General features: G+C 62.2%; 53 protein-coding genes and 2 pseudogenes (1 of these 55 running past the window's edge). 30 read left to right on the forward strand and 25 right to left on the reverse strand.

Annotated elements, in window-relative coordinates:
• The 9 genes from C7401_RS06485 to C7401_RS06515 form a co-directional block, all read right to left on the reverse strand.
• The coding region (locus C7401_RS06485; RefSeq protein WP_258396910.1) for an LLM class flavin-dependent oxidoreductase at window positions 1-1139 on the reverse strand (1139 nt) is incomplete at its 3' end.
• A 142-nt stretch (window positions 1140-1281) separates the two neighbouring features.
• Window positions 1282-1581, reverse strand: coding sequence for a hypothetical protein (locus C7401_RS44270; protein WP_146757888.1), 300 nt, complete (start codon window positions 1579-1581; stop codon window positions 1282-1284).
• A 104-nt stretch (window positions 1582-1685) separates the two neighbouring features.
• Window positions 1686-2900 (reverse strand): CaiB/BaiF CoA transferase family protein, encoded by a 1215-nt coding sequence (locus tag C7401_RS06490; protein ID WP_112170528.1) that lies wholly within the window; start codon window positions 2898-2900, stop codon window positions 1686-1688.
• A 51-nt stretch (window positions 2901-2951) separates the two neighbouring features.
• Entirely contained in the window at window positions 2952-4397 is a 1446-nt protein-coding gene (locus C7401_RS06495; RefSeq protein ID WP_112170529.1) for an NAD-dependent succinate-semialdehyde dehydrogenase, read from the reverse strand.
• Between the two features lie 4 nt (window positions 4398-4401).
• Complete coding sequence (locus tag C7401_RS06500) at window positions 4402-5478, reverse strand: alcohol dehydrogenase (RefSeq protein ID WP_181565506.1); 1077 nt, start codon at window positions 5476-5478, stop codon at window positions 4402-4404.
• 193 nt (window positions 5479-5671) lie between these two features.
• Complete coding sequence (locus C7401_RS06505; protein ID WP_112170531.1) at window positions 5672-6862, reverse strand: porin; 1191 nt, start codon at window positions 6860-6862, stop codon at window positions 5672-5674.
• A 122-nt stretch (window positions 6863-6984) separates the two neighbouring features.
• A complete protein-coding gene (locus tag C7401_RS44275; RefSeq protein ID WP_146757889.1) occupies window positions 6985-7185 on the reverse strand; it encodes a hypothetical protein in 201 nt (66 codons plus the stop codon).
• Between the two features lie 68 nt (window positions 7186-7253).
• Complete coding sequence (locus tag C7401_RS06510) at window positions 7254-8042, reverse strand: flavin reductase family protein (protein ID WP_112170532.1); 789 nt, start codon at window positions 8040-8042, stop codon at window positions 7254-7256.
• Between the two features lie 26 nt (window positions 8043-8068).
• The gene (locus C7401_RS06515) at window positions 8069-9130 is read right to left on the reverse strand and encodes an LLM class flavin-dependent oxidoreductase (RefSeq protein WP_112170533.1); all 1062 of its coding nucleotides are present in this window, start codon (window positions 9128-9130) and stop codon (window positions 8069-8071) included.
• Between the two features lie 322 nt (window positions 9131-9452).
• Between C7401_RS06515 and C7401_RS06520 the strand changes: the two genes are divergently transcribed.
• From C7401_RS06520 to C7401_RS06610, 20 genes and pseudogenes are all read left to right on the forward strand, one after another.
• Window positions 9453-11102, forward strand: coding sequence for a long-chain fatty acid--CoA ligase (locus C7401_RS06520; protein WP_112170534.1), 1650 nt, complete (start codon window positions 9453-9455; stop codon window positions 11100-11102).
• Between the two features lie 10 nt (window positions 11103-11112).
• Window positions 11113-12324, forward strand: coding sequence for an SDR family NAD(P)-dependent oxidoreductase (locus tag C7401_RS06525; protein WP_112170535.1), 1212 nt, complete (start codon window positions 11113-11115; stop codon window positions 12322-12324).
• Between the two features lie 33 nt (window positions 12325-12357).
• Entirely contained in the window at window positions 12358-13122 is a 765-nt protein-coding gene (locus C7401_RS06530) for a carboxymuconolactone decarboxylase family protein (RefSeq protein WP_112170536.1), read from the forward strand.
• Window positions 13109-13921, forward strand: a complete 813-nt coding sequence (locus C7401_RS06535) for an SDR family NAD(P)-dependent oxidoreductase (protein ID WP_220092809.1) — start codon at window positions 13109-13111, stop codon at window positions 13919-13921. The genes C7401_RS06530 and C7401_RS06535 overlap by 14 nt, the downstream gene beginning before the upstream one ends.
• A 45-nt stretch (window positions 13922-13966) precedes the next feature.
• Window positions 13967-14740, forward strand: coding sequence for an enoyl-CoA hydratase/isomerase family protein (locus C7401_RS06540; RefSeq protein WP_112170538.1), 774 nt, complete (start codon window positions 13967-13969; stop codon window positions 14738-14740).
• 88 nt (window positions 14741-14828) lie between these two features.
• Window positions 14829-16031, forward strand: a pseudogene (locus C7401_RS46250) (acyl-CoA dehydrogenase family protein); the annotation flags it as partial.
• 660 nt (window positions 16032-16691) lie between these two features.
• Window positions 16692-17117 (forward strand): annotated as a pseudogene (locus C7401_RS46255) (acyl-CoA dehydrogenase family protein); the annotation flags it as partial.
• 60 nt (window positions 17118-17177) lie between these two features.
• The gene (locus C7401_RS06550) at window positions 17178-19277 is read left to right on the forward strand and encodes an acetate--CoA ligase family protein (RefSeq protein ID WP_258396911.1); all 2100 of its coding nucleotides are present in this window, start codon (window positions 17178-17180) and stop codon (window positions 19275-19277) included.
• A gap of 54 nt (window positions 19278-19331) precedes the next feature.
• Window positions 19332-19919 (forward strand): nuclear transport factor 2 family protein, encoded by a 588-nt coding sequence (locus tag C7401_RS06555; RefSeq protein ID WP_112170539.1) that lies wholly within the window; start codon window positions 19332-19334, stop codon window positions 19917-19919.
• Window positions 19916-20797 carry an SMP-30/gluconolactonase/LRE family protein gene (locus C7401_RS06560; protein ID WP_112170540.1) on the forward strand — a complete coding sequence of 294 codons (882 nt, stop codon included), beginning with the start codon at window positions 19916-19918 and terminating at the stop codon, window positions 20795-20797. Before C7401_RS06555 ends, C7401_RS06560 begins: the two co-directional genes overlap by 4 nt.
• 12 nt (window positions 20798-20809) lie before the next feature.
• A complete protein-coding gene (locus tag C7401_RS06565; protein WP_112170541.1) occupies window positions 20810-21562 on the forward strand; it encodes an SDR family NAD(P)-dependent oxidoreductase in 753 nt (250 codons plus the stop codon).
• A 105-nt stretch (window positions 21563-21667) separates the two neighbouring features.
• A complete protein-coding gene (locus C7401_RS06570; RefSeq protein WP_112170542.1) occupies window positions 21668-22426 on the forward strand; it encodes an ABC transporter ATP-binding protein in 759 nt (252 codons plus the stop codon).
• Window positions 22419-23129, forward strand: a complete 711-nt coding sequence (locus C7401_RS06575) for an ABC transporter ATP-binding protein (protein ID WP_112170717.1) — start codon at window positions 22419-22421, stop codon at window positions 23127-23129. Before C7401_RS06570 ends, C7401_RS06575 begins: the two co-directional genes overlap by 8 nt.
• A gap of 40 nt (window positions 23130-23169) precedes the next feature.
• Window positions 23170-24045, forward strand: a complete 876-nt coding sequence (locus C7401_RS06580) for a branched-chain amino acid ABC transporter permease (protein ID WP_373864426.1) — start codon at window positions 23170-23172, stop codon at window positions 24043-24045.
• Window positions 24046-24053: 8 nt separating this feature from the next.
• Window positions 24054-25037, forward strand: a complete 984-nt coding sequence (locus C7401_RS06585) for a branched-chain amino acid ABC transporter permease (RefSeq protein ID WP_112170544.1) — start codon at window positions 24054-24056, stop codon at window positions 25035-25037.
• 119 nt (window positions 25038-25156) lie between these two features.
• Entirely contained in the window at window positions 25157-26380 is a 1224-nt protein-coding gene (locus tag C7401_RS06590) for an ABC transporter substrate-binding protein (RefSeq protein ID WP_112170545.1), read from the forward strand.
• Window positions 26381-26519: 139 nt separating this feature from the next.
• Window positions 26520-27875, forward strand: coding sequence for an MFS transporter (locus C7401_RS06595; RefSeq protein WP_112170546.1), 1356 nt, complete (start codon window positions 26520-26522; stop codon window positions 27873-27875).
• Between the two features lie 130 nt (window positions 27876-28005).
• Window positions 28006-28962, forward strand: coding sequence for a LysR family transcriptional regulator (locus C7401_RS06600; protein ID WP_112170547.1), 957 nt, complete (start codon window positions 28006-28008; stop codon window positions 28960-28962).
• A gap of 142 nt (window positions 28963-29104) precedes the next feature.
• Complete coding sequence (locus tag C7401_RS06605; RefSeq protein ID WP_112170548.1) at window positions 29105-29899, forward strand: enoyl-CoA hydratase/isomerase family protein; 795 nt, start codon at window positions 29105-29107, stop codon at window positions 29897-29899.
• 27 nt (window positions 29900-29926) lie between these two features.
• Window positions 29927-30685 (forward strand): SDR family NAD(P)-dependent oxidoreductase, encoded by a 759-nt coding sequence (locus tag C7401_RS06610; RefSeq protein WP_112170549.1) that lies wholly within the window; start codon window positions 29927-29929, stop codon window positions 30683-30685.
• Window positions 30686-30909: 224 nt separating this feature from the next.
• On the opposite strand, the gene C7401_RS06615 is transcribed toward C7401_RS06610, so the two are convergent.
• Window positions 30910-31248 (reverse strand): DUF4148 domain-containing protein, encoded by a 339-nt coding sequence (locus C7401_RS06615; protein WP_112170718.1) that lies wholly within the window; start codon window positions 31246-31248, stop codon window positions 30910-30912.
• A gap of 648 nt (window positions 31249-31896) precedes the next feature.
• Window positions 31897-33405 (reverse strand): succinyl-CoA:acetate CoA-transferase ScpC, encoded by a 1509-nt coding sequence (scpC, locus tag C7401_RS06620; RefSeq protein ID WP_112170550.1) that lies wholly within the window; start codon window positions 33403-33405, stop codon window positions 31897-31899.
• Between the two features lie 117 nt (window positions 33406-33522).
• On the opposite strand from scpC, the gene C7401_RS44875 reads away from it, so the two are divergent.
• Genes C7401_RS44875 through C7401_RS06630 form a run of 3 tightly spaced genes read left to right on the forward strand, consistent with a single transcriptional unit; the run spans window position 33523 to window position 34581 of the window.
• Complete coding sequence (locus tag C7401_RS44875; protein ID WP_165841858.1) at window positions 33523-33684, forward strand: hypothetical protein; 162 nt, start codon at window positions 33523-33525, stop codon at window positions 33682-33684.
• Between the two features lie 34 nt (window positions 33685-33718).
• Window positions 33719-34015 carry a YciI family protein gene (locus C7401_RS06625; protein ID WP_112170551.1) on the forward strand — a complete coding sequence of 99 codons (297 nt, stop codon included), beginning with the start codon at window positions 33719-33721 and terminating at the stop codon, window positions 34013-34015.
• Entirely contained in the window at window positions 34012-34581 is a 570-nt protein-coding gene (locus tag C7401_RS06630) for an AAA family ATPase (RefSeq protein WP_112170552.1), read from the forward strand. Before C7401_RS06625 ends, C7401_RS06630 begins: the two co-directional genes overlap by 4 nt.
• Window positions 34582-34636: 55 nt before the next feature.
• Here the strand turns inward: C7401_RS06630 and thrS are convergent, their stop codons facing one another.
• From thrS to C7401_RS06655, 5 genes are all read right to left on the reverse strand, one after another.
• The gene (gene thrS, locus C7401_RS06635; RefSeq protein ID WP_112170553.1) at window positions 34637-35887 is read right to left on the reverse strand and encodes a threonine--tRNA ligase; all 1251 of its coding nucleotides are present in this window, start codon (window positions 35885-35887) and stop codon (window positions 34637-34639) included.
• Window positions 35888-36185: 298 nt separating this feature from the next.
• Complete coding sequence (locus C7401_RS06640; RefSeq protein WP_112170554.1) at window positions 36186-37139, reverse strand: MBL fold metallo-hydrolase; 954 nt, start codon at window positions 37137-37139, stop codon at window positions 36186-36188.
• Window positions 37136-37345 carry a DUF2783 domain-containing protein gene (locus C7401_RS06645; protein ID WP_112170555.1) on the reverse strand — a complete coding sequence of 70 codons (210 nt, stop codon included), beginning with the start codon at window positions 37343-37345 and terminating at the stop codon, window positions 37136-37138. The genes C7401_RS06640 and C7401_RS06645 overlap by 4 nt, the downstream gene beginning before the upstream one ends.
• Entirely contained in the window at window positions 37342-38997 is a 1656-nt protein-coding gene (locus tag C7401_RS06650; protein WP_112170556.1) for an FAD-dependent oxidoreductase, read from the reverse strand. The genes C7401_RS06645 and C7401_RS06650 overlap by 4 nt, the downstream gene beginning before the upstream one ends.
• 105 nt (window positions 38998-39102) lie before the next feature.
• Window positions 39103-39906: a helix-turn-helix transcriptional regulator gene (locus C7401_RS06655; protein WP_112170557.1), complete on the reverse strand. Its 804-nt coding sequence runs from the start codon at window positions 39904-39906 to the stop codon at window positions 39103-39105.
• Between the two features lie 202 nt (window positions 39907-40108).
• Between C7401_RS06655 and C7401_RS06660 the strand changes: the two genes are divergently transcribed.
• From C7401_RS06660 to C7401_RS06675, 4 genes are all read left to right on the forward strand, one after another.
• Window positions 40109-40645 (forward strand): VOC family protein, encoded by a 537-nt coding sequence (locus tag C7401_RS06660; protein ID WP_112170558.1) that lies wholly within the window; start codon window positions 40109-40111, stop codon window positions 40643-40645.
• Window positions 40642-41781, forward strand: coding sequence for an alpha/beta hydrolase family protein (locus tag C7401_RS06665; protein ID WP_112170559.1), 1140 nt, complete (start codon window positions 40642-40644; stop codon window positions 41779-41781). The genes C7401_RS06660 and C7401_RS06665 overlap by 4 nt, the downstream gene beginning before the upstream one ends.
• A 98-nt stretch (window positions 41782-41879) precedes the next feature.
• Complete coding sequence (locus C7401_RS06670) at window positions 41880-43196, forward strand: MFS transporter (RefSeq protein WP_112170560.1); 1317 nt, start codon at window positions 41880-41882, stop codon at window positions 43194-43196.
• A gap of 49 nt (window positions 43197-43245) precedes the next feature.
• Window positions 43246-44361 carry a porin gene (locus C7401_RS06675; RefSeq protein ID WP_224043468.1) on the forward strand — a complete coding sequence of 372 codons (1116 nt, stop codon included), beginning with the start codon at window positions 43246-43248 and terminating at the stop codon, window positions 44359-44361.
• A 76-nt stretch (window positions 44362-44437) separates the two neighbouring features.
• Here C7401_RS06675 and C7401_RS06680 read toward each other — a convergent pair whose 3' ends face one another.
• The 7 genes from C7401_RS06680 to C7401_RS06710 form a co-directional block, all read right to left on the reverse strand.
• A complete protein-coding gene (locus C7401_RS06680; RefSeq protein ID WP_112170720.1) occupies window positions 44438-45241 on the reverse strand; it encodes an FRG domain-containing protein in 804 nt (267 codons plus the stop codon).
• A 125-nt stretch (window positions 45242-45366) separates the two neighbouring features.
• The gene (locus C7401_RS06685; RefSeq protein ID WP_112170561.1) at window positions 45367-45876 is read right to left on the reverse strand and encodes a pyridoxamine 5'-phosphate oxidase family protein; all 510 of its coding nucleotides are present in this window, start codon (window positions 45874-45876) and stop codon (window positions 45367-45369) included.
• An 83-nt stretch (window positions 45877-45959) separates the two neighbouring features.
• Window positions 45960-46811 carry a carbohydrate ABC transporter permease gene (locus C7401_RS06690; RefSeq protein WP_112170562.1) on the reverse strand — a complete coding sequence of 284 codons (852 nt, stop codon included), beginning with the start codon at window positions 46809-46811 and terminating at the stop codon, window positions 45960-45962.
• Window positions 46812-46832: 21 nt separating this feature from the next.
• Window positions 46833-47822: a carbohydrate ABC transporter permease gene (locus tag C7401_RS06695; RefSeq protein ID WP_373864427.1), complete on the reverse strand. Its 990-nt coding sequence runs from the start codon at window positions 47820-47822 to the stop codon at window positions 46833-46835.
• Window positions 47823-47923: 101 nt separating this feature from the next.
• A complete protein-coding gene (locus tag C7401_RS06700; RefSeq protein ID WP_112170563.1) occupies window positions 47924-49186 on the reverse strand; it encodes an ABC transporter substrate-binding protein in 1263 nt (420 codons plus the stop codon).
• A gap of 61 nt (window positions 49187-49247) precedes the next feature.
• On the reverse strand, window positions 49248-51257 hold the full coding sequence (locus tag C7401_RS06705) for a beta-galactosidase (RefSeq protein WP_112170564.1): 2010 nt from the start codon (window positions 51255-51257) through the stop codon (window positions 49248-49250).
• Window positions 51258-51291: 34 nt separating this feature from the next.
• On the reverse strand, window positions 51292-52455 hold the full coding sequence (locus C7401_RS06710; protein WP_112170565.1) for an ABC transporter ATP-binding protein: 1164 nt from the start codon (window positions 52453-52455) through the stop codon (window positions 51292-51294).
• A gap of 191 nt (window positions 52456-52646) precedes the next feature.
• Between C7401_RS06710 and C7401_RS06715 the strand changes: the two genes are divergently transcribed.
• Window positions 52647-53681 carry a LacI family DNA-binding transcriptional regulator gene (locus C7401_RS06715; protein WP_112170566.1) on the forward strand — a complete coding sequence of 345 codons (1035 nt, stop codon included), beginning with the start codon at window positions 52647-52649 and terminating at the stop codon, window positions 53679-53681.
• 156 nt (window positions 53682-53837) lie between these two features.
• The gene (locus C7401_RS06720; protein ID WP_244314808.1) at window positions 53838-55634 is read left to right on the forward strand and encodes a methyl-accepting chemotaxis protein; all 1797 of its coding nucleotides are present in this window, start codon (window positions 53838-53840) and stop codon (window positions 55632-55634) included.
• 90 nt (window positions 55635-55724) lie between these two features.
• Here C7401_RS06720 and C7401_RS06725 read toward each other — a convergent pair whose 3' ends face one another.
• Window positions 55725-56708, reverse strand: a complete 984-nt coding sequence (locus C7401_RS06725) for a response regulator (protein WP_112170567.1) — start codon at window positions 56706-56708, stop codon at window positions 55725-55727.
• Between the two features lie 316 nt (window positions 56709-57024).
• On the opposite strand from C7401_RS06725, the gene C7401_RS06730 reads away from it, so the two are divergent.
• Window positions 57025-57522, forward strand: a complete 498-nt coding sequence (locus C7401_RS06730; protein ID WP_112170568.1) for an acyl-CoA thioesterase — start codon at window positions 57025-57027, stop codon at window positions 57520-57522.
• Window positions 57523-57574: 52 nt separating this feature from the next.
• On the opposite strand, the gene C7401_RS06735 is transcribed toward C7401_RS06730, so the two are convergent.
• Window positions 57575-57671: the end of a sensor histidine kinase gene (locus C7401_RS06735; RefSeq protein WP_112170569.1), read on the reverse strand. Its footprint extends 1382 nt past the window's final position; 97 of the gene's 1479 nt are visible here — the last part of the coding sequence; its start codon lies off the right edge, out of view — the gene reads right to left on this strand; the stop codon is at window positions 57575-57577.

A 57671-nucleotide genomic window follows, 5' to 3' on the forward strand; every position in this document is an offset into this window, starting at 1 on the left:
TCGTTGCGCGCCAGTTCCTTGCGCACTGCCGGGATGATCTTGTCGCCCCAGAGCTCGATCTGCTTGAGCATCGTCTTCTGGTCGCAGTCACCAAGCTGCGTTTGCAGCGCAATGTGGTTCGGCTTCAGGATTTCGATTTCGGTGAGCAGTTTGTCGATCACCTCATTCACTGAGCCGACCGGCAGATTGGCGCGCAGCTGGTCGAGGGTCATGTCGGCGGCGCACGGCGTTTCCCTCACGAGGTAGCCGTCGTCCATGTCCATGCGACGATCCTTCAGCGATTCCGAAATACGACGCGCCCAGCGCGCCGAATCGAGATACGCCGTGATGTCCGATTCGTTATCCGATGCAAATCCACAGCGCAGGAAGCCGATCTTGGTCTTCGACAGGTCCTTGCCCAGTTCCGTGGCCAGCCCCTCAAGGCGAGCGCGCAAACCGCGCAGCGCGTCGTCGCCGCCGTGCAGGACTGTCGTGAAGAGGTTCACGTTTTCCTTGAATGCGCGGCCCAGCGTGCCCGGGTTCATCGACGTGATCCAGAGCGGCACCTTTTTCTGCACGGTACGGATCGCAACCGACGTCGGCAGCATTTCGAAATGCTTCCCCTTGTAGTCGAAGACCTTCTGGCCCAGGCCGTGGTTAATCATGTCCCACATTTCGTGGAAGATCTCACCGCTGTTTGCGAGGTTGCAGCCGAAGCGCTCAAATTCGAATTGCTGGTAGCCCGAGCCGATGCCCAGTTCGAGACGGCCTTCGGAGAGCGTGTCTGCGAGACCGATTTCAGCGAGCAGACGTGCCGGGTGATACAGGGGCAGAATGCAAACTGCTGAACCCAGACGGATCTTTGTCGTCTTGGCCGCTGCGTGGGCAATCGTCATCAGGGGCGACGGCGAGAGCGAGTAGTTGTTGAAGTGGTGCTCTGCGTACCACGCGGCATCGAAACCGGCCTGTTCGGCGACAACCGTCTGCTCGATCGTATTGTGAATCACGCTCTGCGAAGTCTGCGCGTACGAGCGTTGCTGGCCCAAAAGAAATACACCGAATTCCATGATGACGTCTCCGTTGTAATGGTTAGCTGGATGGTCGATTACTGGCTGGATCTCCACTGGAATCGATTCTAAGTAGTTCGACGAATCCAGCACAATCCAAGAATCTCGCTTTCTGAATTAAGAATTTGACATCAATACTCTTCAGATTGCGTCTCTAGTACGTAGTAAAGTACGTTTGCCAAAAAGGAGAGATTTCAGTGCTGGTGCGCTGGCCCGGAAGGGAATTGGCATACCTTCAATCGCTCCATGAACGAGTCGCGATGCGCAGCACACGATCCTGTAACGCGAAGAAATCGATGTTGTGAAGTTTCGCGACGGTGATGCGCGCTTTCAGCAGACGTTGGCTGATCACTTCGCGGGAAGCAGGCGACATGTCGATGCTGACCGAGCTAATCGGTTCAGATGCTGTGCGGTGTGCTCGCGAGTGAGTGGAGAACGGCTTGATGGCGGCGGCATCGGGCGGCCGCGCGTCAACGCCATCGCCTCGAACAGCAGCGTGAAACCGCTGAACGTTATGGCCAATCGGACTCGACAAGCGCCACGCGGCCGCCGGTCAAGTTGACGCGCGGCGTTCGGACTTCGAGCTGGCGGAATGAACGGCGCGTCGCCCCGTTGGGGCTCGCGCCGCGTCAAGTCAGGTCACACCACGCCCCGGCTCGCCAGGTCGGCGATACGCTCCGCGCTGTAGCCCAGCACGCCTTGCAGCACGTCGTGCGTGCCCTCGCCCAGTTGCGGCGGCGCGCGCCGCACGGGCATGCGCTCGCCGTCGAAGCGCCAGGGCGGCGCGAGCACCGGCGTCGTGCCCGATTCCGTATGCGGGTGCGGCTGCGTGGTCAGAAGCCCCGCTTGCGTCGCGCGCGGCGAAAGCAGCGCTTCGCGCAGGCCGGCCACCTCGCCGCATGGAATGCCCGCACTCGCGAGCTTGTCGAGCAGCGCAACGCGCTTTTCGGCGGCAATGGCCTGGCGGACTTCGGGCAGCAGCGCGGCGCGGTTCTGCGAGCGCAGGATATTGGTCTTGAAGCGCGCGTCGTCGGCCAGATCCGGGCGCAGCAGCACTTCGCGGCAAAAGCGTTCGTACTGGCCGTTGTTGCCCACCGCGACCACGAGCGGGCCATCGGCGGCTTCGAATACGCCATACGGTACGATCGACGGATGCTCGTTGCCAAAGCGCGGCGGGTCCTCGCCGGCCACGAGCGCTTCGAGTCCGTAATAGGCCGTGATCATGAGCCCGCAGTCGAACAGCGCCATTTCGATGTGACGCCCGCGCTCGGTGCGCTCGCGTTCGTAGAGCGCGGCGAGAATCGCCTGCGCCGAGTACATGCCGGTGAAAAGATCCACGGCGGCAATGCCGAACTTGAGCGGCGGCCGTTCGGCTTCGCCATTCAACGCCATCAATCCGGCTTCGCCCTGAACGAGCAAATCGTAGCCGGGGCGCTCCGCTTCCGGGCCGGCGCGATCATAGCCGGAAATCGAGCAATAAACGAGCTTGCTGTTTTCGCGTTTCAATTGCTCGTAACCGAGGCCCAGTTTCTCCGCGCCGCCGAATTTGAAATTCTGGATGACGACATCGGAAGTCCTGGCAATATCGCGCGCGATCTGCTGTCCTTCCGGCGTTTGCAGATCGAGCGTGAGCGAACGCTTGTTGCGGTTCACGCTGTTGAAATAGGCCGTTTCCGTGCGGCCGATGCGCAAGCCCCAGTCGCGCGTGTCGTCGCCGCGCCCAGGATGCTCGACCTTGATGACCTCCGCGCCCAGGTCACCGAGCACCATGGCGCACCACGGGCCGGCCAGCACACGAGAAAGATCGAGCACGCGCACGCCGGCAAGCGGCAACGCCCTGTTTTCTGAAGCCATTGAATCGTTCCTCATTGCATGGAAAATGACCGTGATCGCGCGTACCGGCGGTCAGACTGCTCGCACCGAAACAGTTTTCGATACGAGATACGCGTCCAGCGCCTCGGGGCCGCCTTCAGACCCATAGCCTGAATCCTTCACGCCGCCAAACGGCAGTTCGACGAACGGTGCTGCCGGCTGGTTGACCCACAGCATGCCCAGTTCGAGTGAGCGCGAAAGCGCGTGAATCGTCTTGAACGACTGGCTGAACGCATAACCCGCCAGTCCGTACGGCAGCCGGTTTGCTTCCTCGATTGCCTCATCAAGCGAATCGAAACTCGTAATGGCCACGAGCGGCCCGAACGGTTCATCGTTGAAAACCGCAGCGTCACGAGGTACGTCGGCAAGCACCGTCGGCGCGAAGAAGTAGCCGTCACTTCCGCATCGTTCTCCGCCCGCGAGCACGGTGGCACCTTTTTCGCGCGCATCGCTGACAAACGATTCGATCGCCGCAAGACGTCGGCTGTTGGCGAGCGGCCCCATGGTGGTATCGCTCTTCAACCCGTCGCCAACTGTTATTTCCTTCGCGAAGTTTGTCATCGCAACGGAGAACGCTTCCACGACGTTCTTCTGCACAAGGAAACGGGTCGGCGAAATGCAGACCTGGCCGGCGTTGCGGAACTTGGCCGCGCCCGCTGCCCGGACAGCCAGGTCGATGTCGGCATCCTCAGCGACGATCACGGGCGCATGCCCGCCGAGTTCCATCGTTGCCCGCTTCATGTGGGCGCCCGCGAGCGCTGCCAGTTGCTTGCCAACCGCAGTCGATCCGGTGAACGTGACTTTGCGGATGTCCGGGTGCGAAATCAGATACTGCGAGACCTCAGCCGGATCGCCGTAGACGAGTCCGACCACGCCGGCCGGCACGCCCGCGTCGACAAATGCCCGCACGAGCGCGGCGGGAGACGCAGGCGTCTCCTCGGGCGCTTTCACGAGGACAGAACAGCCGCATGCCAGCGCCGCGCTCAGTTTCCGCACGACCTGATTGATCGGGAAATTCCACGGCGTGAATGCCGCGACCGGTCCCACGGGATCACGCACGACCCACTGCTGGACGCCGGTATCGCGCGGCGGCACGATGCGGCCGTACGTTCTGCGTCCCTCATCGGCAAACCACTCGATGATGTCCGCGGCATTCAGCACCTCGGCGCGCGACTCGTTTAGCGGCTTCCCCTGCTCGAGCGTCATCAGTCGCGCGATGGGCTCACAACGCTCTTTCATGAGCGAAGCGGCCTTGCGCATGATGGCAGCACGCTCGATTGCGGGTGTGTTCTTCCACACGTTGAAACCGCGTACAGCCGCCGCGACTGCTCGCTGGAGGTCTTCTTTCCCGGCACGTGCCACGGTTCCGATCACGCGGCCCGTAGCCGGATTGACAACGTCGATCGTCCGGTCCTGACTTCCCGGGCACCATTCGCCAGCAATCAGAAGCTGGACGGGTTCGCAATACTGATTGTCCATGCGCTTACGCCCCGGCTTCTTCAATGTTGGCGAAATCCAGCACCGTGCGGCCAACCACGCGGCCGTTGTTCAGGTCTTCGAACGCGTCGTTGATGTCTTTCGCACTGCGCATACTCAACGGCGGAGGCAACAGCTTGCCGCTTCTCGCAAGCTGAACGGTCTCCTTCAGGTCCGCGAGCGTGCCGACGAACGAGCCGACGATGGCTAGCGATCGCTGTGCGATCGGCGGCATGGGCAGGGAAAGCTCGCCCCCGTGCAATCCAACGATCACGTACGTGCCCCCCTTGCGCAGAGCCGTATTCGCAAGGGCGAAGGTACGCGGCATGCCGACGAAATCGATCGCGCCGGCCAGACGGCCGCCCGTCAATTCCAGCAGTTCCGCCCCCGCCTGGTCGTGATTCGAACGCAACGTCTTCGTGGCACCCAGCTTGCGCGCTGCGGCGAGCTTTTCTTCGTCGACATCGCAGGCGATCACGTTCTCAACGCCACGCGCGCGCAGGATCGAAATGGCAGACATGCCCACGCCTCCGCAACCAATCACGGCGACCCAGTCACCGGCACAGGTCTGCGGCAGTTTCGCCACCGCCGCATACGAAGTCAGCCCCGAGCAGGCCAGCGTTGCCGCAAACGCGTCGTCGATGCCTTCGACGTCAACGAGATACTTTTCGTCCGGAACCAGCAGATGTGAAGCGAACGCGCCCGGTGCGGCAATCCCGATGTTGCGCGGCTGCGCGCAGAGGTTCGCTCGGCCCGATTCGCATGCCCAGCACGCGCCGCAACCGATCCACGGAAACACCAGCTTCTTCTGGCCGACGGCGACTTCGGTCACCGCTTCGCCACACGCAACGACGATACCGAGCGGTTCGTGGCCGAGCGTAAGCGGCGGGCGCACGCCACGGTCGCTCAGCATGGCCTTCTTGCCACCGCCCATATCGAAGTAGCCTTCCCACAGGTGGATGTCCGAATGGCACAGGCCGGCATGCGTGATCTTGACCAGGACTTCCCGACCTTTCGGTACCGGGGTCTCACGCAGCTTCGCCTGTAGCGGCTTTCCATGTTCGATGACGTCGTAGCTAAACATTGCGTTGTTCCTCATTGGCTCATGCGTGTCGCCGTGCCGCGGGTATCGGCCTTTGCCTGTACGTCAGTAGCAAAGGCTGGAAATGGTCCATGACCGGAGGTCTTGTTCAGACGTACGGTCATGGATATTGATTCACATGTACAACTAAACAGATTGATACTTCATGAACCACCAGACTGCGTGGCTTCGGTGCTTAAAAGCTGTGACGAATGCCAAGTCGAGCCACAACCTGCTTGCCCGTCGAGCTATCCACGATGTTGTCGATGTCAGCCACGGCGCTGCCGCCTTGCGAGTTCACGCCTCGCGCGTCCTGGTAGCCAACCGCAACGTACAGCATCGTGCGCTTCGAGAGATCGTACGAAGTACGCATGTAGAACTGGTTCGAGTGCTGGTTGCCGACCTTCGTGCCGTCGGTCTTCGTCACGCCAGCCGAAGTCTGGTAGTTCCAGCCCACTGCCGTCGAGAAGAAAGGCGTCCACATGTACTGGGCGCCCAGATCGAAGGTGTTGAACGTGACCGCTGCACCGTTGAATGCGGTCATATTGCCGAACTGGGCATTCGACCACGAGCCGGCGAACGTCCAGGCGCCCTTCGTGTACTGCGCGGCCACCATCGCGATCTGGTATGACTTTGCGCTGGTATAGCCGGCGTCCAGTTGATGGCTCAGCAGCGTGCCCGAGCCATTCGACGTGAACCAGCCCGTGCTGCTCGTCGGGCCGGTCGGATTCTTGAAGAACTCATAGGCTGCACCGACCTTCAGGCCCACGCCCGTGTCATATTGCGCGCCGAAGTTGTATTGCAGGCCATTGGTTATGTCACCCGCGACGCCGCCAAGGGCAAGCCCGCCACCGAACGTCAGCCCCTTGATGTTCGGGCTCAGGTAGCGGATCGAATTGTTTTCGCGCAGGTTGATTGCGGCGTTGTCCAGGTCGCCCGCATGCATGGAGGCGCCGTTCGAGGCCAGCGAACCGGCATCCAGCACCATCGTGAAGTTGTAGACCGAATCGTACTGACGGCCCATCGTCACCTGACCGTATTGTGCGCTTCGCAGGCCGACGAAGATCTGACGACCCCACGTCAGACCGCCTTGGCCCAAGCCACCGGTCGGCAGGTTGATGCCCGATTCCAAGGTAAAGATCGTATGAAGACCGCCGCCCAGATCTTCGTCACCACGGATACCCCAGCGCGACCCCGCCGTACCGGAGAGCGAATCCATGGCGAACTTCGAGCCGGCCGGCGTAACGGTGCCGTTTGCATTCGTCGTGCCGGTGTTGTTCGTGTACGTAAGAGCCTGGTCGAGAATACCGTACACCATCACCGAGCTTTGTGCGTGTGCCGCAGCGGCAAACGTTGCCAATGCGGCAGCAGCGAAAGTCTTTTTCATTGAATGTCTCCAATTTATTTCTATTAATTGAATTATCGAACACAACCGATATTCATCTGCAAGAGGCAAAGAGTTTGAAAAAGCGAGCTTTTTTCAATCTCTGGACAACAGCACTACAAAAATCAAACTGAGCGCTTGAATCTATTTTTCACGCCATTAATTTCTCTAAACTCAAAAATTAACAAAAAAGTATGATCGATGTTTGCGACTCTTCTCTCAATGCGCGACAGGTCCTTGACGACTTCGGTGTTCTCGCTCGAGCGGTTCGCATGCCGCATCAGGCGCTTTTCGCCTCCGCTGCCCCTTCCTTTGGCCGCGAACATGTCTCGCTTCGAAAAAGCAGCGTTTCAGCGCGTCCCAATCAGGGTTTTCTGGAAACCAGCTACGCCGATTACTGCGCCAGACCGCGAATCCCCGCGTTGAAGTTCACCATCGGCGACCCTGCATCGTCGGTAGTCGTCTTGCGGATCTTGCCGACGAACATCTCATGTGTGCCCAAGGTCGTCGTGTGGATGACGTCACACTCGACATTGGCCAACGCGTCAACCAGGATGGGAAGGCCGTCCAGACCCGAATCCCACTGCCCGTTGGCAAAGCGCGGGCAACCCTGCGGCTCCTTCAGGAACTTCGTCACCACGTCGTGGTGCGCCTGGCCCAGGATGTTGGCGACGAACCTGCCATTGGATTTCAGCGGCTCGAGCATGGATGAATCGCGGTGCACGAAGAAGCCGACCAACGGCGGCTCAGCCGAAATCGCCGTCAGGCTCGATACCACCATACCGTTCGGATTGGCGATATCTCCCGTCGTGATCGCGGACACGCCCGCCGGTAGCATGCGCATGGCCGCCTTGAAATCGTCGACAGAACTACCGGCCGAGGTCTCGTTGCGCACGATGTGAGCGCGAATCAGGCCGTCTTCGTTGACCCAGTTGAATTTCGTGGCGAAACCCACCATGGCTTCGAAGCCGGCTTCCCATTCAGCGTCCCCGGCCTTACCGGACAGGAATCGAATCACCTGGGGATTGACCCAGACGTGCTCGTCGTCAGCACGTTCGCCAACTCGCGCAATCGCCTGATTCAGCAGGGAGTCAGGCTGCTCGTCTACCAAGACTTCGAATTGCTTGAAGTGCGACGGCGCAATCAGAGTAATCGCACCACTGTTCGTCAAATGTAGACGCATAGCCGTAGTCTTTCTATTCCGTTCTTTTAAGCCGCGAGCTTGTCGTTGCGCGCCAGTTCCTTGCGCACTGCCGGGATGATCTTGTCGCCCCAGAGCTCGATCTGCTTGAGCATCGTCTTCTGGTCGCAGTCACCAAGCTGCGTTTGCAGCGCAATGTGGTTCGGCTTCAGGATGTCGATTTCCGTGAGCAGCTTGTCGATCACTTCATTCACCGAGCCGACCGGCAGATTGGCGCGGAGCTGGTCGAGCGTCATGTCGGCGGCGCACGGCGTTTCCTTGACGAGGTAACCGTCGTCCATGTCCATGCGACGATCCTTCAGCGATTCCGAAATACGACGCGCCCAGCGTGCCGAATCCAGATACGCATCGACTTCGGCCTTGCTGTCCGAAGCGAAGCCGCAGCGCAGGAAGCCGATCTTGGTCTTGCTGAGATCCTTGCCCAGTTCCGAGGCCAGCCCTTCCAGGCGAGCGCGCAAACCGCGCAGGGCGTCGGTGCCGCCGTGCAGGACCGTCGTGAACAGGTTCACGTTTTCGTTGAATGCGCGACCCAGCGTGCCGGGGTTCATCGACGTGATCCAGAGCGGCACCTTTTCCTGCACCGTACGGATCGCGACCGACGTCGGCAGCATTTCGAAGTGCTTCCCCTTGTAGTCGAACACCTTCTCGTTCAGACCCTTGTTGAGGATGTCCCAGATCTCGTGGAAGATCTCGCCGCTGTTCGCGAGGTTGCAGCCGAAACGCTCAAATTCGAATTGCTGGTAGCCCGAGCCGATGCCCAGTTCGAGACGCCCTTCGGAAAGCGTGTCTGCCAGCCCGATTTCGGCGAGCAGGCGCGCCGGATGATACAGGGGCAGGATGCAAACTGCCGAGCCCAGACGGATCTTCGTCGTCTTGGCCGCTGCGTGCGCAATCGTCATCAGGGGCGACGGCGAGAGCGAGTAGTTGTTGAAATGGTGCTCGGCATACCAGGCGGCGTCGAAGCCCGCTTGCTCGGCCACGACCGTTTGCTCGATCGTATTGTGAATGACGCTCTGCGATGTCTGAGCGTAGCTGCGCTGCTGCGCGAGAAGAAATACGCCGAATTCCACGATGGCATCTCCGTTGTAATGATAGGTGGATTACTGGCTGGAGCTTAATCTGGAGCGGATTCTAAGCAGTTCAGCAACCCTCACACAACCCAGAGAATGTCTCGTTCTGTATTGCGGATTTGACATCAATACTCACGCGATTGCGGCGCTTCTGTGTAGTAAAGTAGCCTCGCCCATGGAGGGATATATCCGATCCAGATTCGGCATTAACCCCAATGGTTGAGCAGTGCGCTTCCTGTATATGGCACGTTGCGGCCCGGTTTGCCTGATTCGGCAAACGGGCTCATGGAGTGAGACTTTAGACAGATAAAACAGGACGACAATGAACGGACTGATGCAACAACGGCAGCTCCTGATCTCCGATTTGATCGAGCACGCGGCCAGCAACCATGGCGATCAAGAGATCGTATCCAGCCTGGGCGACGGCAATATCCATCGCTATACCTGGTCTGCCGCTCGTGGCCGCGCGAAGCAGGTTGCAAATCTCGTCCAGTCACTGGGTGTGGCCGTAGGTCAGCGTGTCGCTACGCTCGCCTCGAATACGCACCGCCACCTCGAACTCTACTATGGGGTTTGCGGCACTGGCGCAGTCCTGACGACCGTGAACCCGCGCCTGTTCACGGAACAGATCGTCTACATCCTGAATCATTCCGGGAGCACGCATGTGTTCTTCGACGTGAGCCTGGCAAAGCTCGTGGCGGAGATCGCGCCGCAGTGCCCGAATATCAAAGGCTTCATTGCGCTGTGCGAAGCCGGCCAGATGCCTGACCTCGCTGTTCCCGGCCTCGCCTGCTACGAGTCGCTGATGGCCGGGTGCAGTGACCTCTATGCATGGCCGCAACTCGACGAAAATAGCGCGTCGTCCATGTGCTATACGTCGGGCACGACGGGCAAGCCCAAGGGTGTTCTGTATAGCCATCGGTCAACCGTACTCCATGCGATGGCCACCTGCATGGCCGACAGCTTTGCCATCAGTGCCCGCGACAGCATCCTTCTGATCGTCCCCATGTTCCATGTGAACGGTTGGGGCATCCCGCATTCGTCGGCAATGGCCGGTGCCAAACTCATTCTGCCGGGCTCGCAACTGTCTGGCGAGAACGTGTACTCGATGCTTCGCGACGAGAAGTGCACCGTTTCCTGCGGCGTCCCCACCGTCTGGCTGTCGCTGCTCGAGTACGCGGAGAATGTGGACCCGGACCAGCGTCGTCGCGACATCGTAGCGACCCGCGTCCTCTCGGGAGGGTCTGCCGCGCCCCGACGCATTATCGAAAAGTTCGAGCAGTATTTCGGTGTCTACTTGTGTCAGGCATGGGGTATGACCGAAACGAGTCCTGTCGTGACCGTGAACGTTCCGCTATCCAGGCACGACAACCTGACGCTCGATGAGCGCTTCGACCTTCAAATGCTTGCTGGTCGTCCGCTGCCCGGCACCGAAATCGCGATCTTCGACGACGAGGGCAACCGCCTTCCCCATGACGGTCACACCACCGGTCAATTGAAAGTGCGCGGCCCCTGGATTGCCCGCGCCTATTACAACCGCGAGGACGACGCATGGGACGCGAACGACTGGTTCGCAACCGGCGACATGGCAACGTTGAACGCCGACGGCTACCTCAAGATCACGGATCGCGCGAAAGACGTCATCAAGTCGGGGGGTGAATGGATTTCGTCGCTGGACCTGGAAAGCGCGGCGCTCAGCCATCCTGCAATTGAAGAGGCGGCTGTTATCGGTCTGCGCCACTCGCACTGGCAGGAGCGCCCGCTGCTCATCGCGGTGAAACGCAACGGCATGGATGTGACGGCTGAAGCCATGCTGGAGCACATGCGTAATCACGTTGCAAAGTGGTGGCTTCCCGATGACGTGGTCTTCGTGGATGCCCTCCCGCACACCGCAACCGGGAAGCTCTACAAGCTTCCGCTGCGCAAGCAATTCGAGAGTTTCAGGTTCTCGACCGATGTCGAAAATGCTTAAGGATATGGCTATGCAGGCCCAGAAAACTGTTCTTGTTACGGGATCCGCTTCCGGTATCGGTTATGCGAGCGCCATGCGCTTCGCCAAAGATGGCTGGCGCTGTGTGCTGGTGGATTACCAGGCTGAAGCGTTGCAGGGTTTGATCGAAAAGATGCCGCAGGCGGGTGAGCCGCACTTGATTCGCGTCGTCAATCTGATGGAGCCCGGCGAAATCGCGGCACTGGCCGCGGATATGCCGCATCTCGACGCGATCATCAACAATGCGGGCATGTCGGACAGCACGCAATTGCCGCTCACGGCAATGACGCAAGAACAGTTTGCGCCCCTCGTCCGTCTGAATCTGGATGCGCCCCGCCTGATTTTCCAGGCGCTGGAAGCGAAGCTCAAGCCACATGGCCGCGTCGTCAATGTCTCGTCGGGTGCCGGGCTGCATGCGATCCCGTTCCGTGGCGCCTACTCGCCCACGAAGACCGGCGTTATCGCATTCACGAAAGCGCTCGCCCATGCTCGTCCGGATCTCGGCGTGACGGCCCTGTGCCCGGGTTTTGTCCGCACGGAAATCGTGCGCCGCCTGATTGAATCGGGCCGTCTCGATCCCGCTCGCGCCGCTGGCAAGACCCCGCTCGGTCGTATTGCCGAGCCGGTCGAACTGGCCGAAGCCTTGTTCTTCCTGGGTAGCGAAGGCGCTCGCCCGCTCTCCGGTTCCGCTGTGTCGGTGGACGGTGCGGCCTCGGTGTACGGAGGGTCCGTCCAATGCGCCCCGGCCGAATATGACGTCCTGGCCATGGATACGGAAACGACCATCGCCGTCGTGGGTAATGCCCCGGACTCCAGCCAAAACTGGATGTCGCTACAGACTGAAAATAAGGACGCCAGGTACCAATCGGTTATTGACGCATCCGTGCTGAACGCACCGGATGGCCAGCGCCTGAACGCGGCACATGAAGCGGCAAAGCGATTCGCTCAGTCCCATACGCAAAATGCAAGCCTGACGCTCCTGCTCCCCACGCAGACCAACGACTGGGCGACCTGCGGTGACGAAGCGGCAGCACGCATGTTCGTCGCGGCACAGGCTTGCGAATGGGGCTCGAAGGGTTTGCGCATCAACTCGCTCGAAGTCCACACGCATACCCCGGTCGCCGAGGTGCAGCCCATCGCCCGCTACATGGCGAGCGCGGCGGCGCAATTCCTGACCGGCCAGTCGTGGACGATAGCGCGCTAAATCGCGGGTATTCAATAAAAAATGGAGACGCGGATGGAGCAGTCGGTGGAACAAAAACGGATCAAGGACAAGTTCATTGCCGCACGCGGATACTGGCGCCCCTGGACCGATACCATTCTGAATCTCCATCCCGCCTTCCTTGAGCGGTATGCGGATTATGCGGGTCAGCCTGCAAGGAAAGGCCCGCTCAGCCCCCGGATGGTGGAACTTGTTTATGTGGCGCTCGACGCTTCATCGGCTCACATGTACGGGCCGGGTCTGACGACCCATCTCAAGGGGGCATTGAATGCGGGTGCAACACCTTTTGATGTGCTCGACGTGCTGCATCTGGTGGCCATGCAGGGGCTGGAGGCCGTTTATGCCGGCACTGCGATTCTTGCCGAAGAACTTGATGCCCAGAAGCCGGACAACAGCCAATCCAACGGCGTTCCGATTGGTGACGAATTCAAGGCCGCTCATCCGGTCGCTGCCTCATTGATCGAAGACCTCGCGCGGTTCGATGCAGAGTACGCGCAGGTTGTGATGGACTTTATTGAATTTGGCGGCACGGGCAAAGGTTTGAGCGATAACGAACGCCTGCTCGTTCAGATCGCATTGAATGCATGCTTCACCGCGTTTAATCCCGAAGCTGTGCGCCTCCATATTCGCGCCGCTTTGAACAAGGGCATTCCTGCATCGGAGATTCTCCAGGTTATTCAGCTTGGCGCGCATCTTTCCGTGCATGGCACTGCCTTGGGCGCAATCTCACTTAACGAAATCATCGAATCCGCCGAGGGGCAAGGTCATGAGTCACAGTGAAAATTCCATGTCCTGGCTGGGCTTCTCCGGACGGACTTGCGTAGTCACCGGCGGTGCGGGCGGTATCGGCTCGGAAACGGCGAGGCAAATGGCGGCTGCGGGCGCGAAAGTCGCGATCCTGGATCGGACCAGCGAAATCTGCGCTGACGTCCTCAACGACATTCTGCTGGCTGGCGGCACCGCGATCGCCGTCGGCTGTGATGTATCTGACGCCGCTTCTGTTGCGCTTGCCGCCGAGACGGTGTTGCGCGAACTCGGCCCCGCTCAAGTTCTGGTCAACAACGCAGGTATCGGCGGCGGTGGCCGCGTCGCCCTGCTCGATGCCTCGCTCGATGAATGGCAGCGTCTGCTGTCAATCAATCTGACGGGCGCTTTCCTCTGCGCACAGGCATTCGGCGCTCAAATGCGCGATGCGGGCAAAGGCGGAACCATGGTGCATGTTGCGTCTATCGGCGGGGACATCGCCATTCCCAAGGGCATCGCCTATAGCGTGAGCAAAGCCGGCGTCCTGATGCTCTCCAAACAGCTTTGCCTGGAACTCGCCCAATATGGCATTCGCAGTAATTGCGTGAGTCCTGGCCTGGTACGCACGCCCATGAGCGAAGCTTATTACCAGGACGAAAGCCGTTTGCGCGCGCGCAATGAGGCCGTACCCAGTGGCCGGATTGCCACCTCAATTGACATGGCAGAGGCGATTCTCTTTTTGGCCAGCGATCGATCCAGTTACGTCAATGGCGAAGACCTATTGATCGATGGCGGTTTGAGCCAGGTTGTCATGGCAAACATTCCGCGCGTCTGATTCATCGTATGCGCAGTACCCGCACTTAACAAAGGAATTAGGAAAATGGAATTCAATACCCTCCTCGTTGAGATCAAGGACAAGATCGCCCTCGTTACGCTCAACCGTCCGGAAAAGCGCAACGCCCAGAACGCCGAAATGCGTAATGACATCATCGACTGTTTCGACGTGCTCGGCGCGCGTGACGACGTGTCGGTCATCGTTGTGACGGGTGCGGGTTCCGCGTTCTCGGCGGGCGCCGACATCAGCGATCGCAAGGACCTCTCGCAGCCTGGCGCGTTCCCGAAACATCACCGTGTCGTCCGTGAATCGGCGTATGCGATCCGCGAATGCCCGAAGCCCATCATTGCCGCCATCAACGGCGCGGCCATGGGCGCCGGCTTCGGCATCGTGATGAACTCTGACATCTGGGTTGCGTCGGAAGACGCTTATGTCTCGATGCCGGAGATCAACGTCGGCCTGGCGGGCGGCGTCTCGTTCCTGAACCGCATTTTCGGCCAATCGCGCGCCCGCCGCATGTTCTACACGGGCATGAAAGTCACGGGTCGTGAACTGTTTCGCCTCGGCCTCGTGGAAGCGTGCACGACGAAGGAAGAACTGCTGCCCTTCGCGATGGAAATCGCCCGGGAAATCGCTTCGAAGTCGCCCATCGCTTTGCGTCTCGCGAAGGAAGCGGCGCGCATGACCGAAAACATGCCGCTGCGTGAAGCCTATCGCTACGAGCAGGGCAACACCGAATTCCTGTCGAAAACCGAAGACTCGAAGGAAGCGCAACGTGCCTTCCTCGAAAAGCGTGCTCCGGTGTACGTGGGCCGCTAATCAACCGGACAGTTAAACGATCTGTGGCGACGAAACTGAAACTGGTTTAGTCGTCCTATTCGATTGCATAGAGTTAATCATGAGTGAAATGGATCAAGCGCGGGACGAAGCATTCTATGCTGTGTTTCGCAAGGAAATCGCCGACTATATCGAAGCCAATGTGCCCGCCGAAGTGCGCGCCGCAACGCGCGCAAACAAGAAGCTGGGCCGCAAGCTCCTGAGCCAATACACGGCGGCGATGGCCAAGGGCGGCCTCGGCTATTCCGCGCCGGGCTGGAGCAAAGCGTTCGGCGGTCCGGGTTGGGATGTCATGCAGCGCCTGATCTTCGAAGAAGTGACGGCGGCAATGGACTGTCCGCAGTTGTATCACCACGGCATTGGCCACATTGGCCCCGTCATCCAGGCATTCGGCACCGACGAGCAGAAAGCACGCTTCCTGCCGCCGATCATCGACGGTTCGGAATGGTGGTGCCAGGGCTATTCGGAACCGGGCGCCGGCTCCGATCTGGCCTCCCTCAAGACCGCTGCTGTGCTGGACGAAGCCGGTGAGCATTACATCGTCAACGGCCAGAAGATCTGGACGTCGCACGCCCAGGAAGCGGACATCATGTACACGCTCGTGCGCACGAGCAACGAAGGCAAGCGTCAGGAAGGCATCACCCTGCTCCTGATCCCGATGAACACGCCGGGCATCGAAGTTCGCCCGATTCACACGATTGACCAGTGGCACCACGTCAACGAAGTGTTCCTGAAGGACGTCAAGGTGCCGGTGTTCAATCGCATCGGCGCCGAAGGCCAGGGCTGGTCGTACGGCAAATTCCTGCTCGACCGCGAACGTCTGAGCCCGGCACTGATGCCGCGCCTGCTCCGTCACGTTCAGCAAGTGACCGAACTGGTTCAGGACAAGATCAAGGAAAAGGGCGCCACCCCGTCGCTGCTGAAGGCACTCGACCGCTTGCTCGAAGTCGAAGCCGGTACATACGGTACGCGTGAAATCCTGCTGTCGGCAATCAAGGAGGACATGGCTGGCACGCTTCAGTCGTCCAAGTCTTCCGCGCTGAAAATGGCGTGCTCGAAGCAGAGCCAGGAAGTCACGTCGATTGCGATGGACGTGCTCGGGCCCGAATACGCTGCTCGCCTCCTCCCGCTGCTGCCGCTGGCAACGACGGAAGACGAGCTGAACCTCGAGCGCAACTTCGTCCATACGTACCTGTTCTACCGTTCGCGTACGCTCGCGGGCGGCTCGACCGAAGTCCAGAAGAACATCATCGCCAAGTCGATCATGGGCGCGGGCTATGCGGTGAGCAACATGTTCCAGGGCGACATGTTCGACTCGTCGGCGCGCCTCGCCGCTGCGGCTGAAACGCAGAAGGGCAACGCCGTCGAAGGCAAAGCCTCGGGCAAGTGGCAACAAGCCCTCGAACTGGGCTGGCAGTCGGTTCTGGTTTCGGAAGACAACGGTGGCGTCGGCGCGACGCTCGCGGACCTCGCAGGCATCGTTGAAGCGGCCTCGCGTTACACGAACGTGACGCCGCTGGTCGAGCGTTGTGCCGTGGCGCCGGTTCTTCTCGAAGCAGCGGCCGCGGCACCGATCGTCGGTCCGGTGCTCGAGCAACTGCTGAGCGGCGAAGCTTCGGTGTCGCCGGTTCTGCAATCGAAGTCGGGCGCGCCTCTCCAGGCGGCTACGGTCAGCCTGGAAGGCAACGTGCTGCGCGGCGCGATCCGCGGTTCGAACGAAAGCGAACCTGCAACGCACCTCGTCTTCAACGCGTCTACCGCAGACGGCCAGGCTTTGGTGCTGATCGCGCGTTCGCGTCTGGCTGATCGCGCCCGGTTCTTCGGTGGCATCGACGGTACGGTGATCGTCGATTACACGGTGGACGGCCTCGAAGTCAGCGACGACGAAATCGTTCTGGTCGGCGCGGCGGCTAATGTCGCGGTCAACCAGGCGCTGCAAATCGGCGCACTGCTGTCATGCGTCCAGATCGTCGGCGCGGTCGGCGCCAAGGTCGAACAGACGATCCAGTACCTCAACGACCGCGTGCAGTTCGGCAAGCCGCTGGCTGTCCACCAGGTGCTTCAGCACAGCGTCGTGGATTGCTATGTGGCCTACGAAGGCATCAAGGGTCAAGTCGCTCGCCTGATCGAAGGCTTCAACGGTAGCGATGACTGCGCGATCGACCGCCTGGTCGTGCTGACCAAGATGTTCTGCGCGGGCGTCGCCAAGGACGTTGGCCACGCGGTTATCCAGATGCACGGCGGCATGGGTATGACGGTCGAAATGCCTGCAACCCAACTCTGCATGCAGTCGCGCACCGCAGCGGAGCGGTTCGGCAACCGTAGCCAATGTCTCGATTGGCTCGTCGCACAAGTCTGAGCCCGACTTGATTCAGGCTCCCCGGCGTGACCGGGGAGCACTCGACCTTATTCGAATACCATGACCTCTTCTACTCTCAGCGCATTGTTTGACGCAAAATCGGTGGCCGTTATCGGCGCCTCGTCGGATCCCGACCGTATCGGCGGTCGCGTACTGCGGTTCCTTCGCGAATCCGGCTATCAGGGCACATTGTTCCCGATTAACCGCAGCGGTTCGGAAATTCAGGGGCTCCCCGCGTACCCGTCGATCCTCGACACGCCCGAAGTTCCGGATCAAGCGATCATCGTGGTACCCACCGGCGGCGTGGAATCGGCATTGCGCGATGCAATCCAGAAGGGTGTCAAGTCCGTGGTCGTCCTGACCGCGGGTTTTGCCGAAATCAACGCAGAAGGCCGCGCCGTTCAAGACCGTATGGCCGCGATGTGCAAGGCCTCGGGCGTTCGCATGGTCGGTCCGAACTCGCTCGGTCTGCTAAACGTTGAATCGCGCCTGTTCTCGACGTTCTCGGTCGTGCTCTACGGCATCAGCCCGAAGGCCGGCAATATCGCGCTGGCTACGCAGTCGGGCGCCTTCGGTTCGGCTTTGTACGGCGCGGCCACGCTGCGCGGCATGGGCTTCAGCAAGATCGTGGCCACGGGCAACGAAGCCGACGTCGATGTCGCCGAAGCCATCGACTATCTGGCTGAAGATCCGGGCACCAAGGTCATCATGGCCGCGCTTGAATCGGCCAAGGACGGTCAGAAACTGCGTCGTGCCCTGCTGAAAGCCGCCAAGGCTCAAAAGCCGGTCATTATCATGAAGGTCGGTCGCTCCGAACTCGGCGCCGCCGCTGCGGCAACCCACACGGGTTCGCTGGCCGGCAACGACGCGGCCTACGACGCCGTTTTCGCCGAGTGCGGCGCGTATCGCGCCCAGTCGCAGGAAGCAATGCTGGACGTCGCGTACCTGATCTCGACCACGGGTCATCTGCCGGTCAACAACGAACTGGGCGTTCTCACGTCGTCGGGTGGCATTGGCGTGATGGTCGCAGACGCATGCGGCGATTCCGGCCTCACGATGCCGGCCCTGCCTGAAGCCGCCAGAACGGCGATGCTTGAACTGCTGCCGTTCGCCGTCGCGGCGAATCCGCTGGACGTGACCGCCCAAATCACATCGGTCAAGAACGGCACGGTCCGCGCTCTGGACATCATGCTCTCGAACAGCAGCTATGGCACCACGCTGGCGTATCTGGCGTCGGCGGGCCTGGCGCCTGCATCGTTCAAGACCAATTACGAGCAGCCGTTTACCGAGCTCAAGGCCCGGCACCCGGAACGCGACGTCATCGTGGTCACGCTCTCCGTGCCCGAAGTTGACCGCGAGCTTGAAAAAATCGGCATTCCGGTCTTCAACGACGCAACGCGCGCCACGCTGGCACTGGGTGCGGCCGCAACGATCCGCGCACGTTGGGCGAACCTCTACGAACCGGCCGAAGCAAAGCGCGAGGCGTATAAGCTCGGCGACGTGAGCACCGAAGCCCTGGCCAAGGAAGCATTGGCCGAAGCCGGTCTGCCGGTGCCGCAAGATGTCCTGGCCATCAACGCCGATGCTGCGGTTGCCGCTGCCGATGCAATGGGCTACCCCGTGGTGCTCAAGATCGTGAGCCCGCAAATCGTGCACAAGACCGAGGTGGGCGGCGTCATTCTGAACGTCAAGAACGCCGACGCCGTGCGTGCAGCCCACCAGCAGATCCTGGACAGCGTGCATGTCCACGTACCTGACGCACAGATCGACGGCATCCTCGTGTGCCCGATGATCGTAGGCGGCACCGAAATGATCCTCGGGGTGAACAACGACGCAACCTTTGGCCCGATGATTCTCGTGGGCGCCGGTGGTGTCAATACCGAACTGTACAAGGACGTGTCCCTGGTCTCCGCTCCCCTCACGCAAGCGCGCGCGCGTCAGGCGATCGACAGGGTGAAGGCTACGGCACTCCTGAAAGGCTGGCGTGGTTCAGCGCCCAAGGACATGGACGCACTGGTCACGGCAATGGTCAAACTCTCGGACTTCGCGATGAATCATCCGGAAGTCATGAGTGTGGACGTCAATCCGCTTGTCGTGCGTGAAGCCAGTGCCGCAGTGCTCGACGCTGTGATCATCAAGCATCCTGAAGCGGCGCTTTAAGCCGTGTACGTGGCCGGACGACCCGGCCACCATCCCACCCACGCCAGGAATGACATGAGCCAATCTGAAATTCCGAATCAAGCCATGCAAGACCTGCTTGACCGCGAAGCGATTCGCGAATGCCTCTATCGCTATTGCCGTGGCGTGGATCGAGGCGACGAGATTGCGCTGCGCGCGACCTACTGGAAGGACGCCACGGACCGCCACGGCCCCTATCAGGGCACAGCTTCAGGATTCTGCGACTGGGCGATGGAATCGCTCAAAACCGCCGGCCGCATGATTCATATGATCGGCAACATCATGATCGAATTACACGGCGACCGTGCACTGGCCGAAAGCTATTTCCACGCTGTTCAGGAAGACCGAAAAATCGCGAATACGCCCACGGAAGTTGTTCTCTATGGGCGCTATATCGACCGTTTCGAGAAGCGCGGCGGCGAATGGAAAGTCGCGGCGCGCACCGTCGTCTACGACTGGAGCCGCTCGACGCCCATCGAAGCCACTACCGAAACCGAAATGTTTGGGACGGCTCGTCGTCCGTTGGGCTCCCGCTACCCGACGGATACGCTCTATGAAGTTCGCGCCGATATTCTGGCGCTGAATGCGGCTGAAGTAGAAGGCACCGGCAAGAAAGCATCATGACAAATCATTCTATCGACGTTATCGGAACATCCCGCGACGCCCTGGGCGAGTGCCCGCTGTGGGATGATCGCAAGCAGATTTTGTACTGGATCGATTCCCACGCACGCCAGGTGAAGGCGCGTGATCTGAAAGCCGAATCCCTGCGCGAATGGGAACTGCCTTCACAGATCGGCTCCATAGCCTTGTGTGAAAGCGGTCGTCTTCTCGTCGCACTCGCCGACACGTTCTGCTTTCTCAATCCCGAAACCGGCGACGTCACGCACTTTGTGGATGTGGCGCATCCCGCTCCGAACATGCGGCTCAACGACGGTCGTGTTGATCGTGCAGGCCGCTTTGTTGTTGGCTCGATGGCGCTCGGGCGCCGGGAGCCGGTGGGCGAACTGTATCAACTCGACGGCCAAGGCAATCTGAAGGTTCTGGAAACGGGGATTTGCGTCACCAATTCCACCTGCTTTAGTCCCGATGGCAAGCATCTTTACTTCTCGGACAGCCTGAGCCACCAATTGCGCCGTTATCGCTATGACTCGGCGTCCGGCGCCATTAGCGAACGGACGCTGTTCGTCGACACGACGTCACTGAAGTCGGGTCCAGACGGCGCCACGATCGACACACAGGGCAACCTTTGGGCGGCAATGGTCATCTCGGGCCAGTTGGCCCGGTTTTCTCCTGACGGCCGGCTGGATCTGCTGATCGATCTGCCTACGGTCTATCCGACCTGCCCCGCTATTGGCGGTCCGGATTTCGACACGATCTTCGTCACCTCCATCAGCAACAGCGGCAATGCGTTGAAGAGCGAGAACCCGAACGCAGGCGCTGTGGTTGCGATTACGGGTACGGGTGCACGTGGCCTGGCCGAATGCCGGTTTAACGATCTTTAATCAGGAATTGAAATGACGAAGCAACTGGAAGGCAAAGTCGCACTCGTAACAGGCGGCGCACAGGGTATCGGTCGCGGCATTGTCGACAAGTTCATCGCCGAAGGCGCGGTCGTCGGCATTCTGGATCGCGATCTGGAAAAAGCGCAGGCCGCCGTCGATGAAATCAAGGCACTGGGCGGCCAAGCCTATGCTTTCGGCGGCGATGTGGCAAAACGCGAAACCATTTTCAATGCCGCGGGTGGTCTGGTTGAACAAGCGGGCCGTTTCGACATCATGGTCAGCAATGCCATGTGGGTTCGTTATGCCCCGGTATTGGAGATCACGGAGAAAGACGTGTCGATGATGACCGGCACGGGTTTTAACTCCGTTGTCTGGGGCATCCAGGCGGCGGCTGAATACATGAAGGAAGGCGGTTCGGTCGTCAATATCGCATCCTCGTCGGGCTTTATCGGATTGCCCAAGGCCCTGATCTACTGCGGCGTCAAGGCCGGTGTTCTGGGCTTGATGCGCAGTGCGGCTGCTGAATTGGGTCCGCGTGGCATTCGCGTCAATTCGGTTGCGCCTGGCTATACGGAAACGGAAGGCGTGGTCAAGAACGTCAGCGAAGAAACGCGCAAAATCCGCCAGGCCAAGACGCCAATGCCGCGTTTGGGCAAACCCGAAGACATCGCGAACGCTGCCTGCTTCCTGGCTTCGGATCAAAGCGCGTTCGTGAACGGCGAATGCGTCCGCGTTGACGGCGGATCGGCAATTGCCTACCTGTAAGCGATAACCGTTCTCTCCCGCTGTTCCGCGCTGTAATGAAGCACCGGTGGTCATGCAGGTCATGACCACGAGTCAAAAAAATAATTAGAGCGATATTGGAGATACATGAGCAGCGATAACATCCTCGAAGCGCGAGGCCTCTCGAAGGAATTTCGTGGGTTTCATGCGGTGAAAGATGTCGATTTGAATATCAAACGACACTCGATTCACGCATTGATCGGTCCGAACGGGGCCGGTAAGACGACGTGCTTCAACCTGTTGACGACGTTTCTTAGACCCACTACGGGTGTGATCCGTTTTAACGGCCGCTCCATCGAGAAAAGCAATCCTGCTCAGGTCTCCAATATGGGCCTCGTGCGCAGCTTCCAGATCAGTGCCGTGTTTGGCACCATGACGGTGCTGGAAAACGTACGAATCGCGTTGCAGCAACGAAAGACACGCTGGAGCTATCAATTCTGGCGCAGTCAGCATGTGCTCCGCGCGCTGGACGAGCGCGCCCGCGAATTGATCGACCTGGTCGAGCTGACACCCTGGCTCGACGTCAAGGCTGCGAATCTGTCCTACGGCCGCAAACGGGCACTCGAACTCGTGACCACGATTGCGCTCGATCCGGAATTGATTCTCCTGGACGAGCCGATGGCCGGCCTCGGCCATGAGGACATCGAACCCGTGACGCAACTGATTCAGCGCGTAGCCCAGGGCCGCACGATTCTGATGGTTGAGCACAACATGAAAGTGATCGCGCAACTGTGCGACCGCGTGACCGTTCTGCAATCTGGCGAGATATTGGCCGAAGGCACTTACGATGAAGTGTCCACGAACCCCGCAGTTGTGGAAGCTTATGTGGGGGGCGCCGATGAGTGACCCAAAACTAACCCTCAAGATTGAGAATCTCGCGGCTTTCTATGGCGAAACCCGCGCGCTCCACGGCGTGTCGCTCGAAGTCCGCGAAGGCGAAATCGTGTGCCTGTTGGGCCGCAATGGAGCCGGCAAGACCAGTATCCTGCGCTCGATTATGGGCATCCAGGTACGTCGGGAAGGCTCGATCAAGATCAACGGCGTCGAAAGCGCGAAATTGACCTCCGACGGATGCGCCAAACTCGGGGCCGCCTACTGCCCCGAGGAGCGCGGGATCTATTCATCGCTCACCACGAAGGAAAATCTGCTGTTGCCGCCGGTTCTGAAGCCTGGTGGCCTTTCCGTGGCCGAGATCTACGCATTGTTCCCGAACCTGAAGGCCCGGGAAAACAGTATCGGCACCCAGCTCTCGGGCGGCGAGCAGCAGATGCTGGCCATGGGCCGGATTCTGCGAACAGGTGCGAAGTTCCTGCTCCTGGATGAGTGCACAGAAGGTCTGGCGCCCGTAATCGTCAAGCGCATCGGCGAAACGATTCGTGGCCTTCGTGAGCGCGGGTTCACGGTTTTGATGGTGGAGCAGAATTTCCGCTTCGCTTCGAAGCTCGCGGATCGTTTCTACGTGATCGAAGAAGGTCACGTCGTTGACGAGTTCAGCCGCCAGGCAATCGAAAAAGATCCGTCACGCGTTGAAGCGCTGCTCGGTGTCTAAGCATGGCCAAAAATAGAATATTGGAGATTCCGCTGTGGACATGATCTTCGGTGTGCCCACTGCCGCGTTGGCGGGTCAAACGCTGGTCAGCCTGATTAACGGGGCGTTCTACGCCATGCTGAGTCTCGGCCTGGCAATTATTTTCGGCATCCTGCGCATCGTCAACTTTGCTCACGGTGCGCAATACATGCTGGGGGCCTTCCTCGCGTGGTTCATGCTCGACCGCTTCGAGATCAGCTATTGGTGGGCGCTTGTCGCCGCTCCGGTCGTTGTCGGCCTCTTCGGCATCTTGATCGAGCGCGTATTCCTGCAACATCTGTACAAATTCGATCACGTCTACTCGCTGCTTTTGACAATCGGCATCGCACAGATCGTTGAAGGCTTGTATCGCGTTCGCTATGGCGTGAGCGGCAATCCGTATACGAATCCGATGTCGGGCGGCTTCGACATCGGCATCAGCTATCTCCCGGCCTATCGCGTATGGGTCGTGGTCGCGGCCGCGGTTGTGTGTTTCGCCACCTGGTTCTTCATTGAACGCACCAAGATCGGCTCGTACATGCGCGCCGCGAACGAGAACCCGGCGCTGCTCCGGACCTTTGGCGTCAATGTGCCGATCATCCTGACCCTGACCTATGGATTGGGCGCCGCATTGGCCGGGTTCTCCGGCGTGATGGCCGCGCCCATCTATCAGGTTGGCCCCGAGATGGGCGAGAGCCTGCTGATCGTCGTCTTCGCGGTTGTCGTGACCGGCGGCATGGGTTCATTGGGCGGCGCCATCATCACGGGCTTCTTGTTCGGGCTGATCGAAGGTATGACCAAGCTTTTCTTCCCGAGCGCAGCCGGCGTCGTTCTGTTCGTGCTCATGATTCTGACGCTGTTGCTGCGTCCAGATGGTCTGTTCGGCCGCCGAGCCTAAGGATCGCCATGAAAAAGTATTCACCTGTTGTGTTTGTGCTCGCGGCCATCGTCTTGCTGGGCGCGCCGTTCGTGGCCTATCCGGTCTTCCTGATCGACCTGCTCACTGCAACGCTGCTGGCCGCATCCTTGAACTTGCTGATCGGCTACGTTGGGCTTTTGGCATTCGGTCAAGCCATGTTTTATGGCACGTCCTGCTATATCACGGCCTATGCCTTGAAATTCTGGGGTCTGGATGCGGTACCTGCGATCCTGCTCGGTGTGGCGGTGGCCGCTGTGCTGGGCTTTCTTACCGGCGTACTGGCGATTCGCTGTCAAGGCATCTATTTTTCGATGATCACATTGGCATTCGCCCAATTGATCTATTTCGTCGCGCTCCGCATTCCGGATCTCGGTGGTGACAACGGTCTTCAGGACGTGCCTCGTTCACCGTTGTTCGGGCTCATCGACACGACCTCCAACCTGCACATGTACTATGTGGCGCTAGGCCTTGTCGTCCTCGCCATGTGGTTCATCTATCGGATCGTGCACTCCCCGTTCGGGCAGGTGCTGAAAGCCATTCGCGATAACGAACCGCGAGCCGCGTCGCTCGGCTATCACGTCAATCGCTTCAAGCTGATTGCGCTCACTATTTCTGCCGCTCTGGCCGGTCTCGCCGGGTCGATCAAAGTCATGGCGCTTCAGTTGGCAACCCTCACCGACGTCAGCTGGGCGACCTCGGGTGACGCGCTCTTGATTTGCGTTGTCGGCGGTCTCCAGACTTTGATGGGGCCGGTGATCGGCAGCATCGTGATCGTTTCGATTCAGCACTATCTGGCGTTTGCCTCAGAGTGGGTGCCCGTCATTCAGGGTGCTGTATTCATCGTCATTGCCATGCTTTTCCGCAAGGGCATTGTCGGGACGTTTTATGCCTGGCGTGATCGGCGTCGCGAACGTCAAACTGAGACGATCAAGGAAATCTCGTTTGTCGAGGCTGGCAGTGGAAATCCCTAGCCAAATTGAATTGCACCACAACCGGCCAAACGCTAGTATGTTCGCATTACTAATAATATAAATTCCTGCGCTGATTAAAGTACAGGACATCATTTACAAAATCTGGTTGGAGACACAGGATGAGTTTGAAGAAGGCGATTTGTGTGGGCGTCACCACGCTGTTCGGCGTTGGCGCTGCCGGACTGGCGCAGGCCGATCAGGCACCGATCCGTATCGGCTACATCGCAGACCAGACCGGCCCGTACGCGGGTAACGGCGGGCCGGGCGCCGCTATCGCGATACGCATGGCGATCGAAGACTTCGGCGGCAAACTGCTGGGCAAGCCCATCGACCTGCGCGTCGCGGACGACCAGAACAAACCTGACGTCGGCACGGGTATTGTGCGTGAGTGGATCGAACACGATCACGTGAACGCGGTGCTCTCCGGCTCCGGCTCGGCCATCGCGCTGGCCACGTCCAGTCTGACGAAGAAATATCAGACACCCCTGCTCCTGATCGGTCCGCGCACGCCGGACTTGACGAACAAGGCATGCTCGCCGATGAACGTCCAGTTCACGTTCGACACGTACACGATGGCGAAAGCGGGCGTCAAGAATCTGACTTCGCAGGGCCTGAAGACGTTTTTCTTCATCACCGTCGATTATAAGTTTGGGTCTGACATGCAGGCCGACGCCGAAAAGTACGTGACCCAGTTCGGCGGCAAAGTGCTTGGCTCGGTCAAGCATCCGCTTGGCACGACCGACTTCTCGTCGTATCTGATGCAGGCGCAAGCTTCGGGCGCACAGGCCATTGTGCTGCTGAGTGCGGGTTCGGATCTGGACAACGAACTGAAGCAAGCCGCGGAATACCGCATCACCAAGAACGGCCAGAAGATCGCGATCTTCGGCATGACGGAACATGACCTGATGGCGATGGGTCTGGAAGAAACGAAGGACCTGACGTTCCCTGTGCCCGCCTACTGGGATGAGAATGCGCAAACGCGAGCCTTTTCGAAGCGCTTCCAGGCTCGCAACAATGGCGTGATTCCAACGTATATGCAGATCGAGGCCTACTCCGCCATGTCGCACTACCTGAAGGCCGTCACGGCCGCAGGCACGCTCGACGGCCCCGCAGTGATAGGCAAAATGAAGGCGATTCCTGTGAACGACTTCTCGATTAAAAACGCATCGGTTCGTGCTGACGGCCAAGTCGCATTCCCGATGTATACCGTCGTGGTGAAGTCACCCGCCGAGTCGAAATCCAAATACGATTATTACAAGATTGGCGGCCCGCTGAACGCCGAAGATATTTACCGCCCACTCACTGAAAGTAACTGCTATCTGGCCGCAAACAAGTCAATTTAAAAAGGCCATCCACATTTTGTAGAACAGGGAAGCCCTTAAACAGGCACCGTTCAACATAAAGAATTGGCAGCGTGGTCATGGAGCCAATGACCACGCCGTTATTCGCGCTTCTCATTCGTAGGTAAAACGGGATTAGGACATGAAAACCCTTGACGTACAGTCGTTCATTGACGAACGGCCACTTAACCTCTTCCACCTGATTTTGTTTGTACTGTGTTTCCTGACTATTGTTCTCGATGGTCTGGACACGAGCGCGATGGGCTTGATCGCGCCGGCGCTGATTAAAGAATGGGGCGTGACCAAATCTGATTTGGCCCCGGTACTTTCGGCGGCACTGATTGGTATTGGCATCGGCGCTGCCTTTGCCGCTCCCGTCGCGGACCGTATCGGTCGTCGTTCCGTGCTGGTGGCCAGCGTGGCCTTCTTCGGCGTTTTCAGCCTCGCCGCCGGTTACAGCACCAACGTCACTGAACTTCTGTGGGCGCGTCTCCTGACCGGCGTGGGGCTGGGTGCGGCGATCCCGAACTGCGCGACCTTGATGTCGGAATATGTGCCGACGCGCATGCGCTCGATGGCCGTGAACTTCATGCTCTGCGGTTTCGCCTTTGGCGGCGCGGTCACTGGCCCGTTGGCCAAAGCCGTGATTCCGGCCCATGGCTGGCAAGGCTATCTGATCGTCGGCGGTATCGCACCGATCGTTGTCGCGGTCCTGCTCGCCCTGACCCTGCCCGAATCGGTTCGCTACCTGGCCGCCAAAGGCAATAATGACGACCGTATTGCCAAGGCGCTGATGAAGCTCGCACCTGGCACCGATTTCACCGGCGTCAAGTTCGTGACCGACCAGGCCGTTCAGGTCAAGCGCAAAGGTCTGCCGGTTAGCGAACTGTTCAGCAGCCAGTTGGCCATGCCCACGATCCTGATCTGGATCGCTTATTTCTGCTCGCTGGTCACGCTCTACGTGTTCCAGATGTGGCTCCCGTCGATCATGCAGGCAGACGGCCACGCGCTGGCGGACATGGCCGACATGATGATGAACTTCAACCTGGTCTCGGCGGTCGGCATCTTCCTGTCCGGTATCCTGATGGACCGCTTTGGCCCGCTGCGCGTGATCTCCGGTTACTTCGCGATCTGCACGCTGGCCGCTCTCGTGGTTGGTATTACCGGCGCGCACGGTAGCAGCCTGGTCACGCTTCTGATGCTGGTAGCGATGACCAACAACGGCGCCTGTTCCTCGATGTCGACGCTGGCAACCCAGATGTACCCGACGTCGTCGCGCGTGACCGGCGCCGCCTGGATGCTCACGATTGGCCGTTTCGGCGGTGTCGCCGGTACGTTCCTCGGCCCGGTTCTGCTGAGCATGGGTTGGACCATGACCGCAATCGTCGCATGGGTTGCGGTTCCGGCAGTGCTGGCTTCGCTCTCGATCATCTTCATCGGGATCAAGATTCCAACGCTCCTGCGTCGCTATCAAGGCGCTGCTGCGTCTTTCCACTGATCAATAGAAGATCTGTTTGCACTACCGACAAATCCGCTGTTCCTCGACGGCGGATTTGTGTTTTTTCTGGTTACGTTATTCCGAAATGTGCAATAATCAATCTTTATCGAAAGTCAAAGGGTGAGTCGTCGTGGACCGACTTCGTGCGATGGAATTCTTCCTTTCCATCTCCAGAAATAAAAGTTTTTCAGAGACTGCGCGTCAATTTGGCATCGCCCCTGCCTCTGTTTCGAGAATGGTTCTGGATCTCGAGAATGACCTGAAGGTCAAACTGTTCACCCGCACTACCCGCAATGTCGCTTTGACCGAAGCGGGGCTCGAATATGCAAAGCATGTCGAAGGTATTCTGCGGCGCATTGAAGATGCGCATCGGAGCATCACTTCCATCACCACCGCACCCTCGGGAACGCTGCGCGTTCACTCGCGCGTTATGTTCGGCCTGGGCGTGCTACCTACGCTGATCAGCGAATTCTCCAAGCTGTACCCGGACATTCAAGTCGAATTGGTGCTGAGTGAAAGCCCCGCAGATCTGAGCAAGGATCAGATCGATATTGACTTCCGGATTGCACCTCCCGTTGAATCGGGGATCAAGCGCAGAATTCTCTTCAGGAGTGACCGCTATCTGGTCGTGTCTCCTGGTTACTTCTTTGGCCGGAACAAGCCCGCCTCACCGGAAGAACTGAAACTTCACCGATGTGTCGCCTATTCCAAACCGGGAAATGGCTATGCCTGGCGATTCCGCAAAGACAATGTTGAAACCGAAGTCGCATTTCAGCCCTGTCATGTGAGCAATAACGGTATTGCCCTACTTGAATTCGCGCGTATGGGTGAAGGCATTGTTCTTCTGGATGACTACACCGTGCATAAGGACCTCATGAGCGGAAGGCTGGTGCGTCTGCTCCCTGAATATCAGGTCACCAATTCCTCATTCGAAGACGGCATGTACGCGACGATTATCGATTCTCCGTCCATCCCGACCAAGATCCGCCTGTTTCTGGACTTCGTCGCTTCCCGCGTCTCCGGCTCGGAACTCAGGTTCTCCGCTTACGAGTCCCACGAAGTGAGGACCGCTACGAACGGGCAATGATAAGACCGGCCAGGCGCCCTGCACTACCCCTGGTTTTGATGATTCAGCCTTGGATTTTCGTTGAAAATCGGCCAATCCGGCCGCGGTAGAATCACTTGTGCCCTAGAGGCCATAAATCAAGATCAATTACTGGAGTAGACGCATGAGCGCAGACGTGCAAGAAACCGCCCAAAATACGGTGACCCTGGAGGTTCAGGACGGCGTGGCCCTGGTCACGCTCAATCGCCCCGAGGTCAAGAACGCGCTGTCGCGGGCCATGCGTCGTCGTCTCATTGCCGTATTTGACGAGATCAGTCTTCGCGACGATATTCGCTGCGCTGTTCTGACCGGTGCCGGGTCTGCCTTTTGTGCTGGCGCGGACCTGCGCGACCGCCCGGACCCTGACGTCCCCGGTGACTTTCTCGATCACAACCGTTGGACGCGCGAAACCGGCAATTCGATCAAAGAGTGCGCAAAGCCCGTGATCGCGGCCGTCAACGGCCCGGCGCTGGGTGCCGGTCTGGGCTTGATGGCCTCGTGCGACATCATGTACGCCTCGGAAAATGCGGTGTTCGCCATGCCGGAAATCAACGTCGGCCTGGCCGGCGGGGCATCGATGCTGCGTACGTTGTTCGGTCGCTCGACCGTGCGTCGCATGTTCTTTACCGGCGATAAGCTGACGGCTCAAGATCTCCTTCGCCGTAATGTGCTGGAAGACGTGCTGCCCCCCGACCAGCTTCTGCCTCACGCCATGGAACTGGCTCGCCGCATTGCCAGCAAGTCCCCCATCGCGCTCGTCCAGGCCAAGAAGGCGGCCAACTTCACCGACCAGATGCCCCAGCGTGAAGCCTACCGTCACGAGCAGGACATCACGATGATGCTGGCCAGGACCGAAGACGCCAGGGAAGCCCGCATGGCGTTCCTGGAAAAGCGCGCGCCGGTCTTCAAGGGTCGTTAATCTATTAACCGGGAACAGAAAGCTACTATGCAACAAGATTTGGCTGGGCGTTACGCCCTCGTGACCGGAGCCGGCGCTGGCATTGGTAAAGCGACCGCTCTCAGGCTGGCAGCACGTGGCGCTATTGTCGGTGTCAACGACCTGAAGGAAGAACTGGTCAACGATACCGTCGAAGCCGTGATCGCCGCCGGCGGCCACGCATTTCCGGTCGTGAAGAATGTCTCGACCCGCGAAGGCATCACCGAGGCCGTGAATGCGGTCTACGAAAAGGGCGGTCGTTTCGATATCCTGATTAGCAACGCGGCATGGGTTCGCTATCAATCGGTACTGGAAATCGCGCCCGAAACCGTCGATCGTATGCTCGACATCGGTTTCAAAGCGGTGATCTGGGGCATTCAGGCCGCGACGGCCGTCATGGATCCTGAACGCGGCGGCGCCATCGTCAACGTGGCATCGACGGCGGCGCTGCGCTCCGCCGCGAACTCCATTGTGTACTCGGGCATCAAGTCCGGTATCCTGGGGATCACACGCGCGGCGGCGGCGGAACTGGGCGCCCGAAATATCCGCGTCAATGCGGTTTGCCCTTCCGCCGTTCCGACCGAAGGCACGGTTCGAAATCGCAATGAAGAACGTGATGCACGGCGCGTGGCCACGACCCCGCTGGGCCGCCTGGGCAACGTCGATGACATCGCCAAGGCCATCGTGTATCTGGCCTCCGATGATGCGGATTTCGTGACCGCACAGTGGATGGCCGTCGACGGCGGAATCACCTTTACGAATATTTAAGCCGTCGTTTTGGCAGCAAATGAAAAAGCTCGCTCGCACGAGCTTTTTCTGTTTTCAGCATTCCTGAATACTTGCGTTTGCGATTTCGACAATTCATCCGGTTTCGTGCGATCGGAGAAGTCGCCGCGCACGAAAGACGCTCGAAATCACGATGAAGGAGCATTTGGGCCTGCACAACAACACGCCCAAATGCCCGGAGATCATTTCAATCAAGCAGCCGCGCGTTACTGACTGGCGGCGGCAGCCGCGCCTGCCTTCTTCTGCGCGTCTTGCAGGTTCTGCGGATAGTTCGGATCGATCTGTGCGGGCTTGTAGCCAGCGTCTTCAAGCTTCTTGAGTTCCGCGGTGTTCTTCGCGCGCGCGGCTTTGCGCTCCGCTTTGTGCTGCGCCTTCGCCTGTGCCTTCGCTTGCTTTTTCTGTTCCTTGGTAAGCGGCTGTGAAGCCGCGGTTTGGGCGACGGCCGGCGCACTCGCTTCCGTTTGTGCAAGCACGGGCGCGGCGGCGCCGATCAAAAACGCCGTGGTTGCAGCGGCGAGAGTCAGTTTGCCAATGGTTGGGTGCATCGATTCCTCTTTGATTGTTTTGAATGACTTTCCCTTGGCGAAACGCCAGGGCAAGCGGAGCGTTGCGCACGATGTGCGCATCACTCAATGTATACGATTCGCACTGAAGAGAATAGCGGGCGCTGACCCTGGCACGACGATGCAGCGCCTGGCGGTGTGCGTCACCGTTGGATTCGACAAGGCATTTTATGCAGTGCGCCCGCGATGGCACTTCCCCTTTATCGAATATTGAAATTCGTTGCGCGAGAAACTACATCACGATTTCGCTCTGCTCGATGGCGAGATTTGGCTGCGTCGCACCGTGCGTGTTCGCGTCTCGGGTGAAACACCTTTATCGCGTAGTCGAATAACTGATTAATAAATTCACTCAGCATGGCCGCGAGCGAACCGTCGCGTTTAACATGCCGACGATATTCGATGGGGTAACGCCGCACGGGTCGCAGCTTGCCGGACATTGCACTGGACGCGACCAATTCGCGGCCAGTCGCCAAAACGCTCGTCGAGCGCCCTGGCTGTAATCGCGCAATGAACCGGAGGAGGCAACGTCGCGACGAGGGTATCGCCGCGACGGCTATCGGGATGGCAAGATACCGCCGCACTCAGCGCACGAAGGCGAACGCATGAGCGCGCTGAGTGCGGCGTGATGCCTCAACGCATGCTGCCGTTCTCCACGAAGCGCCGGTGCCACGACAACGCTTCGTCGAGAAGGTGCGGTGTGTGTTTGCCCGCGCTCTCGCGGCAGGCGCGCTCGAAATAGTCTTCGAGCAGCGGACGATAATCGGGATGCGCACACTGCGCGATGATGGTCCGCGCGCGCTGCTTGGGCGAGAGGCCGCGCAAATCCGCGAGCCCTTGTTCGGTCACGACCACGGTCACGTCGTGCTCGGTGTGGTCAACGTGGCTTGCCATGGGCACGATGCACGAAATCGCGCCATTCTTCGCAATGCTCGGCGTCACGAAGCACGACAAAAAGCCGTTGCGCGCAAAATCGCCCGACCCGCCAATGCCATTGATGATCGACGTTCCCGCGACATGCGTGGAATTGACGTTGCCATAAATGTCCGCCTCCACCATGCCGTTAATGGCGATACAGCCCAGACGCCTCACCAGTTCGGCGTGGTTCGAGATTTCCTGCGGACGCAGCACGATACGGCTACGGTAGTGGTCGATGTTGCGCTGGAATTCGTCGACGCCCTCGGGGCTCAGCGAGAGGGCCGTGGCCGAAGCCACACGCAGCGTGTCTGTGCGGATCAGGTCGAGCATGCCGTCCTGGATCACTTCGGTGAAGGCGCTGAGGCCCTCGAAGCCTCCGTCGCGCAGGCCGCCGAGCACCGCGTTGGCGATATTGCCCACCCCCGATTGCAGCGGCAGCAACTCCGGACGCAGCCGCCCGTGTGCGATCTCGTGCCGGAAGAACTCGACGAGATGTCCGGCAATGCGCGCGCTGATCTCGTCGGGCGCCGCGAAGCGGCCCAGGCGGTCGGGCGCGTGGGTTTCCACGACGGCGACGACCTTCGCGGGATCAATCCGCAGATACGGCTCGCCAATCCGGTCGCCGGGCGAGACCAACGGTATCGGTTTGCGCTCGGGCGGCAGCGCCGTGCCATAGTAGATGTCGTGCATGCCGTCGAGACCGGCTGGCTGATTCGAATTCACCTCCAGGATCACCTGACTCGCCAGATCAATCCACGTCTTGTTGTTACCCACCGAAGTCGATGGAATCAGGCGACCGTCGGGGAGGATGCCCGCGACCTCGATCACCGCCATGTCGATCTTGCCGAGAAAGCCGAACCAGGCATACTGGGCCACCTGGCCGAGGTGAATATCCATGTACTCAATCTCGCCCCGATTGATGCGCGCGCGCAGTTCCGGATCGCTCTGGTAAGGCAGGCGAAAATCGATTCCGCCGACTTTGGCGAGCGCCCCGTCGAGCTCCGGCGCCGTGGATGCCCCCGTGAGCACGCGAATGGCGAACCGTTCGCCCCGGCCATGCGCGTTCTCGATCAGGTGCGCGAGTTCGAGAGGAACAGCTTTCGGATAGCCTGCGCCTGTGAAGCCGCTCATGCCCACCGTCATGCCCGGCTGAATCAGCCGCGCAGCCGCACTGGCCGGCATCACTTTCGAAGCGAACAACGCGTTCTGGATCCTCGATTCCATTTGAGTTCCTCGATATCCTGGGTTAGGGGCAGAACGACAGTCGTGTCACGACGCGTCGCAACGACAGCCGTTTTCATACGTCCGTTCCTCGACCACGGATGTGCATGCCGCGTGCGCATGGGTGAAACGATCGCGTGCAGCGTCAGTGTGGCATCAATCGATATCAATGTGAAATGCGGCGAACGGCACGACGCGCTCACCTTCACCTGCCGCCGCTTTCCGAGGCCGAGCGACGCGGCGCGGCGCAGCCTGACCCACAAGCGCGCGCCGTGCGGCTAACATACACGTCTGTCGCCAACCACCTCGCACGACCATGTATATCGTTTCGCTGATCTATACCGCTTCGCTCGAACGCATCGACGACGCCCTGCCCGCGCACCGCGAATACCTCGACGCGCAATTCGAAGCCGGTAATTTCATTGCGGCGGGACCGAAAATGCCGCGCGACGGCGGCGTGATCATCGCCTCGCATATGCCGCGCGCGCGGCTCGACGCGCTCCTCGCCGCCGATCCTTTCGCGCAGCAGGAGCTGGCCGCCTACGACGTCACGGAATTCAAGGCCACGCGGCTCGCACCCGACCTGAATCTGCCGCGGCCCGAAACGCCGTGAGCGCAGTCCCCGGTGACGCGCCCGGCCGCTTCGTCGTGCTCACCGGCTGCTCAGGGGGCGGCAAGTCCACGGTCCTCGCCGAGCTGGCGCGACGTGGTCACGCCGTCGTGGCGGAGCCGGGGCGGCGTGTCGTGCAAGCGCAAATGCTCGCGTACGGGCGCGCGCTGCCGTGGCTCGACCTGGCGGCGTTCCTCCATCACGTGATCGACGTCGCGCGCGACGATCTCGCCTCGGCGCCTGCCTCGGGCTGGGTATTCTTCGATCGCGGTCTGATCGACGCCGCGGTTGCACTCGCACATCTGCAAGGCACACCGCTGCAAGAGACGCTGGAGCACGCGCCGCGCTTTTATCGCCGCGTATTTGTCGCGCCGCCCTGGCCGGAGATCTACGTTCAGGACGACGCGCGCCGCCACGATCTCGCCAGCGCGAACGCCGAATACGAGCGCCTGCGCGCCGCGTACCCGGCGTTGGGTTACACGCTCACGCCATTGCCGAAAACCGGCGTTGCCGAGCGCTCGGACTTCATACTCGCCACGCTGCGCGCCGACAACGCCGGAATGCATTGAGTCGCCGCCAGGCGCGATCTCACGCCACAGACGGCCAACAGGCAGCAACGTGCAATCACCGCTCCGGCAAGCTGGCTTCGCGCAACAGCATCGCGATCGCCTCATCAAGCGGCAACGTGGCCTGATCGCCATTGCGCCTGCGGAGACTGACCGTGCCATCGCGTTCGTCGCGTGCGCCGACCGCGATCAGCAGGGGTATCTGCAATTCCCGCGCATCGACGATCTTCCGCTCCAGTCGCTCGGCCCGGCAATCGGCAACCACGCGCAATCCCGCGTCATCGAGCCTCTGCACCACGCGCATGGCATAAGGCGCATAGGCATCGCTGATACTCGCCACCACGATCTGTTCCGGCGCGAGCCATAAAGGCAACCCGCCTTCGTAGTGCTCAAGCAGTATCGCAATGAAACGCTCCATGCTGCCGAGCACCGCGTGATGCACCATCACGGGCGTCTCGCGCGCGCTCGATTCGTTGACGAAACTCGCGCCCAATCGCTGAGGCAGCACGAAATCGAGCTGAATCGTTCCGCATTGCCACTGCCGGCCTCGGCTATCCGCCAGTTTGAATTCGAGCTTCGGTCCGTAAAACGCGCCCTCGCCCCCGGAAATATCGAATTCAAGACCCGCCGCCCGTGCCGCCGCCGCGAGCGAGGCTTCCGCCCGATCCCACACGGCCTCTTCGCCCGCCCGTTGCGCGGGCCGCGTGGCCAGCGCGACCGCGATCGACGAAAATCCGAGGTCCGCATAGACGGCACGCAGCAATGCGCAAAAGCGCGCCACTTCATTTTCGATCTGCGATTCCGTACAGAACACGTGCGCGTCGTCTTGCACGAACGCACGCGTGCGCTTGAGCCCTTCCAGCGAACCCGATGGCTCGTCGCGGTGACACGCGCCGAATTCGCTGTAACGAACGGGCAACTCGCGCCAGGAACGAATCCCCTGATTGAAGACCTGCACGTGACACGGGCAACTCATCGGCTTCAGGCAAAGGGCCTGCGCGTCTTCATGATCGCTCTCGGCCAGGCGCTCATTCATCGACCGCTCATTCATCGACCGCTCAGGCAGCGCATACATCTGCGCGCCGAATTTGTCCCAATGTCCACTGCGCTCCCACAGCGAACGCGCGAGCAGTTGCGGCGTGCGGATCTCGCGAAAGCCCGCGCGACGCATGTGCTTGCGCACATACTCTTCCAGCACACGGTACAGCGCCCAGCCGCGCGGATGCCAGAACACCATGCCGGGACCTTCCTGTTGCTGGTGGAACAGATCCAGCCTGCTTCCCAGAATGCGATGATCGATGTCGTTCACGATAACTCCATGTCAGTGTGTTTCGACAACACACGGAGCGCCGTAAACGCCAAGGGCCCCGTCCGTTGCCGGCGGGGCCCTTGGTGGTAGCAACCACGGTATTACCGCGCGCACCCTCCAGACGACCCGCCGTTACCGGTGGTCGTGGTGGTGGTGAGGCTCGCGAGGAATAGCGGATGATGTTGCATGGCTCCACGATAAATCACTTCAGCAGGCCGCGTCAATTGCCGTGATGTTGACGGGCACGGCAGCGACGGTGGCATTCATGCCCGGCCATCACGAACGTATGACTTCCCGCTTACTCGTGCAGCAGCTTCCACAACTCGACGTCGCGTTCGGCAGTCCAGATGCGCGGATGCTCGGTGCCATTGAGTTCTTCGAAGGCGCGGCAAACGTCGAACGGCAATACGTGCTGAAACACCGGCCAGTCGCCGAACACGGGCTTCATCGTTTCGAGCGTCTGGAAATAGCACTCCTTGAGCGAGGCGCCGCGCGCGATCGCGGCGCCCACGCAGTCGAGCACCGTGTCGACGAAACGCTGGGTGCCGTCGATCGCCTGTTCGACCTGCGCGCGGCCATTGAGCGCCGCACCGCGGCCCGGAAGCAGCACATCGGCGTCGAGCGCGCGCAACTTCGCGAGCGTCTTCGACCATGCACGAAGATAGCCGTCGCCCGCATAGACGCCGCAACGATTCTCGACGAGATCGCCCGAAAACAGCACGCGCTCCGCCGGCAGCCAGCAAACCGAATCGCCGAACGAGTGGCCCGCGCCGAAGTGGCGCAACTGGATCTCGCGGCCGCCGAACCACAACGTCAGCGTGTCCTCGAACACCATGTGCGGGTAGGTAAGGCCCGGAATCTCGTCGATGCCTTGAAAGAGCCGCGGAAAGCGCCCGGCCTCGGAGGCGAAATCGGCCTCGCCCCGCGTGCGGATCCAGTCGAGCGTCCCCGCGCTGCTGATGACGGTCGCGCCGTCGAACACGCTCGCGCCCAGCACGCGCACGGCGTGATAGTGCGTGAGAAACACATATTTCACGGGCTTGTCGGTGACGCTCGCAATCGCGTCGCGCAACTCGCGCGCGAGCGTGGGCGTCGCGCGCGTGTCGATGACGAGCACGCCGTCGTCGCCCACAATGAAGCCGCAATTTGGATCGAAGTCCGAAACGAATCCGTAGACACGATCGGCCAGTTCGACGAGGCGTGCCTGTTGCGCGCGCGTGTCGGCGGCCGAGGCGAAGGAAACGGTGGTCATGTCAGTTCTCCCGGGAGGCAAGGCGAAACGAGGCGTGCGGCGTCGAGCAATCCGGCAAGACGCGCGCCATCGTCGATTTCATTCATGAGCAAGAGCACGAGGCGCGCGTTGAGCAAGGCGCTCGCCTCGGCGTCGAGGTCCTGATGCAGATCGAGCAGCGCTTCATAGCGATCGTCGGTCGTGGCGAGAAGTCGGGCGGCACTCATGCGAGCCTCTCCGGTTCGAGTGTGGGTTGTCCCAGCGCGCACGCGACGGCGGCGCGCACTTGCGTGACGTCGGCGCATGCGACGATTGCGGCGAGGTGCGAGTCGGGCCGGATGAGCGCCGCGCCTGCATGCGGCACGCAAAGATGCGTGCGCGCCGGTTCGTCGGCCGCGATATCGCGACCGAGCACGTACACGTCAACCGGCAGCGCGACAAGTGCCGCACGCAACGCTTCGAGGTCCGGGCAAGCGTCATCGACGAACAACATCAACCGGCCATGCGAGCGCGCCGCGAGTGTCATCAGCGAGCGCGTTTCACCGCGCACGTTCAACTCGACGTTGGGCACGCTCGCGCCAACGCCCGCGCCGTGCGCGCCGAATGCCGACATGCCTCGATAATCGTGCGGCGTGCACAGGCGCCCCGTATTGAGCAGGCCGCGGGCGAACACGTGCTCGCCCGCCAGCGAGAGCACGGCGCGACGGAACACATGCTCGGCTTCGTTGGCCGGGCGCATGAAGCGGCCGGAGCGCTGCGTGACGCGGATATTCGTTTGCGCGGCCGCGCGGCGCTCTTCGTCATAAGTCGCAAGCAGCGCTTCGTCCGCCTCGCCGCGAAGCACCAAGGCAAGCTTCCAAACGAGATTGTCGGCGTCCTGAATGCCGCTATTGCCGCCGCGCGCGCCAAACGGGCTTTTCACGTGGGCGGCGTCGCCCAGGAAGAGAATGCGCCGGTGCCGGAACGAGTCAAGCAGTTGCGTACGGTAGAAGTACGGCCCGACCCACACGAGTTCGAATGGCACGTCGCCAAGCATTTTGCGCACGCGCGCTTCGGCCACTTCGGTACGGCTCACTTCGGCGGGGTCGCAGTGCTCGTCCATCTGGAAGTCGAGACGCCACACGTCGTCGGCCATCAGGTGTTGCCAGACGCCCCGTCCTTCGTTGAACGGCGCGTCGACCCAGGTCCAGCGTTCGTGCGGCAGCGGCGCACGAACGCGCACGTCGGTGATGCACCAGCGGTCGGGCGTGCGCTCGCCGCTCACCTGGAGGCCGAGCGTCTCGCGCACGAAGCTGCTGGCGCCTTCGGCGTCGAGCACCCAGTCGGCTTCGAGCCGATAGTCACCCTCGGGCGTCGTGACGTCGAGCACCGTATGATCGTCGTGGGCGGCCACGCCTGTCACGCGCGATGACCAGCGGATCTCGCCGGTATTCAGTTCTTCGAAGCGATCCGCGAGAAACCATTCGATATAGAACTGCTGGAGGTTCACGAACGGCGGCTGCAACGAGGTGTGCGTGCGCGCGAGATCGTATTCGTAGAGCACCTTCTCGCCGGAGAGCACTTTCGTGACCGACCACGTGACGCCCTTGGCGAGCACGCGCTGCGCAATGCCTAGCCGCGCGAAAATTTCGAGGCTACGTTGTGCGTAGCAGATGCCGCGGCTCGACGCGCCGCGCACGCCGACCGTGTTGTCCTCGTCTAGCACCACGACGTCGATGCCGTGCTGCGCGAGATCGACCGCCGCCGTGAGGCCGGCGAGGCCCGCGCCGATCACGACAACGCGATAGCGCCGGTGCCGGCCGTCGAGTTCCGGGGGGCGTTTAAAGGGAAAAACGGGCAGCGCGTAGCCCCCGCTCTTGTCCGTGCTGGCTCGGACCATGCTGTCTCCTTGCTGGACGTTGTGTTACGCCGTGCAAGGATACGAAGCGAAGCGGTGGGCCGTCTGTCCCGATGTGTGATGACGTCGTGCGTCAGGCGTAACGCGTCAGGCGTCGAGCGGCGCGACGCGCGTGCCGCTCAGCAACGCGACAAGCTCGCTCTGGCGGCGAATGCCGAGCTTCTGATAGGCGCGCTGCTTGAGCGTATTGACGGTCGTGACGGCGATGTCGAGCGCACGCGCGATCTCCTTCGCACTGAAGCCGCGCACGCACAGTTGGGCCACGTCGCGCTCGCGTTCGCTCAGGCGCGCCCAGTCCGTGGGCGCGGTAGTGCACACAGCCCCGCGCGCTTCGGCGCGCGGGGCGCGCAAACGGCTGTGCTTGCGAACGGCGGCGAGCAGCGGCTGCGCAAGCGCCTGCGCGGCTTCGAGCGCGCGCTCGTCCAGCGCGCCGCTCGTGGCGCAGCGATAGAAGTTGGTCGCGACGATCGCGCCGTCGTCCAGACGCGCCGCGAACGACACGCGCTGCGCGATGCCGAGCCGGTCATAGCAGAGCTTGCGGTGATCGGAAGACGAGACCTCGTCGCGCGTTTGCAGCGTGAGCACGCCGCCGCTGACCGAGAGCGACGGATCGGCGAACGTGCGATCGTGTGCGTAGAAGCCCGCGCTCACATAGGCGTCGCCCGCGAGGCGCGCCCCGTCGCCTTCCAGGCTCGCGGCTTCGAGCGCGCAGGTGTCGCCGGCCGGCGAGCGCAGCAGGATCGAGCAATGGCTCGCGGCCAGATGCGCGCCGATGATGCCCAGCACGGTATGGGCAAAGCGCGCTTCGCCGAGGTGATCGATCAGCGCCGCGGCATCTGCGGCAGCGATCTGCGGCGCGCTCTGGACCGCTTGCAGTGGATAGCTTCGCACCGGTGTCTCCCTACCTTTCTTTCATCAGTCTTTCGCTTGGCGTCCAGCATTAGAGCGCGCGCGACGCGCGCGTACCTATCCGTGTTAACCCGCTTTCGCGGCGCCGTCATCAGCAATCAGGACAGACGTTGCGCGGTGCGCTTTGCCATCATCCGGCCGTATCCAGAAACCGTGCCCGCACAGCCGGGCCCCCGGAGGCAACATGAAACCACCCGAGCCGATTCGCGGTCTGCATCACTTCGCATGGCGCTGCCGCGACGCCGAAGCCACGCGCCACTTCTATGAGGACATCCTCGGCTTGCCGCTCGTGCATCTGATCAAGCTCGACCACGTGCCTTCCACGGGCGAATACTGCCCCTACGTGCACATCTTCTTCCAGATGACCGACGGCTCGTCGCTCGCGTTCTTCGACCTCGGCGACGACACGGCCGCGCTGCCCTCGCCCAATACGCCCGCATGGGTCAATCACATCGCGCTGCGCGTGGACTCGGTGGCGGCGCTCGAAGCCATGCGCGCGCGCCTCGAAGCGCACGGCGTCGAGGTGCTCGGCATCACCGATCACCACATCATTCGCTCGATCTACTTCTTCGATCCCAATGGCTTCCGGCTGGAGCTGACCACGCCAACCGCGAGCGACGCCGACATGGCCGCGCACGCGCAAGAGGCTCACGCGCTGCTCGCCGGCTGGGACGCGGAGAAGGCCGCGCGCCGCGCCGATCACGCGGAGGGCCGCGCATGAGCACGCTGCCGGTCACGTTCGTCGATATCGAGGTGCCACCTGGCGTGGCGATGGAAAGCCAGTCCGGCCTGCAAAACCTGCGGCCGCGCATTTACGGCGCACTGGTCGAGCCCGCAGGCGGGGTGCGCGATGTGGCCGCCATCGTGATGCATCCGACCTCGAATTACATGGGCCACTATCTGCTGCAACCGCTCGCGGCGCGCGGCATTGCGTGCATGGGCCTCAATTCGCGCTACGCCGGCAACGACACGATGTTGCTGATGGAGCAGGTGTTGCTCGATCTCGCGGCGGGCGTGCGCCATCTGCGCGCGCGCGGCTATCGCAAGGTCGTGCTGATCGGCAATTCGGGCGGCGCGGCGCTGTCGAGCTTCTATCAGGGCCAGGCCGAGCACTTCAGCGCGACGCATTATGCCGATGGTCTGCCCACCGCGCTGCGCGCGGCCGACCTGCCGCCCGTCGACGGCATCGTGCTGTCGGCCGCGCATGCGGGCCGCGCGCGCTTGATCGCCGAATGGCTCGACCCCTCAGTGATCGACGAGTCCGATGCGCTCGCGACCGACCCCGCATGGGATCTCTACGACGGTACGCGCCGCGCGCCGTTCGCGCCCGCGTTCGTGGACGCGTTCCGCGCGGCCCAACTGGCGCGGCGCGATCGCATCGAAGCGTGGGTGCTCGCGCGCCTGCGCCAGTTGCGCGCGAATCCGCAAGGTCCGCAGGATCAGACCTTTCTCGTCTATCGCACGCATAGCGATCCGCGCTTTCTCGACCTCGCGCTCGACGCCAACGACCGCAAGGCCGGCTCGATCTGGGGCGACCCGCGCACGGTGAACTACGGCGCCAACGCCATGGGCCGGCTCAACACGCTGCGTTCGTGGCTCTCGCAGTGGTCGTCGCGCTCGCAGGCCGACGGTCCCGCGAGCCTCGCTCGCACCTCGGTGCCCGTACTGCTCATGACGCACACCGCCGACGGCTCGACCTTCCCGAGCACCGCACGCGCGTGGCGCGACGCGGCCGGCGCGCGCCTCGCCGAAATCGCGGTGCCCGGGGGCAATCACTATCTCGCGGGCCAGCCCGATCTGGTCACGCTTTCCGCCGACGCGATGGCCGACTGGATCGGCCGCCACATCACCCGCTAGCGCGTCGACAACGCATCACGTCCGGGGCCGCACGCGAGCCGCGCGAAGAACGCAGGCGTGCGGCCCCTTTTTGTTCACCAGCATTCCGGAGGAGACCCATGTCACACGTCAGCGCCGTTCGACCCGCAGCGGCCGCCACGCCCGCCGCGATCTACCGCAAGATTTCCTGGCGCATCGTGCCGCTGCTGTTCATTTCGTACGTGGTCGCATTTCTCGACCGCATCAACATCGGCTTCGCGCAGTTGCAGATGAAGCAGGACCTCGGTTTCACCGATGCGATTTACGGCCTCGGTGCAGGCATTTTCTTCATCGGCTACGTGATCTTCGAAGTGCCGAGCAATCTGCTGCTCGCGCGCATCGGGGCACGGCGCACGTTCTCGCGCATCATGCTGTGCTGGGGCATCGTGTCGGCCGGCATGATGTTCGTGAGCGCGCCGTGGCAGTTCTATCTCATGCGCTTCCTGCTCGGCGCCTTCGAGGCGGGCTTCTTTCCGGGCATCGTGCTGTATCTGACACTCTGGTATCCCGCCGAGCGGCGCGCGACCGTCGTGTCGTGGTTCTTCGCGGGCGTTGCGTTCGCGGGGCTCATCGGCGGCCTGCTGTCCGGCTGGATCATGAAGGACATGGCCGGCGTGGCGGGTCTCGCGGGCTGGCAATGGATGTTCTTCATCGAAGGCACGCCCGCCGCCCTGCTCGGGCTCGTCTGCTACTTCGCGCTCGTCGACTCGCCCGACGAAGTCGACTGGCTCAGCGACGACGAAAAACGCTTCGTCACCGAAACGCTCGCCGCCGAGCGCACCGCACTGCCCGCCGCCGCACCGCATTCGTTTGGCGCGGCGTTGCGCAAGCCGCTCGTCTACGTGTTCTCGTTCGTGTACTTCGCGCTCGCGGCCGGCTCATTCGCCATCAGCTTCTGGGTGCCGACGCTCATCAAGGAGCTGGGCGTCACCGACGTCCTGAGCGTCGGCCTCTATAGCGCGATTCCCTATGGCATCGGCGCCATCGGCATCATCACGATCGCGCGGCGCTCGGACCGCCTCATGGAGCGGCGCTGGCACTTTGCCTTCTGCGCGTTCGGCGCAGGGCTCGCGCTCGCCGCCCTCACGCTGCACTTCTCGAACATCGCCCTGATGATCGCGATTCTTTCGATCGCCGTGGTGTGCGTCTATGCGGCCATGCCGGTGTTCTGGGCAATTCCGCCCGCTCACCTCTCGGGGGCCGCGGCGGCGGGCGGCATCGCGTTCATCAGCAGCGTCGGGCAGATCGGCGGCTTCGCGAGCCCCTACGCGATCGGCCTCATCAAGACGCACTTCGGCAATCTCGATCACGGCTGGCACCTGATGAGCCTGCTGCTGTGCCTCGGTGGCGTCGCAATGACGCTTGCGCTGTCGCCGGGGAACGGCAAACGCGCCTGACGTTTCCCCCTCTCACTCAAAACAAGACTTCGACCGGAGACCCTCGATCATGGCTTCGCTTCTGCGCAAAACCCTCCTCGCTTCACTGGCCCCACTCGCCGCGCTGCCTGCGCTCGCTCACGCGGCCGACGGCGTCACGCTATATGGCATCATCGACAGCGGCCTCACCTATGTGAGCAACGAAGCCGGCCATTCCGCCTGGCTCACGCAAGGCGGCGTGAACCAGAACAACCGCTGGGGCTTGCGTGGCCAGGAGTCGCTCGGTGGCGGCTGGCAAACGTTGTTCGTGCTGGAAAGCGGCTTCGATTCGTTCAACGGCAGCCTCGGTCAGGGAGGACGCCTGTTCGGGCGTCAGGCGTGGGTCGGGCTCGACTCGCCGTATGGCACGTTGATGTTCGGGCGCCAGTACGATCCGATCGTCGACTACGTCACGCCGCTTTCGGGCGTTGTCGCATTCGGCTCCTATGGCGCGCATTTCGGCGATCTCGACAATCTGCTCGACACGTACCGCGTGGATCGCTCGGTCAAGTTCCGCAGCGCGAAGTATGCGGGCTTTTCTTTCGAGGGCTTGTTCAGCTTTGGCGGCACGCCTGGCGACTTTGCACAGAACCGCGTCTGGAGTGTCGGCGCGGGTTACGCGCTTGGCGGGCTGACGCTCGGCGCGGGCTATATTCACATTGACGACCCGCTCACCGCCGTGTACGACGGACGCGGCACGATCGACAGCGCGATTATCGGCAGCGTGCCGCTACAGTCCGCGCAAAAGCTCGAAACGGTGGCGGCCGGGGCGTCGTACGCGCTCGGGTCCGCCACCATCGGCGCCGTCTACACGCGCGTGAAGTTCACGCAGAGCGCGGCCGTTTCCGGCAATTCGCTCTGGCAAAACGCCGAAATCAATGCGCGCTATCTGCTCACGCCGGCTTTGCAGCTTTCCGCGCTCTATACATACACGCGCGGCAAGATCGACAGCACGGGCGCCGTGCCCAAATACCATCAGGCCGATCTCGGGGTCGACTATTGGCTTTCGAAACGCACGGACGTTTATCTGTTCGCCGTTTATCAGAAAGCAGCGGGAGACGCGGAGCGCGCGCAGATCGTTTCGCTTTCGGCTTCGGGGGGCGCAACCCAGGTCGCGGTGCACGCAGGGCTGCGGCATCGCTTCTGATACGCGAGGTGCCCGGCGGCGGGTCCGCCGCCGGATTTCGGAAACTGCCCCCGCCTGGCATCGAACGTAAGGTGCCTCAATTCGTCGAGCCGCTGCCCGGTGCGATCATGCCCGACCACACGATCTCCAGTTCCACGGCAATGGAGCGCGCGAGTCCGTCAAGCCCTGGAAACAGCGACGCATTCGTGATGTTCATGCGGTAGAGCCACTTCATCGCGTCCATGCGAATGCGCGCGGGCAGCACGATTTTATGCAGCAGTTCCTCGTTGCTCTCGTAACCGTCGAGAATCGCCTGCAACGGCTTGTCGATCACGCCTGGCACGACGAAGGTGCCCGATTGCGCAACGAGCCGGTCATCCATTTCCGTGGGCTCGCCCGACCAGAGAATTTCGTTCGTGTTGCTAAAGAAATAGCGCTCGAAGTTGTCCTGCACGCGCGGGTCGATCACGTCGCGCGTGAGCGAAGGGTTCGCGCGCGGCAATGCGCGGCTGTTCCAGAGCGCGGGCGTGTTGAGCGCGTAGACGGCCGCGTCGCCGGTCGCGCGTTCGAGCGCGAAAAAGGCCGCGACGAACGGGCTCTTGGTGAAGTCGAGCAGCCGCGTGGGCGCGCCGTGGTGCTGCATGAGCGCGAGACACCGCAGGTCGTCCCGGAGCATCTCCGGGTGCGCGAGAAAGTTGTGCGCCTTGCGGCGGAACACGCGGATCGCGCGCTCCTCGCGCTGGCGCCATTGCAGCCGGTCGCCCACATAGTCGCGCATGTAGCGCGTGAGCGAGCTCTCCAGCCGCCACTGCGCGTTTTGCTGGCCGCGAAAGGCCCAGCCGTCCAGTTGCGTCGTCAGCGCCATGAACTGCTGCCAGTCCGAGAGTTCGGTGGTTTGCATCGTGATTCCGTTGGCTTGCGTGCCGGGTTTGCGCCGGGTTTGCGCTTGCATGTCGCGCTTGTGTGCGTTGCAGCACACGCTAGCACATCCACGATGACAACCGCGCGAAGCGGGCGCCGCTTCGCTCAGGCAAGCGCGCGCAGCATCGCGATCTGCTCGCGCCAGCGCGCGATTACGCGTCCGGGCTCGTAGAGCCGGAACGTCACGCCGCTCAGCACCTCGGCATATTTTGCGCGATGCTCGGTCACGGCTTCGATCGCTACGCGAAACACGCTCAGTTCGAGCGCCGTCTGCTTTTGCGCCAGAGCGTGCGCCCGCGCGCGGATTTCCAGCAGCGCGCCGTCGTGCACGAGCGAGAGCGTGAGGCGGCCGTCGCGAGAGAGATTGCGTGTGGTGCTCGACTGCGGCCAGACCGCGATCAGCAGCGTGCTCGCATTCACGGCCAGGATCTCGCCCGCGCTCAGTTGCGCCGCGTGCGGCCAGCCGTCCTCGCTCACGGTGGAGAGGCGGATCGCGTCCGAAAGACGCGCTTCGAGGTGCTCGCCGTCGAAATCGCGCACAATTGCATCGGGCAACTGATCTGGCGACTGCGTGGTCGAAGCCGCCGGCGCGGCGGCGGGTTCATCGTGTTGCATGAGGCGTTCCTTGCTTGCGTCACAGGCCTTGAATTGGACCGTAGCGCCGCACCGAAGTCAAACCGCCCCGCTCGCGCCCAGGCTCAGCCCTTGGTCGCGCCGAACGTGAGCCCGGCCACGAAGTGCTTCTGCATGGCGAAGAACATCATCACCGAAGGCAAGGCGGCAAGCACCGAGCCCGCCGAAACGAGGTTCCACGCCGTCGTCCACTGCCCCTTGAGCGCAGCAACGCCCACGGTGATCGGCGCGGCGTCGTCGCCCTGGGTCAGGCACAGCGCCCAGAAATAGTCGTTCCAGACGAACGTGAACACGAGAATGGCGAGCGCGGCCAGCGCCGGGCGAATGAGCGGCAGCACGATGCGCACGAACACGGTCCACTCGTTCGCGCCCTCGATACGCGCGGCCTCGACCAGTTCGAACGGCAGTTGCTTGATGAAATTGCGCAGGAATAACGCGCAAAAGCCGGTCTGAAACGACAGATGAAAGAGAATCAGGCCGCCCACGGTGTTGTAGAGGCCGAGCTTGAGCGTCAGATCGCGCACGGGAATCATGAGCACCTGGATCGGCACGAAGTTGCCCGCAACGAAGGTCGCGAACAACGCCGGGTTGCCCGGAAAGCGGTAGATCGCCAGCGCATAGCCCGCCAGCGCCGCCAGCGCGATGGCCCCCGCCACGGCCGGAATCGTGATCTGCACGCTGTTCCAGAAGTAGTGCAGCATGGGCGAGGTCGTGAGCGCGTCGCGATAGTTCTCGACCATCGCGAAGTGCCTCGGCCAGCCCCAGTAGTTGCCTTCGCTCAGTTCGTCGGTGGAGCGCACCGAGGTGATGAGCACGGCGATGAGCGGCAACAGCCAGATCACGAGCGCCACTGGCAGCGAGAGCTTGTACAGGCGGCGCGACGCGGGCTTCCATTTGTCGAGCGGGATCGGGAACATGGTCGGCTCCTCGCGGCGCGGTCAGTGTTCGCTGCGCAGCAGGCGGCGCAGGTGATAGACGATATAGAGCAGCATGATCGCGAACAGCACGACGGCAATCGAGGCCGAATAACCGAGCCGGTAATACTTGATCGCCTGGTCGTACATGTAGTAAGCGAGCACGGTCGAGCTTTCGAACGGTCCGCCGCCCGTCATCACGGAGATGAGGTCGAAGCTGCGCAGCGCGCCAATCACCGTGACCACCACGGCCATGAAGGTGACAGGCCGCAGTTGCGGCAGGATCACGTGCCAGAGCATGGTCCAGCCCTTCGCGCCTTCCATGCGCGCGGCTTCGATCTGCTCGCTGTTGAGCGTGGTGAGGCCCGTGAGGTAAAGGATCATGCAGTACGCGGTTTGCGGCCACAGCGCCGCGAAAATGATGCCGGGCGTGGCGTAGTGCGGGTCGCCGAGCACGGGAATGCCGTGCCCCACGATCATCGCGAGCAACCCGAACGTGGGGTCGTAGAACCACGAGTAGATGAGGCCCACCACCACGCCCGAAAGCACGAACGGCGCGAAGAACAGCGACTTGACGATGCGAATGCCGCTCACGGCCTGGTTCAGGTACAGCGCGATCGCAAGCCCCATGGGCGGCGCGAGCAGGAACAGCACGAGCCAGATCACGTTGTTCTTCAGCGCCGTGTAAAACGTGGGCGACTGAAACAGTTCGGTGTAGTTCGCGAGGCCCACGAAGCTCGCGTCGCTCATGCCGTCCCAGTTGTAGAACGAGAGGCGCAGCGTGGAGAGAATCGGCCAGATCACGTAGACCGCGAACATGATGCACGCGGGCGCGAGAAAGAGGCATGCGGCGCGGCGCTGGCGGCGCGCGGTGGGCGACACGCGGCGGCGCGGTCTAATGCCACGGCCGCTCGTTTGCGGCATGCCGCCCGCGCCTGCGGCATCACCACCGGCATCGCCTTCGTCGCCCGGCGACGCGGCGCCGTCCACGCGGTGCGCAACGGAGTGGGTCACTGCCTGTCTCACGGCGAAACCTCCGGTCCCATGCAAAGTGGCTGGACTGCACGGCGGGCGTCGGCGCATATGCCGCACCGCCCGCCGCTGCTTCGAACTGCTTACTTCTTGTAGATGCGCTGGCGCGACTGCTCCAGCTGCGCCAGGATCGCGTCGATCTTCGTCGGATCGGACATGAACTGCTGCATGCCCTTCATGCCTTCGTCGGCCATCTCCTTGGTCATGTCGCGATCGTAGAACTGCGCAATGCCGCCCTTGGTGTTCGAGAGGATCTGGAAGCCGATCTTCGAAATCGGGTCCTCGGGTTCCGGCGACTTGCTGTTGGCCGACAACGAACCCAGCCCCTTGGCAAGCTGCGCGCCGATGTCGGGGGTCTCAGCGAACGCGAGGAACGCGCGCGCGTCGGCCTTGTTCTTCGCCTTCGCCGGAATATGCAGCGATTCGACCGGTCCGTCTTCAGCGGTCGGCACGTTCGAGTCGATGATCGGGAACTGGAAATAGCCCATCTGCTGCTTGACCGTCGGGTTGAAACCGCCCGTGATGAACGTGCCCATCAGCATCATCGCGGCCTTGCCCTGGAACAGGAACGGCTGCGCCGCGTCGAGATCGTAGGAAAGCGAATTGGGAATGAAGTCGCCGTCGTCGAGCAACTGCTTCCACGTGACGTAGACCTTCTTCACGCGCGGGTCGGTGTACGGCACTTCGCCCGCCATCAGTTTCTGGTGGAACGCGTTGCCGTTCAGGCGCAGGTCGAGATAGTCGAACCAGCCCGCGAGCGTCCACGCGTCGCGCCCGCCCACGGCGATCGGCGTGATGCCCGCGGCCTTGAGCTTCTTGCAGGCGTCGAGGAATTCATTCCACGTTTTCGGCTCGCTCTTGATGCCCGCCTTGTCGAACAGGTCCTTCCGATAGAACATGCCCCACGAGTAATACACCGTGGGCGCCGCGTACTGCTTGCCCTGGAACGAGGAGGCCTCCTTCGTCGAGGCATACGTGTTGTCCCAGCCGTTCTTCTTCCAGTCGCCCGACAGGTCCTCGAACAGGCCGCGCTTCGCGTAATACGCCATGCGCTCGCCGTCGTGCCAGTTCACGATGTCGGGCGGCGCGGTCGTGAGCCAGTTCGGCAGTTGCACCTTGTAGGCTTCTTCATCGACGAACGACACCTTCACGTCGGTGCCGGGGTGCGTCTTCCTGAACTCGTCGACGACTTGCTCCCACACGGCGCGCTGGCTCGCGCCCTTGAACGCGATATTCATTTCGAGCGTGCCGGCCTGCGCCGCGCCGGCGAATGCGCCTGCCAACGCGCCCGCCGCCAGCGTGACGGCAACGAACAGGGTGCGTGGTCTGAAGGTCTTGCCGATCATGCGTGTCTCCTTGGTTTTACGTCGTTGTCGATGCTGCATCGGAAGGCATTGCGCAATGCGCTTATGTCGAGCGGTAAGCCGCCACGCCCTGCGCTTCTATCGTACGCGAGCCGATCACGAATGCCTCGTCGGGAATATCCGCAGAAAGCGTGTGCGCGCCCGGCCCGTAGTTGAACACCCACGTGAAGCCGCCGCGGCGGCTCACGCGCACGGCGTCGCCAAGCGGCTGCGGCGCGAGGCCCGCTTCACGCGCGACGCGCGCGAAAAGCGCCTGCGTGGTTTCGTCGTCGAAAAGGCTCGCCAGGTAGTGGACCGCGCCGCACTGCACCCATGCTGGGTGGCCGTCCTCGAAGCTGGCGCGCACTTCCGGCGCGGCCGATTCGTTTTCGCCCGCGCTCGCGCCAAGCTCGATCAGGTCGCGCCAGTGGCGCGCGTGGCCCGCGCGCGCGCCATCGGCCGCGAACTTCACCGGCTCGCTGATGTCGGGTCGCAGCGACTCCACGCGCCACACGCGTAGCGGCAGCAGCGCCGCGAGCGGCCCCGGCGGCAGATTGGCGGGAATCTGGAGATCGACGGTCTTGGAACCCGTGCGCGGCCCGATCACGACCTGCGCGCCCGAATTCGCGAGACGCTGCGCGAAGTCGTCGGGCACGATGGGCAGCGGCGGCACCACCACGAGCCGGTAGCCGTCGAGCGGCGCATGCGCCGAAACGATATCCACGTCGAAGCCGAGCGCGCGCAGCGCCGAGTAGTACTCCACAGCAAAGCGCGGATAGTGGAAATCGGCGCCCTGTGGATGAATCTCGAAGAGCCACTTGGCCTCGTAGTCGAACACGAGCGCAACGGGTGTCTTCACGTCGAAGTCGGGGTCGCCCTTTTCACCCTCGACCGCCGCGAGCACGGCCTCGATTTCGCTCGCCACGCGCGCCGCCTCGGCGCTGCCGATGTCGGGCCGGTTATCGGGCGTGTTCAGCCCCGCATGCATCTGCTCCTGCGCGAATGGCGCCTGCCGCCAGCGGAAATACGACACGCAACCCGCGCCGTGCGCGAACGCCTCCCAACTCCAGAGGCGCACCATGCCGGGCAGCGGCGCGGGGTTCCAGTGCGCCCAGTTCACGGGGCCGGGCTGCTGCTCCATGACCCAGAACGGCAGCTTCGACATGCCGCGATACACGTCGTGATTGAACGAAGCGAAGTCCGGGTGCCCCGTGCGCAGATAGCGCGCCTTGACCTCGGGCGCATACCACTGCTGGTCGAGCGCGCCGAGCGGATAGCTGTCCCAGGTGGCCACATCGAGATCGGCGGCGACCTTGTAGTGGTCGAACTCCAGGAATAGCTGCATGAAGTTGTGCGCGATGGGGCGGCCCGGCGAATGCGCGCGCAGAATGTCCACCTGCATGCGGTTGTAGCGCTGCACTTCGTCGGAGGCGAAGCGCCGGTAGTCGAGCCGGTGCGAGGGATGCGCCTCGGTCACGGTGCCGACAGGCGCATCGATCTCGTCGAAGCCACGGTACTCCATGCTCCAGAACACGGTGCCCCACGCGGTGTTGAGCGCGTCGATGCTGCCGTAGCGCGCCTTGAGCCATTCGCGAAAGCGCTGCACGGCGGCGGGCGAGTAGCTGACCACGGTTTGATGGCAGCCGTATTCGTTGTCCGTTTGCCAGTACGCAACGGCGGGATGCCGGCCGTAACGCGCGGCGACCGCTTCGCAAATGCGCCGCGACGCCTCGAAGTACGCGGGCGACGAAAAATCGTAGTGGCGCCGCGAGCCGAACGCGCGCACGCGACCGTCTGCATCCACGGGCAGGATGTCCGGGTGCCGGTCGATCAGCCACTTGGGCGGCGTGGCCGTGGGCGTGCACATCACCACTTGCAGGCCGGCCGCGCCGAGCGTGTCGATGGCGCGATCGAGCCAGGCCCAGTCGTATTCACCGGGCGAGGGCTCGATGCGACTCCACGCAAATTCGCCGATACGCACCTGCGCGATGCCAAGTGCCTTCATGCGCGCGGCGTCGTCTTTCCACATGGCCTCCGGCCAGTGCTCGGGGTAATAGCAGACTCCAAGACGCATCCCAATGTCCTCGCTTGCTGTTCTCATGGTGTGCTTACGCGGGTTGATCGACGGTGGCGAACGGCGCGACGGCGAAGCCGTCCTCCGCGAACAGATGGCACGCCCCCGCGTTCGCGCGAAAGCGCGCGGTGCCGCCGCGTTGCAGGCGCGCGTCGCCGGGAGCCTTGGCGACGAGTACCGCGCCGCCCGGCTGCTCCAGGTGCACATAGCTGTGCTCGCCCAGTTCCTCGATGAGCGTGATGGCGCGCGTGATCGTCAAGGTGTCCATGGCATCTCGCGATGCCGCAGCCTCTTCCACCGGTTCGAGATGCTCGGGCCGCACGCCGAACGTGACCGGCGCGCCCACGGCAAGCCGCGAGCCCTGCACCGCCAGGCGCACCGTTTCGCCGCTTGCGTCGAGCGTGACGCTCACGCCGTTCGGGTCGATGGCCGCCACGCGCGCGGGCAGAAAATTCATGCGCGGCGAGCCGATGAAGCCCGCCACGAAACGGCTCGACGGCCGGTGATACAGGTCGAGCGGCGCGCCCACCTGGGCGATGCTGCCGTATCGTTCGGTATCCTTACCGCTATGCAGCAGCACGATCTTGTCGGCGAGCGTCATCGCTTCGATCTGGTCGTGCGTCACGTACACCACGCTCGCCTGCTCGAACTGGCGATGCAGGCGTGCGATCTCAATGCGCGTCTGGCCTCGCAGGGTGGCGTCGAGATTGGAAAGCGGCTCGTCGAACAGAAACACGCCCGGTTCGCGCACGATCGCGCGTCCGATCGCCACGCGCTGGCGCTGGCCACCCGAAAGCGCCTTGGGATGGCGTTCGAGCAACGCTTCGAGCTGGAGAATGCGCGCCGCTTCACGCACCTTGCGGTCGATCTCGGCCTTGGGCGTTTTCGCGAGCTTCAGGCCAAACGCCATGTTCTCGTACACGGTCATGTGCGGAAAGAGCGCGTAGCTCTGAAACACCATGGCCACGCCGCGCTGCGCGGCGGGCACGTCGTTCACGAGCTTGCCGCCGATCGAGATATCGCCGTCGGTCACGTCCTCCAGGCCCGCGATCATGCGCAACAAGGTGGACTTGCCGCAGCCCGAAGGGCCGAGAAACACGCAGAACTCGTTCTTGCCGATTTCCAGATCGACGTTGCGAATCACCGGCGCATTCTCGCCGTATGCCTTCTGAACGCCGCGTAACGAAATGCTCGCCATCGTCCCGCCTCCATGTTCTAATCAGCGCGGAGCGGAGATTAAGCGCTTAATCCGCGGGCCGTAAAAAGCGATCGCGTGTTGCGATCCAGGCTGCGGTGTCTCCGGTACTCGTTCTGATAGTGGGGCCAATGGTGCAGCGCCCGCGCACGATCAGGCAAATGTTGAATCACCTTCCCATATTTTGAGATCGCATGCCGACCCTGAGCGAAGTCGCGCGCCGCGCCGGCGTCACGCCGGCCACCGTCTCGAACGTCCTGCGCAATCGCGGGCGGGTGGGCGAGGCCACGCGGTTGCGCGTGCTCGAAGCGATCGAGGCGCTGGGGTATCGGCCGCATTTGTCGGCGCGCGCGCTTGCCGAAGGACGGCCGCCCACCATCGCGCTCATGGTGTCGAGCATTGCGAACCCGTTCTACCCCGAGTTCGCGCTCGCCGTGGAAAACGCGCTGCGCCGCAGCGGGCGCTTCCTCATCATCTGCAATACCGCAGGCGATCCGCAAACGGGGCGCGCCTACCTGGAGCAGATCGCCGGCACGCTCTCGGCGGGCGTGCTCGTGATGAACGCCAATCTCGACTTTGCCGACCTGCGCGCCACCGAGCGGCGCGGCGCGCCCGTGGTGCTGTGCATGTGGGAGCGCCCGCTCGATCCGCCCGGCCTGCCCTGCGTGGCCGTGGATTTCCGGCTCGCGGGGGAGCTCGCCGCGCAGCATCTGCTCGCACTCGGGCACCGACGCATTGGCGCGATCGTCGGCAGCAAGGTGTCGGGCATCCACGCGGCGCGCTATGACGGCTTCGTCGCCGCCATGCAGGCGGCCGGGCTGGACGGCGCGCTCGCGCCCGTGCGCTACGCGCCGGATACGACACAAGGCGGCTACGCCGCGGCCAGCGAGTTGCTTGCGCGGCACCCCGATCTCACCGCCCTCTTCGCGACCAACGACCTGCCCGCGCTCGGCGCGATGCAGGCAGCCGCCGATCTCGGGCTCGACGTGCCGCGCGAGCTATCCGTGGTCGGGATCACCGACATCCAGCTGGCGCGCGAATCGCGGCCCGCGCTCACGACCGTTGCGGTCGCAACGGTCGAGGCGGCGGAACTGGCTGTGGCGTTGCTGACGGAGCTGGTCGAGACGCCCGCAGCGCCGACGACGCCGGCACAGTCGGCTGCGCGCGTGTGCGTGGTTTCCGCGCCGCGGCTGGTCGTGCGGGCATCGACGGCGCCGCCCCGGAAGTAAGCAAAACGCAAGCATTCAGCCCGCAAACCCCCACCCGCCGCAAAGAACCCCTGCGCAAACGTTAAGGTTCCGCTCAAAACGTCCGTTAAACATGACGGCGGCGCGGCTCCGGGCCGCCGCGAGAACACTATCGAGGAAGGCAGGAGAAAAGCGAACGTGAAGCGGATAACGTTGAATCAGAAAGCCTGGAGCATCGTCGCGCTCCTGTGGGTGGCACTCGTCGTACTGGTGGTGGTGAACGCCTTCATGACGCGCACGGGCATGCTGGAGGACCGCAAGGCCCTGCTCGAGCAGGAAACGCAAACGGCCATGGGCGCGATCACGTATTACAAGAAAGAAGCGGAGGCCGGCCGCATGAGCGCCGACGACGCGAAGCGTCTGGCCATCGCCACGCTGCGCGGCATGCGCTACGGCGACGACCAGAGCGGCTACTTCGGCATTTACGACAGCAACACCGTGGCCCTGCTCGTGCCGCCCAAGCCCGACCTGGAAGGCAAGAGCCAGGCGGACCTGACGGACCCGCGCGGCACGCATATCGCGCTCGAAATCATCAAGAGCTCGTCGGCAGGCGGCGACGGCTACAGCAGCTACTGGTGGCCGAAGCCGGGCAAGAGCGCGCCGGTCGAAAAGATCACCTATGCGGCCGTCGTGCCGGGCTGGGACTGGCACGTCTTCACGGGCGTCTATTCCGATGACATCGACGACGCGTTCGAAGGCGCACTGCTCCGCAATCTCGCGCTCGTCGCCGTGATTGGCGTGGCGGTGATGCTCGGGCTGCTGTGGCTCATCCGCAGCATTCGCGCGAGCCTGGGCGGCGAGCCCGAGTATGCCGCGCAAATCTGCCAGCGCATTGCCGAGGGCGATCTCACGGCCCACGTGGATCTCGCGGCGGGCGATCAGCGCAGCCTGCTCCACGCGATGCGGCAGATGCAGCGCCAGCTCGTCGAGACCGTGCAGCGCATCCAGACCTCGGCCGAGTCGATCACGACCGGCGCGAAGGAAATCGCGGCCGGCAACATGGACCTTTCCTCGCGCACCGAGGAACAGGCCGCCTCGCTGGAGGAAACGGCGGCGAGCATGGAAGAACTCACGGCCACCGTCAAGCACAACACCGACAACGCACGCCAGGGCAATACGCTCGCCGTCAACGCATCGGAAGTGGCCGCGCGCGGCGGCGAGGTCGTGCGCCGCGTGGTCGAAACGATGAACGAGATTTCGAGCAGCTCGCAGCGCGTTGAGCAGATCATCGGCGTGATCGACGGCATTGCTTTCCAGACCAACATTCTCGCGCTCAACGCCGCCGTGGAAGCGGCGCGCGCGGGCGACCAGGGACGCGGTTTCGCGGTCGTGGCGGGCGAGGTGCGCAGCCTCGCGCAGCGCAGCGCGACCGCCGCCAAGGAGATCAAGGAGCTGATCGGGCAGTCGGTGTCGCAGGTGTCGGAAGGCACGAGGCTCGTAGACGAAGCAGGCCGCACGATCGACGAAGTGGTGATCTCGGCGCGCCGCGTGGCGGACCTGATGGGCGAGATCGCAGCCGCTTCGGCGGAGCAGCACACCGGCATCGAGCAGGTGAACCGCGCCGTCGCGCAGATGGACGAAGTGACACAACAGAACGCGGCGCTCGTGGAGGAAGCTTCGGCGGCGGCGCAGTCGATGGCCGCGCAGTCGAACGGTTTGCGCGAGGTCGTGACGGTGTTCCGGATCGGGGCGCAGTCCGCACCGATGGCGGTGGCAGCGGCGGCGTCGGCGTCGGCCAAACCGGCGGCATCGATTCCGGCGCAAAGCGCGCGCGCCGTGCGCCCCGCCGCGCCTGCCGCGCCGCTCAAGCGCCCGGCGCTTTCCAGTGCAAAACCGGGCCCCGCGCACAAGGCCACAACAGTGGCCCCTGCGACCGCCACGGCTGCACCCGCCGTTACGGCATCGAACGATAACGCGGATTGGGAAACGTTCTGATTGCGGTGATAAAAGCCACTTTAAATCGACTTTAAAGTGGCTTTAAAGCTGCTTTAAATCCACGCTAATTCGCGGATTTGAAAACTCCGTTCACGCAAGGTGGCCGCCCTCATCCTGCGCGCCTTGCGCAGCCCGCCAGGCTGCGAACGTGATCAGTTCGGGCGCAAGGCCCGCGTCGTCGATGCGGGTCCAGCTCGTATGCGCGTCGTCAAGGCCCGGCACCGGCTCGGGCGTGGCGAACTCCACGCGCGCCATGCCCGGCCGGTACGCTTCGTTGGGCCAGTACACCGGCATGATGCGGCGCGCCGCCATCTCCTCGCGCAACGCCGCGGGGCCGCCCTCGTCGGTCACCACATCGCATTGCGCCGCCCAGTCGCGGCTGTCCCACGCGAGAAACACGCCCGCATTGCCTTCGGCGTCGAAGGTCAGCACGGCATTCTGTTCGGGCCGCCAGTAGTATTCGACAATGCGCTCGCGCAGCGCGAGTTCGTGCAGCACGTCGGCCGTGCGCCGGTTCGCGTAGATCGCACCCACGCCATGCACGCCGATATGCCCGCGCCGCGCGCAGAACTTGCGTTTTGCATCGTCGATCGCACCGCGCAGCTTGCGCGTCATGGCGGGATCGGACTTCTTCACGTAGAAGTCGATGAGGCCCGCGTTGAAGGCCTCGACCGCATGCGATTCGTCGGCCGTGGCCGTGAGCAGGATGCGCGTGCACGCCACGTCTTTCACGGAAGCCAGAAACTCCACGCCGGTCATGTCCGGCATTTCGTAGTCCACCACGAGCGCGGCGATATCGCGAAAGCGCTGCGCGTCGGCCATCACGTCTTCGCCCAGCGCGTTGCCGCCCCGCTTCTCGAATGCCGACCACGCGGCGCCCGCCGTGGGGTTGTGCGCCGCCTGGCGGGACTCGTGCGCGGCGACGTAGGCCAGGGCTTCGCGGGTGCTCGTGAAATAGCGGTCCGTGCCCGCGCCGGGAAAGAGGCCGCGCAGCGCGTAAAGAAAATCGGGGCTGTCGTCGATGAATACGACGGAGACGGGATGATAAACCGGCTGTCTGACGATGGAACTCATGCTGGATCTCGGTAAGCGCGCCGCGCCTGCTGCGGCGCGCTGTGTGCCTGCCGCGCCGCGAGGTAAACATGTCGATTATGAGGCGTGACGCCTGGACACAGCAACCCGAACCCGCGTCCGTTGCAAACGCCAGGCGGGCCGCGCGAACCTGAAAACGCCGCGCAAACGTTTATCGCACCCGGCGCGCATGGAGCGCTTTACGTATGTGGGCCGCACGGTATTGAACTCAGGGGAAGGCGAAGAGAATGCCGGTATGCCTTCTCTTTCAGAAGGCATGCGCGACTGCCGCATGCAGTTCCTATCTGGAGTCATTCTGATGTACGCACGCGAATCCATTCCCGCCGTCCTTTCCCGTGGCACCGCCGGATTCTCCGACGAATTCATGGAAGCTACGCCGAGCAAAACGTTTCACCATGTCATCGATATCTACCTGAAGGATTCGAACGCCTTCATGAATACGTATTTCGCCCGTTATTTCGAATGGCAAGGCATTTGCCGGGAGCGCTGGTTTCATGAGTGCATTCACAACAACCTGCTCGCCGCGGGCGGTGTGTTCGTCACCAAACGCGCGCACCAGGAGTACGTGCAGGAAACCTTTCCGTTCCAGCGCGTCGATTGCTATCTCAACACCTTCCAGGTGCGTCAGTGCTCGGCGTATCTCGTGTTCCGCTTTTGCGTGGACGGGCGGCCCGTCTCGCTCGGTTATCAGCAAATTCTGTTTGCCGGTACCGACAAACGTATTCGCCGTTTTCCGCCCGGCATCATCGAGCGCGTGAAAGAGTACGAATTGATTCTGCCCGCCGGTTCCAACTAGGCGGCATGATCCAGCACATGTGATGGCCATCACATGAGACTGGCTGCATGAATCAACCGGCGAAATCCTGCCCCGCTGGCCAACGGCGGGGTTTCGCCGGTGCGTCGTGCAGCGCGCGGTCGGCGCTCGTGCCCGGCTCCGGCAGCCGG

Source organism: Paraburkholderia unamae, assembly GCF_003268775.1.
In the GTDB taxonomy this organism is placed as follows: domain Bacteria; phylum Pseudomonadota; class Gammaproteobacteria; order Burkholderiales; family Burkholderiaceae; genus Paraburkholderia; species Paraburkholderia unamae.

Excerpts from the sequence above, each read along its gene's own strand:
- C7401_RS06500 (WP_181565506.1), bottom strand. The coding sequence starts at position 5,478 with ATGTTTAGCTACGACGTCATCGAACATGGAAAGCCGCTACAGGCGAAG.
- C7401_RS06680 (WP_112170720.1), bottom strand. The coding sequence starts at position 45,241 with ATGCAAACCACCGAACTCTCGGACTGGCAGCAGTTCATGGCGCTGACG.
- C7401_RS06725 (WP_112170567.1), bottom strand. The coding sequence starts at position 56,708 with ATGAGTTCCATCGTCAGACAGCCGGTTTATCATCCCGTCTCCGTCGTA.
- C7401_RS06535 (WP_220092809.1), top strand. The coding sequence starts at position 13,109 with ATGAGTCACAGTGAAAATTCCATGTCCTGGCTGGGCTTCTCCGGACGG.
- C7401_RS06505 (WP_112170531.1), bottom strand. The coding sequence starts at position 6,862 with ATGAAAAAGACTTTCGCTGCTGCCGCATTGGCAACGTTTGCCGCTGCG.
- C7401_RS06565 (WP_112170541.1), top strand. The coding sequence starts at position 20,810 with ATGACGAAGCAACTGGAAGGCAAAGTCGCACTCGTAACAGGCGGCGCA.
- C7401_RS06640 (WP_112170554.1), bottom strand. The coding sequence starts at position 37,139 with ATGACCACCGTTTCCTTCGCCTCGGCCGCCGACACGCGCGCGCAACAG.
- C7401_RS06645 (WP_112170555.1), bottom strand. The coding sequence starts at position 37,345 with ATGAGTGCCGCCCGACTTCTCGCCACGACCGACGATCGCTATGAAGCG.
- C7401_RS06570 (WP_112170542.1), top strand. The coding sequence starts at position 21,668 with ATGAGCAGCGATAACATCCTCGAAGCGCGAGGCCTCTCGAAGGAATTT.
- C7401_RS06595 (WP_112170546.1), top strand. The coding sequence starts at position 26,520 with ATGAAAACCCTTGACGTACAGTCGTTCATTGACGAACGGCCACTTAAC.
- C7401_RS06705 (WP_112170564.1), bottom strand. The coding sequence starts at position 51,257 with ATGCGTCTTGGAGTCTGCTATTACCCCGAGCACTGGCCGGAGGCCATG.
- C7401_RS06690 (WP_112170562.1), bottom strand. The coding sequence starts at position 46,811 with ATGTTCCCGATCCCGCTCGACAAATGGAAGCCCGCGTCGCGCCGCCTG.
- C7401_RS06585 (WP_112170544.1), top strand. The coding sequence starts at position 24,054 with ATGAAAAAGTATTCACCTGTTGTGTTTGTGCTCGCGGCCATCGTCTTG.
- C7401_RS06615 (WP_112170718.1), bottom strand. The coding sequence starts at position 31,248 with ATGCACCCAACCATTGGCAAACTGACTCTCGCCGCTGCAACCACGGCG.
- C7401_RS06610 (WP_112170549.1), top strand. The coding sequence starts at position 29,927 with ATGCAACAAGATTTGGCTGGGCGTTACGCCCTCGTGACCGGAGCCGGC.
- C7401_RS06555 (WP_112170539.1), top strand. The coding sequence starts at position 19,332 with ATGAGCCAATCTGAAATTCCGAATCAAGCCATGCAAGACCTGCTTGAC.
- C7401_RS06710 (WP_112170565.1), bottom strand. The coding sequence starts at position 52,455 with ATGGCGAGCATTTCGTTACGCGGCGTTCAGAAGGCATACGGCGAGAAT.
- C7401_RS06660 (WP_112170558.1), top strand. The coding sequence starts at position 40,109 with ATGAAACCACCCGAGCCGATTCGCGGTCTGCATCACTTCGCATGGCGC.
- C7401_RS06730 (WP_112170568.1), top strand. The coding sequence starts at position 57,025 with ATGTACGCACGCGAATCCATTCCCGCCGTCCTTTCCCGTGGCACCGCC.
- C7401_RS06525 (WP_112170535.1), top strand. The coding sequence starts at position 11,113 with ATGCAGGCCCAGAAAACTGTTCTTGTTACGGGATCCGCTTCCGGTATC.
- C7401_RS06670 (WP_112170560.1), top strand. The coding sequence starts at position 41,880 with ATGTCACACGTCAGCGCCGTTCGACCCGCAGCGGCCGCCACGCCCGCC.
- C7401_RS06665 (WP_112170559.1), top strand. The coding sequence starts at position 40,642 with ATGAGCACGCTGCCGGTCACGTTCGTCGATATCGAGGTGCCACCTGGC.
- C7401_RS06675 (WP_224043468.1), top strand. The coding sequence starts at position 43,246 with ATGGCTTCGCTTCTGCGCAAAACCCTCCTCGCTTCACTGGCCCCACTC.
- C7401_RS44275 (WP_146757889.1), bottom strand. The coding sequence starts at position 7,185 with ATGTTCGCGGCCAAAGGAAGGGGCAGCGGAGGCGAAAAGCGCCTGATG.
- C7401_RS06530 (WP_112170536.1), top strand. The coding sequence starts at position 12,358 with ATGGAGCAGTCGGTGGAACAAAAACGGATCAAGGACAAGTTCATTGCC.
- C7401_RS06575 (WP_112170717.1), top strand. The coding sequence starts at position 22,419 with ATGAGTGACCCAAAACTAACCCTCAAGATTGAGAATCTCGCGGCTTTC.
- C7401_RS06605 (WP_112170548.1), top strand. The coding sequence starts at position 29,105 with ATGAGCGCAGACGTGCAAGAAACCGCCCAAAATACGGTGACCCTGGAG.
- C7401_RS06580 (WP_373864426.1), top strand. The coding sequence starts at position 23,170 with ATGATCTTCGGTGTGCCCACTGCCGCGTTGGCGGGTCAAACGCTGGTC.
- C7401_RS06715 (WP_112170566.1), top strand. The coding sequence starts at position 52,647 with ATGCCGACCCTGAGCGAAGTCGCGCGCCGCGCCGGCGTCACGCCGGCC.
- C7401_RS44875 (WP_165841858.1), top strand. The coding sequence starts at position 33,523 with ATGGGTGAAACGATCGCGTGCAGCGTCAGTGTGGCATCAATCGATATC.
- C7401_RS06520 (WP_112170534.1), top strand. The coding sequence starts at position 9,453 with ATGAACGGACTGATGCAACAACGGCAGCTCCTGATCTCCGATTTGATC.
- C7401_RS06590 (WP_112170545.1), top strand. The coding sequence starts at position 25,157 with ATGAGTTTGAAGAAGGCGATTTGTGTGGGCGTCACCACGCTGTTCGGC.
- C7401_RS06560 (WP_112170540.1), top strand. The coding sequence starts at position 19,916 with ATGACAAATCATTCTATCGACGTTATCGGAACATCCCGCGACGCCCTG.
- C7401_RS06625 (WP_112170551.1), top strand. The coding sequence starts at position 33,719 with ATGTATATCGTTTCGCTGATCTATACCGCTTCGCTCGAACGCATCGAC.
- scpC (WP_112170550.1), bottom strand. The coding sequence starts at position 33,405 with ATGGAATCGAGGATCCAGAACGCGTTGTTCGCTTCGAAAGTGATGCCG.
- C7401_RS06550 (WP_258396911.1), top strand. The coding sequence starts at position 17,178 with ATGACCTCTTCTACTCTCAGCGCATTGTTTGACGCAAAATCGGTGGCC.
- C7401_RS06490 (WP_112170528.1), bottom strand. The coding sequence starts at position 2,900 with ATGGCTTCAGAAAACAGGGCGTTGCCGCTTGCCGGCGTGCGCGTGCTC.
- C7401_RS06495 (WP_112170529.1), bottom strand. The coding sequence starts at position 4,397 with ATGGACAATCAGTATTGCGAACCCGTCCAGCTTCTGATTGCTGGCGAA.
- C7401_RS06650 (WP_112170556.1), bottom strand. The coding sequence starts at position 38,997 with ATGGTCCGAGCCAGCACGGACAAGAGCGGGGGCTACGCGCTGCCCGTT.
- C7401_RS06700 (WP_112170563.1), bottom strand. The coding sequence starts at position 49,186 with ATGATCGGCAAGACCTTCAGACCACGCACCCTGTTCGTTGCCGTCACG.
- C7401_RS06540 (WP_112170538.1), top strand. The coding sequence starts at position 13,967 with ATGGAATTCAATACCCTCCTCGTTGAGATCAAGGACAAGATCGCCCTC.
- C7401_RS06685 (WP_112170561.1), bottom strand. The coding sequence starts at position 45,876 with ATGCAACACGATGAACCCGCCGCCGCGCCGGCGGCTTCGACCACGCAG.
- C7401_RS06510 (WP_112170532.1), bottom strand. The coding sequence starts at position 8,042 with ATGCGTCTACATTTGACGAACAGTGGTGCGATTACTCTGATTGCGCCG.